At 39.3% G+C, this 42,963-nt stretch carries 38 protein-coding genes, 3 tRNA genes and 2 pseudogenes; 16 read left to right on the forward strand and 27 right to left on the reverse strand.

The genetic code is table 11. The features are described 5' to 3' along the window. Both EAL04_RS06455 and uvrB read left to right on the forward strand, forming a co-directional pair. A pseudogene (locus EAL04_RS06455) lies at positions 1-302 on the forward strand (hypothetical protein); the annotation flags it as partial. A 68-nt stretch (positions 303-370) separates the two neighbouring features. Beyond that, a complete protein-coding gene (gene uvrB / locus EAL04_RS06460; protein WP_120974169.1) occupies positions 371-2,347 on the forward strand; it encodes an excinuclease ABC subunit UvrB in 1,977 nt (658 codons plus the stop codon). Here uvrB and EAL04_RS06465 read toward each other — a convergent pair. The 6 genes from EAL04_RS06465 to EAL04_RS06490 form a co-directional block, all read right to left on the reverse strand. Further along, positions 2,344-3,177 (reverse strand): outer membrane protein, encoded by an 834-nt coding sequence (locus tag EAL04_RS06465; RefSeq protein ID WP_120974171.1) that lies wholly within the window; start codon positions 3,175-3,177, stop codon positions 2,344-2,346. The genes uvrB and EAL04_RS06465 overlap by 4 nt on opposite strands. A gap of 64 nt (positions 3,178-3,241) precedes the next feature. Next, a complete protein-coding gene (gene purB / locus EAL04_RS06470) occupies positions 3,242-4,564 on the reverse strand; it encodes an adenylosuccinate lyase (protein WP_120974114.1) in 1,323 nt (440 codons plus the stop codon). 105 nt (positions 4,565-4,669) lie between these two features. Next, positions 4,670-5,614 (reverse strand): thiamine pyrophosphate-dependent enzyme, encoded by a 945-nt coding sequence (locus EAL04_RS06475; RefSeq protein ID WP_000238158.1) that lies wholly within the window; start codon positions 5,612-5,614, stop codon positions 4,670-4,672. A 12-nt stretch (positions 5,615-5,626) separates the two neighbouring features. Then, entirely contained in the window at positions 5,627-6,850 is a 1,224-nt protein-coding gene (locus tag EAL04_RS06480) for a 2-oxoacid:ferredoxin oxidoreductase subunit alpha (RefSeq protein WP_000124342.1), read from the reverse strand. Between the two features lie 9 nt (positions 6,851-6,859). Next, a complete protein-coding gene (locus EAL04_RS06485) occupies positions 6,860-7,252 on the reverse strand; it encodes a 4Fe-4S dicluster-binding protein (RefSeq protein ID WP_000656174.1) in 393 nt (130 codons plus the stop codon). Positions 7,253-7,267: 15 nt separating this feature from the next. Beyond that, positions 7,268-7,828, reverse strand: a complete 561-nt coding sequence (locus EAL04_RS06490; RefSeq protein ID WP_000486466.1) for a pyruvate flavodoxin oxidoreductase subunit gamma — start codon at positions 7,826-7,828, stop codon at positions 7,268-7,270. Between the two features lie 281 nt (positions 7,829-8,109). On the opposite strand from EAL04_RS06490, the gene EAL04_RS06495 reads away from it, so the two are divergent. After that, on the forward strand, positions 8,110-8,772 hold the full coding sequence (locus tag EAL04_RS06495) for an outer membrane protein (protein WP_025449366.1): 663 nt from the start codon (positions 8,110-8,112) through the stop codon (positions 8,770-8,772). Positions 8,773-8,778: 6 nt separating this feature from the next. Here EAL04_RS06495 and EAL04_RS06500 read toward each other — a convergent pair whose 3' ends face one another. Beyond that, positions 8,779-10,086 (reverse strand): hypothetical protein, encoded by a 1,308-nt coding sequence (locus tag EAL04_RS06500; RefSeq protein WP_120974116.1) that lies wholly within the window; start codon positions 10,084-10,086, stop codon positions 8,779-8,781. A 190-nt stretch (positions 10,087-10,276) separates the two neighbouring features. Between EAL04_RS06500 and EAL04_RS06505 the strand changes: the two genes are divergently transcribed. Next, positions 10,277-11,473, forward strand: coding sequence for a glycosyltransferase family 8 protein (locus EAL04_RS06505; RefSeq protein ID WP_120974118.1), 1,197 nt, complete (start codon positions 10,277-10,279; stop codon positions 11,471-11,473). A 136-nt stretch (positions 11,474-11,609) separates the two neighbouring features. Continuing rightward, positions 11,610-12,776 carry a glycosyltransferase gene (locus EAL04_RS06510; RefSeq protein ID WP_120974120.1) on the forward strand — a complete coding sequence of 389 codons (1,167 nt, stop codon included), beginning with the start codon at positions 11,610-11,612 and terminating at the stop codon, positions 12,774-12,776. Between the two features lie 11 nt (positions 12,777-12,787). Here the strand turns inward: EAL04_RS06510 and EAL04_RS06515 are convergent, their stop codons facing one another. The 4 genes from EAL04_RS06515 to EAL04_RS06530 all read right to left on the reverse strand — a co-directional run bounded on the left by EAL04_RS06515 (position 12,788) and on the right by EAL04_RS06530 (position 16,973). Next, the gene (locus tag EAL04_RS06515; protein ID WP_120974122.1) at positions 12,788-13,834 is read right to left on the reverse strand and encodes an NAD(P)-dependent alcohol dehydrogenase; all 1,047 of its coding nucleotides are present in this window, start codon (positions 13,832-13,834) and stop codon (positions 12,788-12,790) included. Positions 13,835-14,004: 170 nt separating this feature from the next. Continuing rightward, a complete protein-coding gene (locus EAL04_RS06520) occupies positions 14,005-15,015 on the reverse strand; it encodes a glucokinase (protein WP_120974124.1) in 1,011 nt (336 codons plus the stop codon). Beyond that, complete coding sequence (gene pgl, locus EAL04_RS06525) at positions 15,002-15,685, reverse strand: 6-phosphogluconolactonase (RefSeq protein ID WP_120974126.1); 684 nt, start codon at positions 15,683-15,685, stop codon at positions 15,002-15,004. Before pgl ends, EAL04_RS06520 begins: the two co-directional genes overlap by 14 nt. A 10-nt stretch (positions 15,686-15,695) precedes the next feature. Next, positions 15,696-16,973 carry a glucose-6-phosphate dehydrogenase gene (locus EAL04_RS06530; RefSeq protein WP_120974128.1) on the reverse strand — a complete coding sequence of 426 codons (1,278 nt, stop codon included), beginning with the start codon at positions 16,971-16,973 and terminating at the stop codon, positions 15,696-15,698. Positions 16,974-17,038: 65 nt separating this feature from the next. On the opposite strand from EAL04_RS06530, the gene edd reads away from it, so the two are divergent. The 3 genes from edd (at position 17,039) to hcpC (ending at position 20,451) form a co-directional block, all read left to right on the forward strand. Next, complete coding sequence (gene edd / locus EAL04_RS06535) at positions 17,039-18,865, forward strand: phosphogluconate dehydratase (RefSeq protein ID WP_120974130.1); 1,827 nt, start codon at positions 17,039-17,041, stop codon at positions 18,863-18,865. A gap of 18 nt (positions 18,866-18,883) precedes the next feature. Then, a complete protein-coding gene (locus tag EAL04_RS06540) occupies positions 18,884-19,504 on the forward strand; it encodes a bifunctional 4-hydroxy-2-oxoglutarate aldolase/2-dehydro-3-deoxy-phosphogluconate aldolase (RefSeq protein ID WP_120974132.1) in 621 nt (206 codons plus the stop codon). Between the two features lie 74 nt (positions 19,505-19,578). Next, on the forward strand, positions 19,579-20,451 hold the full coding sequence (gene hcpC / locus EAL04_RS06545) for a Sel1-like repeat protein HcpC (protein ID WP_120974134.1): 873 nt from the start codon (positions 19,579-19,581) through the stop codon (positions 20,449-20,451). Positions 20,452-20,668: 217 nt separating this feature from the next. On the opposite strand, the gene EAL04_RS06550 is transcribed toward hcpC, so the two are convergent. The 4 genes from EAL04_RS06550 to EAL04_RS06565 form a co-directional block, all read right to left on the reverse strand. Further along, entirely contained in the window at positions 20,669-21,421 is a 753-nt protein-coding gene (locus tag EAL04_RS06550; protein ID WP_120974136.1) for an SDR family oxidoreductase, read from the reverse strand. 17 nt (positions 21,422-21,438) lie between these two features. Continuing rightward, positions 21,439-22,974 carry a hypothetical protein gene (locus EAL04_RS06555; protein WP_120974139.1) on the reverse strand — a complete coding sequence of 512 codons (1,536 nt, stop codon included), beginning with the start codon at positions 22,972-22,974 and terminating at the stop codon, positions 21,439-21,441. Between the two features lie 431 nt (positions 22,975-23,405). Beyond that, positions 23,406-23,481: transfer RNA gene (locus tag EAL04_RS06560), tRNA-Ala, on the reverse strand. A 15-nt stretch (positions 23,482-23,496) separates the two neighbouring features. Further along, positions 23,497-23,573, reverse strand: a tRNA-Ile gene (locus EAL04_RS06565). A gap of 114 nt (positions 23,574-23,687) precedes the next feature. Here EAL04_RS06565 and galE point away from each other — a divergent pair. After that, on the forward strand, positions 23,688-24,722 hold the full coding sequence (galE, locus tag EAL04_RS06570) for a UDP-glucose 4-epimerase GalE (protein ID WP_120974141.1): 1,035 nt from the start codon (positions 23,688-23,690) through the stop codon (positions 24,720-24,722). Here the strand turns inward: galE and truA are convergent. From truA to EAL04_RS06590, 4 genes are read right to left on the reverse strand one after another with little or no spacing between them, the layout of a single operon-like run. Beyond that, positions 24,716-25,444, reverse strand: coding sequence for a tRNA pseudouridine(38-40) synthase TruA (gene truA, locus EAL04_RS06575; RefSeq protein WP_120974143.1), 729 nt, complete (start codon positions 25,442-25,444; stop codon positions 24,716-24,718). The genes galE and truA overlap by 7 nt on opposite strands. Further along, positions 25,445-26,482, reverse strand: a complete 1,038-nt coding sequence (locus tag EAL04_RS06580) for an LptF/LptG family permease (protein ID WP_120974145.1) — start codon at positions 26,480-26,482, stop codon at positions 25,445-25,447. Between the two features lie 10 nt (positions 26,483-26,492). Next, complete coding sequence (pcm, locus tag EAL04_RS06585) at positions 26,493-27,122, reverse strand: protein-L-isoaspartate O-methyltransferase (RefSeq protein ID WP_120974147.1); 630 nt, start codon at positions 27,120-27,122, stop codon at positions 26,493-26,495. 9 nt (positions 27,123-27,131) lie between these two features. Continuing rightward, complete coding sequence (locus EAL04_RS06590; RefSeq protein ID WP_021173574.1) at positions 27,132-28,157, reverse strand: ribonucleotide-diphosphate reductase subunit beta; 1,026 nt, start codon at positions 28,155-28,157, stop codon at positions 27,132-27,134. 203 nt (positions 28,158-28,360) lie between these two features. On the opposite strand from EAL04_RS06590, the gene EAL04_RS06595 reads away from it, so the two are divergent. Then, positions 28,361-28,445 (forward strand) — tRNA-Leu (locus EAL04_RS06595). A 36-nt stretch (positions 28,446-28,481) separates the two neighbouring features. Here the strand turns inward: EAL04_RS06595 and pseC are convergent. The 6 genes from pseC to accB form a co-directional block, all read right to left on the reverse strand. Continuing rightward, positions 28,482-29,609 (reverse strand): UDP-4-amino-4,6-dideoxy-N-acetyl-beta-L-altrosamine transaminase, encoded by a 1,128-nt coding sequence (gene pseC / locus EAL04_RS06600; protein WP_120974149.1) that lies wholly within the window; start codon positions 29,607-29,609, stop codon positions 28,482-28,484. Further along, positions 29,606-30,205: a Laminin subunit alpha-2 precursor gene (locus EAL04_RS06605; protein ID WP_120909052.1), complete on the reverse strand. Its 600-nt coding sequence runs from the start codon at positions 30,203-30,205 to the stop codon at positions 29,606-29,608. The genes pseC and EAL04_RS06605 overlap by 4 nt, the downstream gene beginning before the upstream one ends. Positions 30,206-30,297: 92 nt before the next feature. Further along, positions 30,298-30,846: a restriction endonuclease gene (locus tag EAL04_RS06610; RefSeq protein ID WP_120974151.1), complete on the reverse strand. Its 549-nt coding sequence runs from the start codon at positions 30,844-30,846 to the stop codon at positions 30,298-30,300. After that, positions 30,846-31,808 carry an SAM-dependent methyltransferase gene (locus tag EAL04_RS06615; protein ID WP_120974153.1) on the reverse strand — a complete coding sequence of 321 codons (963 nt, stop codon included), beginning with the start codon at positions 31,806-31,808 and terminating at the stop codon, positions 30,846-30,848. Before EAL04_RS06615 ends, EAL04_RS06610 begins: the two co-directional genes overlap by 1 nt. A gap of 92 nt (positions 31,809-31,900) precedes the next feature. Next, positions 31,901-33,268 (reverse strand): acetyl-CoA carboxylase biotin carboxylase subunit, encoded by a 1,368-nt coding sequence (locus EAL04_RS06620; protein WP_120974155.1) that lies wholly within the window; start codon positions 33,266-33,268, stop codon positions 31,901-31,903. Positions 33,269-33,273: 5 nt separating this feature from the next. Continuing rightward, on the reverse strand, positions 33,274-33,756 hold the full coding sequence (gene accB / locus EAL04_RS06625; RefSeq protein WP_001053794.1) for an acetyl-CoA carboxylase biotin carboxyl carrier protein: 483 nt from the start codon (positions 33,754-33,756) through the stop codon (positions 33,274-33,276). Positions 33,757-33,886: 130 nt separating this feature from the next. Here accB and dcd point away from each other — a divergent pair, with 130 nt between their 5' ends. After that, the gene (gene dcd, locus EAL04_RS06630; RefSeq protein WP_000523106.1) at positions 33,887-34,453 is read left to right on the forward strand and encodes a dCTP deaminase; all 567 of its coding nucleotides are present in this window, start codon (positions 33,887-33,889) and stop codon (positions 34,451-34,453) included. A gap of 158 nt (positions 34,454-34,611) precedes the next feature. After that, positions 34,612-36,738, forward strand: a complete 2,127-nt coding sequence (locus EAL04_RS06635) for an outer membrane beta-barrel protein (protein ID WP_120974157.1) — start codon at positions 34,612-34,614, stop codon at positions 36,736-36,738. Positions 36,739-36,829: 91 nt separating this feature from the next. Here the strand turns inward: EAL04_RS06635 and EAL04_RS06640 are convergent, their stop codons facing one another. Both EAL04_RS06640 and EAL04_RS06645 read right to left on the reverse strand, forming a co-directional pair. Then, positions 36,830-37,510 (reverse strand): 16S rRNA (uracil(1498)-N(3))-methyltransferase, encoded by a 681-nt coding sequence (locus tag EAL04_RS06640; RefSeq protein WP_120974159.1) that lies wholly within the window; start codon positions 37,508-37,510, stop codon positions 36,830-36,832. Beyond that, positions 37,511-37,933 (reverse strand): hypothetical protein, encoded by a 423-nt coding sequence (locus EAL04_RS06645; RefSeq protein ID WP_120974161.1) that lies wholly within the window; start codon positions 37,931-37,933, stop codon positions 37,511-37,513. A 64-nt stretch (positions 37,934-37,997) separates the two neighbouring features. Between EAL04_RS06645 and hemH the strand changes: the two genes are divergently transcribed. The 4 genes and pseudogenes from hemH to EAL04_RS06665 all read left to right on the forward strand — a co-directional run. After that, complete coding sequence (gene hemH, locus EAL04_RS06650) at positions 37,998-39,005, forward strand: ferrochelatase (RefSeq protein WP_120974163.1); 1,008 nt, start codon at positions 37,998-38,000, stop codon at positions 39,003-39,005. A gap of 73 nt (positions 39,006-39,078) precedes the next feature. After that, a complete protein-coding gene (locus tag EAL04_RS06655) occupies positions 39,079-39,750 on the forward strand; it encodes a SoxW family protein (protein WP_120974165.1) in 672 nt (223 codons plus the stop codon). Between the two features lie 8 nt (positions 39,751-39,758). Then, positions 39,759-42,569: a cytochrome c biogenesis protein gene (locus EAL04_RS06660; RefSeq protein ID WP_120974167.1), complete on the forward strand. Its 2,811-nt coding sequence runs from the start codon at positions 39,759-39,761 to the stop codon at positions 42,567-42,569. 101 nt (positions 42,570-42,670) lie between these two features. After that, a pseudogene (locus EAL04_RS06665) lies at positions 42,671-42,963 on the forward strand (glycosyltransferase family 10 domain-containing protein); the annotation flags it as partial.

The following is a 42,963-nucleotide window of genomic DNA, read 5'->3' on the forward strand; positions in this document are numbered from 1 at the left end:
TAAGCGAAAAACAAACGCAAGCGATAACTAACATTAACGAAGCTAAAGAAAACGCTAACAATGAAATAAGCAACGAAAAAACGCAAGCGATAACTAACATTAACGAAGCGAAAACAACCGCTAACAACGAAATAAGCACCAACCAAACGCAAGCGATCACTAACATTAACCAAGCTAAAGAAAGCGCTACCACGCAAATAAACGCCAATAAACAAGAAGCAATAAATAACATCACGCAAGAAAAAACTACAGCCACAAGCGAGATAACCGAAGCGAAAAGACGATCATTATCAAAACATTGATTTTTTTGAGTTTGAATAAGGCGTGTTAAAAACCACTATAATACCCCTAAAAAATGCGAGTTTTAAAGATGCCTTTATTTGATTTAAAAAGCCCTTATCCACCAGCAGGCGATCAGCCCCAAGCCATAGAAGCTTTAACAAAAAGCTTGAAAAATAACAACCATTATCAAACTCTAGTGGGGGTTACAGGGAGCGGTAAGACTTACACGATGGCCAATATCATCGCTCAAACCAATAAACCCACTTTGATCATGAGCCATAATAAGACCTTATGCGCACAGCTTTATAGCGAGTTTAAGGCGTTTTTCCCACACAATAGGGTGGAGTATTTTATCTCCCACTTTGATTACTACCAGCCTGAAAGCTATATCCCTAGGAGGGATTTATTCATTGAAAAGGACAGCTCTATTAACGATGATTTGGAGCGTTTGAGATTGAGCGCGACCACTTCGCTTTTAGGTTATGATGATGTGATCGTGATAGCGAGCGTTTCGGCTAATTATGGTTTGGGTAACCCTGAAGAATATCTAAAAGTCATGGAAAAAATCAAAGTGGGCGAGAAGCGCGCTTACAAGAGCTTTTTATTAAAGCTAGTGGAAATGGGTTATAGCCGTAATGAAGTGGTGTTTGATAGGGGGAGCTTTAGAGCGACGGGGGAATGCGTGGATATTTTCCCCGCTTATAATGACGCTGAATTTATTAGGATTGAATTTTTTGGCGATGAGATAGAAAGGATTGCAGTCTTTGACGCTTTAGAAAGAAATGAAATCAAACGCTTGGATTCTGTTATGCTTTATGCAGCCAGTCAGTTTGCCGTAGGGAGCGAGAGATTGAATTTAGCCATTAAAAGCATTGAAGACGAACTCGCTTTAAGATTGAAATTTTTTAAAGAGCAGGATAAAATGCTTGAATACAACCGCCTCAAACAACGCACCGAGCATGATTTAGAAATGATTAGCACGACCGGTGTGTGTAAGGGCATTGAAAATTACGCGCGCCATTTCACCGGTAAAGCCCCTAACGAAACGCCTTTTTGCTTGTTTGATTATTTAGGGATTTTTGAGCGGGAGTTTTTAGTCATTGTAGATGAAAGCCATGTGAGTTTGCCGCAGTTTGGGGGGATGTATGCAGGGGATATGAGCAGGAAAAGCGTTTTAGTGGAATATGGTTTTAGATTGCCTAGCGCTTTAGACAACCGCCCTTTAAAATTTGATGAATTTATCCATAAAAATTGCCAGTTCCTTTTTGTGTCCGCTACGCCCAATAAGCTAGAATTAGAGCTTTCCAAAAAGAATGTCGCTGAGCAAATCATTCGCCCTACAGGGCTTTTAGACCCTAAATTTGAAGTGCGAGACAGCGATAAGCAAGTCCAGGATTTATTTGATGAAATCAAGTTAGTGGTGGCCAGAGGTGAAAGGGTGCTCATCACCACGCTCACTAAAAAAATGGCAGAAGAATTGTGCAAATATTATGCTGAATGGGGCTTGAAGGTGCGTTACATGCATAGTGAAATTGATGCGATTGAAAGAAATCACATCATCCGCTCTTTAAGGCTTAAAGAATTTGATGTTTTAATAGGGATCAATCTTTTAAGAGAGGGGCTAGATTTGCCTGAAGTCTCTTTAGTAGCGATCATGGATGCGGATAAAGAGGGGTTTTTAAGGAGCGAAACAAGTCTCATTCAAACCATGGGGAGAGCCGCTAGAAACGCTAATGGTAAGGTTTTACTATACGCTAAAAAGATCACTCAAAGCATGCAAAAAGCCTTTGAGATCACGAGTTACAGACGCGCCAAGCAAGAAGAGTTCAATAAAATCCATAACATCACCCCTAAAACCGTTACTCGTGCTTTAGAAGAGGAGTTGAAATTGAGAGACGATGAAATCAAAATCGCTAAAGCTTTAAAAAAGGACAAAATCCCTAAAAGTGAAAGGGAAAAAATCATTAAAGAATTGGATAAAAAAATGCGAGAATGCGCGAAAAATTTGGATTTTGAAGAAGCGATGCGTTTGAGAGACGAAATCGCTCAATTAAGAACGCTTTAAAAACTATAAGTGTAGTTGAAATAAACCGAGTAATTGCGCCTGAAATCAACTTGGTATAACAAGCTGTTGATCCCGTATTCTAAAAATCGTAAAACTTTGAGGATGTCTTCACTATTATTGCTAATGTTATTCATGGAATAATAATGGTTAAAATAATAAGTAGGGATTTTAATCCCAAAGCCAAATTGGTTGCGCTTATTCCCTAAACGAACCCCTAAATTTACCAAAAACTGGAAACCATTTGGATCCACTTTCCCGCCAAAAGTGTCTAAAAGAAGCGCTTGATACAATAACGCATCGCTCAATTTGTCATACACCCCGGCAAAAGCAATCCCCAGATTGAACCCGGCAAAAAACTTATCCCCATTATAAGCGTTCAATAATAAATCCATATAAGTGCCGTAAGTGGAAATGATGATAGACTGCGATTCTTGAGTGCCATAAAGAGAAGCGCTCAAATCATAAAACAACCCCCACCTGAAACCAAACCACTTCGTTTCTTCATGCTTACCCACCCATTTATAGCCTACTTGAACGCCAAGACCATTAGACACATACGAATTTTTAAAAACAGGGCTTAAGCCATCGCTAAAAATAATCTGGCTCTTATTGAATTGCTGGGATAGATTCAAGTTGCTGTAGTTGTGCTGAATGCTCCCTAACTGATACCCAAGCCCCAAATAAAACGCCGATCTATCCGCATAGCGTTTGATAGGCGAAACCACCTTTTTATTAAAAAAAGTGTAATCCCCTTTAGTCAAAACATCTTTAAAACCCTCTGCATTAAGCGCGTAAGAAAGCCCTAAAATTAAATATAACGCTCGTTTCAAAAAACCCCTTAAAAATTCAATTTTCACCGCTTATTTTATAGTTTTGTTTTTGTAAAAACGCGCCTTATCCAAACACCCTTTTAAAAATCGCCCCCACATTTTTAGTGTAATAGCTGTAATCAAAACATGCTCTGATTTCACTCTCATTCAAATATTTTTTCAAGCGTTCATCGTTGAGTAGGGCGTTTAAAAATAAATTTTCATCAGCGTTTTTAAAAGCGCCTTGTTGCAAAACCTCCCATATTTTCATCGCATTTTCTTGCACAATTTTATAGCTTTCTTCTCGGCTCAAACCTTTTTTGGGCAATTCCAATAACACCCGTTGCGAAAAGACTAGCCCCCCACTTAGAGCTAAATTTTTAAGCATGTTTTTAGGATAAACCACCAGATTTTCAATCACACTATTCAAGCGGCTGAGCATAAAATCGCTAGTGATAAACAGATCAGGCAAGGCAAAACGCTCCACGGAGCTATGGCTCATGTCCCTTTCATGCCATAAGGCGACATTTTCTAGCATGGGGGTAGTAAAAGAGCGAATCACCCTGCAAAGCCCGGTGATATTCTCGCTCAAGATGGGGTTTCTTTTGTGAGGCATCGCAGAGCTTCCTTTTTGCCCTGTTGAAAAAGCTTCTTCCACTTCATAGACTTCACTGCGTTGCAAATGGCGGATATTGACAGCGATCTTTTCACAACTGCTCGCTAAAAGAGCCAGATCGCATGCAAGCCTAGCGTAGCGGTCTCTTTGAATGACTTGATTGCTGATATTGGCGGTTTTTAAGCCTAAAAATTCGCATGCTAATTCTTCTAATTCTAAAGGGGCGTGTGCGAAATTCCCCATAGCCCCACTGATCGCTCCCACGCTGATAAATTCCATTGTTAAATCTAAAGCTTTTAAATGCCGTTTGATTTCATCAGCAAAAAGGGCTAACACCAAGCCAAAAGTAATGGGTTCGCCAAACACCCCATGGCTTCTGCCCACCATTAGCGTGTCTTTATGCTCTAAAGCTCTGTTTTTAAGGGTTTCATAGAGGTTTTTAACGCCTTTTTGAATGAGTCTTAAGCTTTTGGTCATCAATAACGCCATAGCCGTATCAATGCAATCGCTAGAAGTGATCCCATAATGAAAAAAGCGGGATTCTTCGCCCAAGCTTTCAGCCACGCAAGTAGTGAAAGCGATTAAATCATGCTTAGTGGTTTTTTCAATTTCTTTGATGCGTTCAAGATTGAATGCCGCTTTTAAGCAGATTTTTTCACAATCGCTATCTTGGATTTGCCCAAGTTTATTCCACGCCCTAACGACGGCTTTTTCCACTTCCAAATAAGTTTCAAACTTGGTTTGCTCATTCCATAGGGCTTTCATTTCTTCATTCGCATAGCGTTCTAACACCGACAATCCTTAAAATCAAAATGGGATTTATGTTACTTTAAAGGGGTAAGAATCAAGGGGGAAATCGCACAAGGTGCAAAAAAGCCCCTTGATTTAATGGAAGGGTTATACTTTAGCTTCTTCTCTGCGTTGCAAGTATTCCCAACGCTCGTTCACATCTTTTTGCAATTCTTCAATGATGTGTTCGTTTTCCTTTTTGAAAAGGTGTTTGAAACGCTTTTGAGCCGCTAAATAATCCCTTACAGGAATGATATTTCTTGGGCGGTAAGTGATTTTCAATTCCCTGCCATTAAAGATTTCAAACAAGGGGAACATCAAGCTATCCACAGCCATATCCGCTAATTCAATGGTTTTATTGGATTCAAATTTCCATTCAGTCGTGCATGGGCTAAGAGCGTTAATAAAGCAAGGCCCTTCAGTGTCTAGCGCGGTTTTAATCTTTTTATTCATGTCTTTCCATTTGTTAGGCGAGAGTTGCGCCACATAAGGAACCCCATGGCTTGCCATGATATTGACGATATCTTTTTTCTTTTCTTTTTTACCAAAGCTAACCGATCCCGCTGGCGTGGTAGAAGTGCTAGCCCCTAATGGCGTAGAGCCGCTTCTTTGACCGCCGGTATTGGCGTAGTTTTCATTATCTAGGCAAATGTAAGTCATGTCATGCCCTCTTTCCATGCAACCGCTGATGAATTGAAGACCAATATCATAACTGGCCCCATCGCCTCCAAACGCCACAAATTTTGGTTTTTGACCTTGATAGCGGCCCTTATTCACTAAAGCCTTATACATCGCCTCCACCCCTGAAATCGCCGTAGAGCCATTTTCAAAACCAATATGGATCCAAGGCACATCCCATGAAGTGTGCGGGTACACCGCCGAACATACCTCTAAACAACCGGTAGAATTGCCTAAAACAATAGGCCCATCTACAGCGTTTAAAACTTCGCGCACAATGATGCCATGCCCACAACCCGGACAAAGCAAGTGCGAGCCTTGAAATTTCTCAGCGCTTTGGCTAAAACCTTTGAGTGTTTTGACTTCTTTTACCATGATATTTCCTTTTTAAAAAAAGCTCATTTTAGGGCCGCGCAAGCCTACAAATTGTTGGGTAGGGTGCGTGAGCGTGCCTTTAAGAGCGTCTTCATTGATTTCTTCAAAAATCTCGCATAAATGCGCGATCGTCATATCCCTTTCGCCTAAACCATAAATGTAGTTAGACACCACGGGGTGTTTAGTCCCTTGCGTTTGATACACCGCGCTCGTTACTTCATTAAACATCGCCCCCATAGCGCCCGCTGGAGAGCTCTTGTCTAAAATCGCTAGAGCTTTAAGGTTTTTCAAATCTTGCCCCAATCTTTCATAAGGGAAGGGGCGCAAGGAATGGATAGTGGCCACGCCGGCCTTAATGCCTTTTTTACGCATTTCTTTAGCCGCTACGATCGCGGATTCATAAGTAGTGCCTAACGCAAAGATAGCGATTTCAGCGTCTTCTAGCTGGAAAGTTTTAGTCAAATGGTATTGTCTGCCTGTGAGTTTAGCGAAATCATTGAACACCTCTTCAATCACAGAAGACGCGCTCATGATGGCATGGTGGAGTTGGGCTTTATGCTCATAATGCCATTCTTCTTCAGCTTGTGCGCCATAGCTTACCGGTTTATCAAAATCCAAAAGGGAATGCTTGGTTTGGTATTCGCCTACGAATTGATAAGCCACTGCATCGCTCAAAGGGCGGACATTTTGCACGGTGTGTGAGCATAAAAAACCATCTTGATTGACGATAGTAGGCACGCGCACCTTTTGATGCTCTGCGATTTTAAACGCCATTAAAGTGAAATCGTAAGCTTCTTGAGGGTTGCATGTGCATAAACTGATCCAGCCAGAATCCCTGCTTAAATACATATCAGAATGATCGCCATGGATATTTAAAGGGGCTGCTAAAGCGCGATTGACTAAATTCAAAACGATAGGCAAACGCATGCCAGAAGCCTGGTATAAAACCTCTACCATCAACGCCAAACCTTGAGAGCTAGTCGCAGTGCTGACTCTCCCACCAGCAGCGGCCGCTCCCACGCATGCGCTCATGGCGGCATGCTCAGATTCCACTAAAACAAACTCGCCATCAACATAGCCGTTATCTTTAAATGAGCCATAATTTTGCACAATAGGCGTTGATGGGGTGATAGGATAGGCTGCGATGACATCAATTTGAGCCTGTCTTAAAGCGTTAGAACTAGCGGTATTGCCATCCCACACTTCTATCTCTTGCAATTCAATACTTCTTGCCATATTTTTTCCTTATGATTTTTTCTTTTCTTGTTTTTGCGGCCATTGAGTGAGAGCGGTAGCAGGCTCAATTTGTTCTTCAAACATCCATAGCGATTTAGGGTTGGTGGGGCAGACATCCACGCACACGCCACAGCCTTTACAATGAGAATAATCCACGCCCTTTAATTTGCCCTCTCTTGAAAGAATAGCGGCGTCTGGGCAATAAACCCAACAATTAAAGCAATTGATGCAAATATTATTGTTATGCACAGGCTTAGCCACGCGCCAATGAGCCACTGAAGTGGTGAAGTAGCTTTGCTCGGTGTAATGGCGCTCATCGTTGTGTTTTTCCATTTCGCTTTGCGCGTTTTTTTCAAAAGGGAAGAGCACCGCTCCCATTTCAAATTCATTCCAATCTTTCATCTTTAATCCTTAATGTTATTGAACTTCTTCATAAGCTCTTTGGATAGCGAGCATGTTAGCGTCAATGACTTCTTGCGTGAGCTTTTTGCCTAAAACTTTCTTAAAAGCTTCTTTAAAAGCCTCAATTTCAAGCATGCCAGACACTTTCATTAACGCTCCTAGCATGGGCGTGTTGGGGATAGGGCGTTTTAAGGTTTCCATAGAGATTTTTAAACAATCCACTAAAAACACCTTACGGGTTTTTAATTCAGGTTTTTTTTCAAACAATTCTTCTTTGTTAAGGTAGCTGGTGATGATATAGGTCGTGTCTTCTTTTTCATTAGCGAAGATGTTTTCAATGAAAACCAAACCAGGGTCAATCACCAGCACATAATCCGGTTGCATGAAGCGCTCATGGTTTAAAATAGGCTCATCATCAACGCGGTTATAAGCCATCATAGCAGCTCCCCTTTTAGCTGAACCATAAGAAGCGAACGCTTGCACTTCTTTGCCTGTCTTTGAAATCACATCAGCCAACCCTTTAGCACCGGTGATAGCGCCTTGGCCAGCTCGCGCATGCCATCTAATTTGAAACATGGTAATATGTCTCCTTAATATCGTATAAAATAAATTTAGCCTAAATTATACAAGAAAAACTATTAATGTGTCTTATAACAATATCTTTTTAGGAATTTTGATAGAAAAATGGGGGCATACTAGCAAGAATTATGGCTATTTTATAGCTATTTATTCTAAAAAGATAGGCGTTCTTAATAAAAACCACTAATATTTATTTTAAACTTTGTTATTATTAGGGCGTGGTTTGATCTTAGTCTATTAGGGCAAGTGTGGGGTAGGATAACAAAAGGAATTGGGTTATGAATAAAACAACAATTAAAATATTGATGGGCATGGCGTTATTATCATCGCTTCAAGCCGCAGAGGCAGAGCTTGATGAAAAATCAAAAAAACCTAAATTTGCGGATAGGAATACGTTTTATTTAGGGGTTGGGTATCAGCTTAGCGCGATCAACACGTCTTTTAGCACCAGCTCTATAGATAAATCGTATTTCATGACCGGTAATGGCTTTGGCGTGGTGTTAGGGGGGAAATTTGTGGCTAAAACGCAAGCTGTAGAGCATGTGGGTTTCCGTTATGGGTTGTTTTATGATCAAACTTTTTCTTCTCATAAATCCTATATTTCTACCTATGGTTTGGAATTTAGCGGTTTGTGGGACGCTTTCAATTCGCCAAAGATGTTTTTAGGGTTAGAGTTTGGCTTAGGCATCGCTGGGGCGACTTACATGCCAGGAGGGGCCATGCATGGGATTATCGCTCAAAATTTAGGCAAAGAAAACTCGCTTTTCCAATTGCTTGTGAAAGTAGGTTTTCGTTTTGGCTTTTTCCATAATGAAATCACTTTCGGGTTGAAATTCCCTGTCATTCCTAACAAAAAAACGGAAATCATTGATGGTTTGAGCGCGACCACTTTATGGCAACGCCTACCGGTAGCTTATTTCAATTATATCTATAATTTTTAGATATAGTTATTTAGAGGTTTTAGATTTGACAAAATCAATCAACTCTCTTGTGTCTATGGTTAGGGTTAAAAATTGCTGATACATCACAAACCACTTACCCCCCTTACCATACAAATGATACCCATCGCCTCCACCCACAAAGCTAAAAAACGCATCCGCTCGCACGCTTAACCATTTATTTTTATAAACATAATAAAGCCCTATCATGTCAAAATTAGGAGCTCTATACCATGGCAATCCGGTATAAAGGGATTGGCCATAAGTGGCGTAAAAATGCATTTGGGGTTTGTTGGAAAAATAGTATCTGTTAAAGATCCCAAAGCCTTTGTATTGCGCTTGGGCGTAAAATTCCCCCCCAAAGCTGTTATAAAATCGGGCGTTTTTGCACTCGCTAGCATAACGCACGCAATAATGGGTTTGAGACGACTGCGTGCCAAAAGTCATAAAAATATTATCCATATAAGGCATGAGATTTTTAAAATCCGCTTTTAAATAAGCATGGTAATAAACCCTGTCTAAAATGGTAGGGTTAGAGTATTTCCCTATTTCTCCGCCTTGCGGGTTATTTTTTTGACTGAAATAAGGGTAGCCATTAGGCCATTGTGGGGTTGTATCGCCTGGTTTTAAGTAGGAATTCCCGCCGTAAGGGTAGTTATCTCCCATGCTATGAGGGCTGGCGTTATGAAAAACGACAAGCTGCCCCCCCAAACCTAAATACCCTTTAAGAAACTGAAATTCTGAAGAAACAAAATACAAGAATTGATCAAAATCGTAATTTTTCTTTTTGGGCTGGTTGTTCCAATTACGCCCCCCATACCAATCCACAACGCCCTCAAACCACCCATTCCACCAGCGGTTAGGATCATAAGCCGGTTTGAATTGGAACGCTCCTCCCCTAAAAGTAGGGTCTATAAACCAAAAAAGTTTTTTAAAAGCGCTTAAAGGGTAATGCCCTATTTGATAGCTTCGTGGCACAATGCCTAAAAAAAATCTCAAATTTTTCCCTATGTATTGGTAATACATCGTAACCCCCCACGAATAAGGGAAATAGCTATAATGCGTGTGCAAATTTTGAATGAACCACGCTCCAAACATCAAGGCCTGTCTTTTGTCCAATTGGACGCCGATTTGAGGCATGAGACGACCTTGCATTTTGGTTAGGCTATTCCAATAGGGGTTGTTATTTGGGGCCACTAAATTGAAATTAAAGCTCATGAACTTCAAATCATAGACAAAACTAGCCGCTTTTATTAAGGGTGGTATTAAAAAACCTGAAAATAACAACGCATAAAGAGATTTTTTTAAGAAAATCAAATCAGAATTCAGCCCCTTTCATCATCTTTTAAAATTGTAGCATTTAAAATGGTGGCACTTAAAGACAAGACACGATTTTAAATTAATTTGCTTTAAAAACAGCATAAAAACCAAAAAACAGAACCCTTTCAAGTTCGGTTTTTTTTTTTTTTTGGATAAAATAGCTTTAAAAAGGGGTGTTTCATTTTTTATGACTTCGGTTTCAAATCATTCTTTTAAAGAACAAGATTTTCATATCCCTATCGCTTTCGCTTTTGATAAGAATTACCTCATTCCTGCGGGCGCATGTCTTTATTCCTTGCTAGAAAGCATCGCTAAAGCCAATAAAAAAATCCGTTACACCCTACACGCTCTAGTGGTGGGCTTGAATGAAGAAGATAAAGCAAAGCTTAACCAAATCACAGAGCCTTTTAAAGAATTTGCTGTTTTAGAAGTAAAAGATATTGAACCTTTTTTAGACACTATCCCTAACCCTTTTGATGAGGATTTCACCAAGCGTTTTTCTAAAATGGTGTTAGTGAAGTATTTTCTAGCGGATTTATTCCCCAAATATTCTAAAATGGTGTGGAGCGATGTGGATGTTATCTTTTGTAATGAATTTAGCGCTGATTTCTTAAACATTAAAGAAAATGATGAGAATTATTTTTATGGGGTTTTGGAAGTTGAAAAGCACCACATGATGGAAGGGTTTTTGTTTTGCAATTTAGATTACCAGCGCAAGAAAAATTTCACCTTAAGAATACATGATCTTTTAAAGGGGAATGAGGCTAAAGGGGAGTTGGATTTCACGAAATGGTGTTGGCCTAACATGAAAGCTTTAGGGATTGAATATTGCGTTTTCCCTTATTATTACACCATTAAAGATTTTTCTAACGCGTATTTAAACGAGAATTACAAGAAAACCATTTTAGAGGCGCGAGAAAACCCTATCATCATCCACTATGACGCTTGGTGGGGGGCGGTGAAGCCTTGGGATTACCCTTTTGGTTTGAAAGCGGATTTGTGGCTGAACGCTTTGGCTAAAACCCCATTTATGAGCGATTACACTAAGAAAATGCACACCAATGAGAGCTTTTACACCACAAAAATGGCTGAGCAGCATTATTTTTCTTCAGTAAAATCTTCAAAAGAAATTCTTTTCAAAACCCCGTATTTGTTTTTCAAATCGTATTTGTTTGTTGTGTTTAAAGAAAGGAAAATCCATTCAAGAGTTTTTGAATTAACTTGTAATTTAGTGAAAAAATTTTTCAATAAGCTTATTTATTTTGGGTTTTTGATGCCTAAAGCGTTAGCTAAAAGGGTGGTTAGTAAGATCCTTAGAGTTTTAGGGCTTCATGGGATTGTTAAAAAAATCTTAATCCAACTCAAGCTCTTGAAAAAGGGCTAGAGTAAAGGGGTTAAAACCTTTTTTTAAATTAATTTGCTTTAAAAACAGCATAAAAACCAAAAAACAGAACCCTTTCAAGTTCGGTTTTTTTTTTTTTTTGGATAAAATAGCTTTAAAAAGGGGTGTTTCATTTTTTATGACTTCGGTTTCAAATCATTCTTTTAAAGAACAAGATTTTCATATCCCTATCGCTTTCGCTTTTGATAAGAATTACCTCATTCCTGCGGGCGCATGTCTTTATTCCTTGCTAGAAAGCATCGCTAAAGCCAATAAAAAAATCCGTTACACCCTACACGCTCTAGTGGTGGGCTTGAATGAAGAAGATAAAGCAAAGCTTAACCAAATCACAGAGCCTTTTAAAGAATTTGCTGTTTTAGAAGTAAAAGATATTGAACCTTTTTTAGACACTATCCCTAACCCTTTTGATGAGGATTTCACCAAGCGTTTTTCTAAAATGGTGTTAGTGAAGTATTTTCTAGCGGATTTATTCCCCAAATATTCTAAAATGGTGTGGAGCGATGTGGATGTTATCTTTTGTAATGAATTTAGCGCTGATTTCTTAAACATTAAAGAAAATGATGAGAATTATTTTTATGGGGTTTATGACAAAATATACCCGTATGAAGGCTTTTTTTATTGCAACTTAACTTACCAGCGAAAAAATCAATTTTGTAAAAAAATATTAGAAATCATACGCGCGCAAAAAATAGATAAAGAACCGCAATTGACAGAATTTTGTCGTTCAAAGATTGCGCCATTAAAAATAGAGTATTGCATTTTCCCACACTATTATAGTCTTTCTGAAGAGCATTTAAAGGGCGTGGCCAATGCAATTTATCATAACACCATTAAACAAGCCCTAAGAGAACCTATCGTTATACAATACGACTCTCATCCTTATTTTCAAATCAAGCCTTGGGACTATCCTTTTGGTTTAAAAGCGGATTTATGGCTGAACGCTTTGGCTAAAACCCCCTTTATGAGCGATTGGTCTTATTTGATTACAGGGGGTGGGGAGATAGGTGGAGAAAAATGGCACCACTACCACAGCATTGCCGCTTATCATTACTACTTTCCTTTATGGAAAGCAGAAGAACAGATTGCCCATGACGCTTTTAAGACGTTTTTAAAACATTATTTTTTGCACATTCATGAGATTCCCCAAAACGCAAGGCGAAGACTATTCAAATACTGCATTTCAATACCGCTCAAGAGTTTTATTAGTAAAACCCTTAAAATCCTAGGGCTTCATGGGATTGTTAAAAAAACCCTAATCCAACTCAAGCTCTTAAAAAAGAGCTAGAGCCAAAGCTTTTAATCAAACGATTTTTTCATATCAATCACATAGCGGAATTTCGCTTTCCCATGGGTTAGGTTATGATAAGCGGTGTCAATATCCTTGCCTAAAATCAAATCTATTTCAGGGTAAATATTGTGTTTGATAGAAAAATCCATCATCTCTTGCGTTTCTTTAATGCCCCCAATCAATGAGCCATAAACCTTGCGATTGCTTAAATAGATAAAATCAAAAACGCTAAGTGCTGGAGCGACTTCTACAGGAGGGAGTCCCACAAGAGCTAATTCGCCGCTATAAGTTAAAAGCTTGAGGTAGTCTTTTAGATCATAATGGGTAGGAATGGTTGAAATGATAAAGTCCAATTCCTCTTTGCATTGTTTGGGGTCTGTGTAGAAATGTTTAACCCCCATATTTAAAGCGTCCTGCTTTTTGTGTTCGTTTCTTGCAAAAACGCTCACTTCAGCCCCCATAGCCACAGCGTATTTGACCGCCATGCTTCCTAGCCCGCCAAACCCAGCGACGCCCACTTTTGTACCTTTAGTAACCTTAGAAAATTTTAAGGGCGAATAAGTGGTGATGCCCGCGCAAAGCAAGGGGGCTACTTTTTCTAAAGGAGCGTTTTTATCCACGCTAATCACATAGTTTTCATCCACGACAATATTATTAGAGTATCCGCCCATGTGGGGTTCGTTGTCATGGAAAGAATCCAAACAATCATAAGTAAATACCACTTTGGCACAAAATTGCTCTTGGTGTTCTTTACAGGGCTTACATGTTTTGCATGAATTGACAAAACAGCCCACGCCCACCACATCGCCAACCTTAAATTTCTTAACTTCCTTACCCACTTCTTTGATGACCCCAGCAATTTCATGCCCAGGAACCATGGGATAAATGCCTTCTCTCCATTCGCTATAAGCGCTATGAACATCGCTATGGCAAATCCCTGCATAAAGAATGTCAATCAGCACGTCTTTAGGACCTACAGCATGGCGACTAAAATCATGGGGTTTGAAATGCCCGTCTTTAGAAAAAATAGCAAAACCTTTAGATGGAACTCTCATTAAAACTCCTTGTTTCATTAAAATACTGCTATTGTATCGTTTTTATGGTTTGCTTATGTTTCTATAGGTTTAACTAATTTGATAGCTGTTGGTTATATGGTAGCGTTGTTTGGCATGCTCTAAACGCACCCCTTACGCTAATCGCTTTTATCTTAAAGCACTACTATTTATTAAATTCTATCATGCAGTAAATAGTTCTCTAACGCAATGCCTGCCCCATCAAGTCCGGGAGTTTTTTTCATCACGACATGCACAGGGATAGAAGCGAGAAACGCCCCCATGCGCCCTTTCGTTTCAAAACGCGCTCTAAAGGGCGAAGTTTTAAAATAATCAATGAATCGTGGGATAATCCCCCCACACAAATACACGCCCCCTCTAGCCCCCAAAGTGAGAGCCACATCAGCAGCGAGCGTGCCAAGCATGGAGCAAAAAGTGTCCAAGGTCAATCGGCATATAGGGTAATCCCCATTCAAAGCGCGTTCGCTAATGATTTGTGGGGTTAATTCAGCCTTGCTTAACTTCGCCACTTTTTCTAAGCCTTTGCGTTTAGACAGGGCTTCATAAATCAACACCAAACCGCTACCGCTCAAAAACCTTTCCGCGCTCACATGGTTGAATTTAGAACGGGCGTATTGCCACACTAAAATTTCTAAATCATCAAAAGGGGCAAAGCTCACATGCCCCCCTTCACCGGGTAAGACTTTCAAAGAGCCATCGCTGTTTTGGATAAGAGTGCTTACCCCAAGCCCGGTTCCTGGCCCTAAAATCGCTTTAGGGGCGTTGATCTCGCACTTAATCCCGCCTATTTGAGCCAGATCGTTTTCTTGCATCGCGCTAATGGCATAGGCTTGCGCGACAAAATCATTGATGACAAGCAATTTTTTTAAAGTCAAACATTGCCGTGTCGTTTCAATAGAAAAAGTCCAATGGTTGTTCGTCATTTGGACAAAATCCCCCATAATGGGCGTAGCCACAGCAAAAGAGCCATAAATAGGGTGCAGTTTAAGGCTTTCTTTGCATTTAGAAAGGTAAAACCGCACCGCATCGCTCAGGCTCTCAAAATCTTCGCACCGCAAGACTTCAATGCATTCAATCTGTCGTGGGGCGGCTTCCAAACCAAAGCGCGCGTTCGTGCCACCAATATCGGCTAAGAGTCTTGGGTAAGTTTCAGTTTTTGGCATAAAACACCTCCGTGGTAACTTTTTTAGAATGTAAAATCCGAGCAATCGGCAGAGAATAAGGGGCGTTTTCTTTTAAAGCTTTTTCTAAAACTTCCCTTTTTTCTACTCCGCTAATGCTTAAGAAAAGTTTTTCGCAATTTTCTAAGGCGTTGATAGACATGCTCAAGCGCTCATAAGGAGCGTTAATGGGCTTAGTCAAAACGATATTTTCTTTTTCTTCGTTTAAAAAAGCGCTCGTTTCAGGAAAAAGGCTAGCCGTATGCCCGTCAGTCCCCATGCCCAAAATGGCTAAATGAGGCTGTTTGAAATGCTGGTTAGCAAAATGAAAAAGCGCGTTTGTATCGCTAGAAATCTTTTTGGGCAAAAGCGGGGTGAAAGAAGCTTTTAGGGCGTTATTTTGCAACAAGTAGTCGTGCAATAATTTGGTGTTACTATCATCATGGCTTGTGTCTATAATGCGTTCATCTACCAAACTGATTGAACACTCATGCCATTTGAGATCTAAAACGCTCAATTTTTGCAACAAGCTAATGGGCGAACGGCCCCCAGAAAAAGCGATAGAAACTTGATGATGCTTTTTTAAGGCGTTGTTAAAAAATTCTTTAAAACGCTCTATTAAAGCCTTGTGGCAATCTTCTAAACTTTCAAATTCAAACAATTGATAACCCATGAAAATCCCTTTATTGATAGAGTGGTTTTAAAAATTCTGATTCGTTGAGATTATGGCTTTCATAGGAATATAAGGGTGTGGCGTTATTGATAAAACCCTCTATGAGCGTGTCAATAAACACCCATGACGCTTCTAATTCCAACTGATGGGCGAAATTATTGTGGTTATTTTGTATCGCATCATAGAGCAATTTAGCGTAGGGCTGTAAAAATTCTTGTTGGTTATGGGTTTCTAAAATAAGGGGGTTTTGATTGTCTTTTAGGGTGAGAGTGATTTTATCTTGAGAGAGGAAAAATTCTAGCGTATTGACTGCGTTAAAATGGATTTTCACGCTCGCTTGGTTGCGGGGCATTTTTTTAGCATGCTTAAGATAGAAAGGCACTCCTTTAAATTTAGGCGTATCCAAAAAGGCTTTAATAGCGACAAAAGTTTCTGTCTGGCTCTCTTTATTAACCTTATTTTCATCTCTATAGCCTTGATATTGGGCCCGAATAACCTGTTTTTTAAAATCTTTAGGGGGTTGTAAGGTTTTTAAAACTTTGATTTTTTCTTTTCTTAAGTCTTTTAAATCGTTGGGTAAATCTGTAGCGATAAGGGATAAAACTTGCAAGAGATGGTTTTGAACCATATCCCTTAAAGCCCCGATTTTATCGTAAAATTCGCCCCTTTCTTCCACCCCCAAAGTCTCATACACGCAGATTTCAACCGCGCTGATTTGATCCCATAAAATGTTTAAGATAGGGTTATTTAAGCGCAATTCAAGGATATTTTGAACGCCCTTTTTCCCTAAATAATGATCGATTCTAAAAATTTGCTCTTCTTTAAAAAAAGCGCTAATGCTTTGGAAAATCTCTTTACAAGTCTTTAAATCATGCCCTAAAGGCTTTTCTAAAATCAAGCGAGTGTTGGCGTGATTGAGCGCGTTTTGGGCTAAATGTTGAGCGGTCGTTGCAAAAAAACTAGGGGAGATAGAAAAGTAGAAAATCAAGGGCTTATTGTTTGTAGCGATTTTACTCAATTCTCCAAAGTCTTTAGGGTTATCCAAGCGGACGCGCAAATAACTGATATGGGCTAAAAATTCCTCACCCTTTTCTCTTGAATGCAACTGCGTTTTCTCGCAAAGGAGCGCTAAAAACTCTTCATTGGATAGCTCTTTGCGCCCTGATGCGATAATTCTAGAATCGTTTTTAAAACCATAATGGGTATAAATTTCATAGAGCGAAATAAAGAGCTTTCGCATGGCTAAATCCCCAGTCGCACCAAAAAGAACCAAATCAAAATCTAACATCAATAACCCTTTTAGAGTGTTTTTAAGTTATTATTATATATTAAATCTTAATTGAAGGGGTGTTCATGCCTAAGCATTCTTTAGAACAAATCAAAGAAAAAATTACAGAGCGTAGCAAAAAAACCAGAGAGCTTTATTTAGAAAATATCTTTAACCCTAAAAACCAGCCCAAGATTGAGAGCTTGGGTTGCGCGAATATTGCGCATGTTACAGCGAGCATGCCAGAGCATTTAAAAATGCCTTTAGGTTCGCATAAAAGAAAGCATTTTGCGATTATCACCGCTTATAACGACATGCTTTCAGCCCACCAACCTTTTAAAAATTACCCTGACTGGATTAAAAAAGAGTTGCAAGAGCATAACGCCTATGCGAGTGTCGCTAGTGGCGTGCCAGCGATGTGTGATGGTATCACGCAGGGTTATGATGGCATGGAATTGAGCTTATTCAGTAGAGATGTGATCGCGCTAAGCACCGCCGTGGGGTTAAGCCATAATGTTTTTGACGGGGCGTTTTTTTTAGGCGTGTGCGATAAAATCGTGCCAGGCTTGCTTATAGGAGCGTTAAGCTTTGGGAATTTAGCGAGCGTGTTTGTGCCAAGTGGGCCTATGGTGAGCGGGATAGAAAATTATAAAAAAGCCAAAGCGCGCCAAGATTTTGCACTAGGAAAAATCAACAGAGAAGAGCTTTTAAAAGTGGAAATGCAAAGCTATCATGATGTGGGCACTTGCACTTTTTATGGCACGGCTAATTCTAATCAAATGATGATGGAGTTTATGGGGTTGCATGTGGCTAATTCTAGCTTTATCAACCCTAACAACCCCTTACGGAAGGTTTTAGTAGAAGAGAGCGCCAAAAGATTAGCGAGTGGGAAAGTCCTGCCTTTAGCCAAACTCATTGATGAAAAAAGCATTCTTAACGCTCTCATAGGTTTGATGGCAACAGGAGGTTCTACTAACCACACTTTGCATTTGATCGCTATCGCTAGATCGTGTGGGGTGATCCTCAATTGGGACGATTTTGACGCAGTCTCTAACCTCATACCCCTTTTAGCTAAAGTCTATCCTAACGGATCAGCGGATGTGAACGCTTTTGAAGCCTGTGGGGGCTTAGCGTTTGTGATCAAGGAATTGTTAAAAGAGGGGCTTTTATTTGAAGATGTGCATACGATTATGGATACAGAAACGCAAAAAGGCATGCAAAATTACACCAAAACCCCCTTTTTAGAAAACGGCCACTTGGTGTATAAAGACGCCATCAATCATAGCTTGAATACGGACATTTTACGCCCTATTAGTGAGCCTTTTGCCGCTAATGGAGGGCTTAAAATCTTAAAGGGTAATTTAGGGCGGGCCGTGATTAAAATCTCAGCCATTAAAGATGAGCATAGGAAAGTTAAGGCTAGAGCGATTGTTTTTAAAACCCAAAGCGAATTTTTAGAACGCTTTAAAAATAAAGAATTAGAAAGGGATTTTGTCGCTGTCTTGCCTTTCCAAGGGCCTAAATCTAACGGCATGCCAGAATTGCACAAACTCACCACGAATTTAGGGGCTTTGCAGGATATGGGCTATAAGGTCGCACTCGTTACGGATGGGCGCATGAGCGGGGCGAGCGGGAAAGTGCCTAGCGCGATCCATTTAAGCCCTGAGGGGGCGTTAAACGGGGCGATCATTAAGATTAAAGATGGCGATTTGATAGAATTAGACGCTCCTAATAACGCCTTGAATGTGCTTGAAAAGGATTTTGAAAAGAGAGGGATCAACCCCTTGTTTTTAGAAACCTTAGAAAATTTAGAAAAGCCTACTTTTGGGCTGGGTAGGGAATTGTTTACAAGTTTGAGATTGAATGCCAATACGGCTGAAGAGGGTGGCATGAGTTTTGGCATAAAGGTATAAAAATATAAAGGAGATAAAATGCAAGATAAAATAATAGAAATTTTACAAATCAGCCCCATTGTCCCTGTGGTGGTGATTGAGAATATAAAAGACGCTGTGCCTTTAGCGCAAAGCCTGATAGAGGGGGGTATTCCAATCATAGAAGTTACTTTGCGCTCCAGTTGCGCTTTAGAGGCCATAGAGCTTATCGCTAAGAATGTGCCAAAAATGCATGTGGGCGCTGGCACGATTTTAGATCTTACTCAATTAGAGCAAGCTCAAAATAGGGGGGCAGAGTTTTTGATTAGCCCGGGTTTTACGCCTAGCCTTTTAGAACACGCAAAGAAAAAAGGCATGCCTTTAATACCAGGGGTTTCTAGCAGTAGTGAAGTCATGCAGGCTTTAGAATGGGGCTATAACGCTTTGAAATTTTTCCCGGCAGAGTATTGCGGAGGCGTTAAGCTTTTAAACGCTTTTAACGGCCCTTTTAAAGGGGTGAAATTTTGCCCCACTGGGGGGATTAGCGCAGATAACATGCGTTCTTATTTGGATTTAGAAAATGTTTTGTGCGTGGGGGGGAGCTGGCTTACCCCTAAAGATTTAATTCAAAACAAAGAGTGGGATAAGATCACAGAAATTTGCAAGCGGGCGTTAGCTTAAGATAACAAAGAGATCATGGCGTTTTGTATTTGCTTAATAACACTATAATAAAACTTTTAATAAGGAGATACATCATGTTAGAAAATGTCAAAAAGTCCTTTTTTAGGGTTTTGTGTTTGGGTGCGTTGTGTTTAGGGGGGCTAATGGCAGAGCAAGACCCTAAAGAGCTTGTCGGTTTGGGGGCAAAGAGCTACAAAGAGCAGGATTTCACTCAAGCGAAGAAGTATTTTGAAAAAGCTTGCGATCTGAAAGAAAATAGCGGGTGTTTTAATTTAGGGGTGCTTTATTATCAAGGGCATGGGGTGGAAAAGAATTTGAAAAAAGCCGCCTCATTTTACGCTAAGGCTTGCGATTTAAATTACAGCAATGGGTGTCATTTGCTAGGGAATTTATATTACAGCGGGCAAGGCGTGTCCCAAAACACCAATAAAGCCTTACAATACTACTCTAAAGCGTGTGATTTGAAATACGCTGAAGGGTGCGCGAGCTTAGGGGGGATTTATCATGATGGTAAAGTGGTAACTAGGGATTTTAAAAAAGCGGTGGAATATTTCACTAAAGCGTGCGATTTAAACGATGGCGATGGTTGCACGATATTAGGGAGCTTGTATGATGCAGGCAGAGGCACGCCTAAAGATTTGAAAAAAGCGCTCGCTTCGTATGACAAGGCTTGCGACTTAAAAGACAGCCCGGGGTGCTTTAACGCAGGGAATATGTATCATCATGGCGATGGCGTGGTAAAGAATTTTAAAGAGGCTCTCGCTCGTTATTCTAAGGCATGCGAATTGGAAAATGGCGGAGGGTGTTTCAATTTAGGGGCTATGCAATACAATGGCGAAGGCGTAACAAGGAATGAAAAACAAGCCATAGAAAACTTTAAAAAAGGCTGTAAATTGGGTGCTAAAGGGGCATGCGATATTCTCAAGCAGCTCAAAATCAAAGTTTAGTTTGAATAAGGCTTGATCAAACGGCTTTAAAAAAGCGGTTTTTTGGAGGTTAGGGGGATTTAGGGGAGGATTGTTTCAAAATACTTCCTATCCCCTTAAGACAATGAGTTTAAAATAAAACAACTAAAATCCCCCTTTTTTTAAAACTTAAAGAGTTGTTAAAGTTTAAAAAAGCCTTAAGTATTTAACCAAAACAAAGCCTTTATTTTAAACCCCATTAAGGGTTTTTATGGGTGGGTAGGGGAGCGAAAGTTTGGCTTGTGGGCATGATTTCCATGCGGTTGATATTGACATGCGAGGGTTGTTCATAAATCCATAGCACAATGTTAGCAATATCTTGTGGTTTGAGGTAAAGGGTGTTTTCATAGACGGATTGGGCTTTGATTTTATCGCCTTTAAAACGCACCATGCTGAATTCGGTTTCGCCGCACAAACCAGGTTCAACATTACTCACTCTAATGTTAGTGCCAGCCAAATCCGCTCGCAAATTTAAAGAAAATTGTTTCACAAACGCCTTGCTCGCTCCATAGACATTCCCTCCAGGATAGGGGTAAGTGCCAGCGATAGAGCCAAGATTGATGATGGTCCCTTGGTCATGCTCTATCATAGAGGGCAAGATCAAACGAGTGAGATACAACAGCCCCTTGATGTTCGTGTCTATCATGATTTCCCAGTCGTCTAACTCGCATTCATAAGCCTTGTTCAAGCCTAGCGCTAAGCCGGCGTTATTGATTAAAGCGTCAATGCGATCCGTCATGGAAAAAATAGCCTCTAGTGCTCGCTTAGTTTCAAGCTTGTTTCTAAGATCAAAACACAAGGGAATGAAACGCTTGGGATAAGCGAGTTGCAATTTTTGTAAATTCTCTTTTCGCCTCCCTGTGCCAAAAACCACATGGTTTTTTTGTAAAAACGCTTTAGCGATTTCTAGCCCAAACCCTGAAGTCGCCCCGCTAACTAAAATGTGTGCCATTTCTGTCCTTTAAAATTTTAAAAAAGCCCCTTAAGCCCTTTTTCAAGCTTTTCTTTGAGCTTATCATCTTTAAGCAAATGGTCTAAACCTTTTTTAAGGGTGTCGTTTTTAAGGATTTCTTTCAAGCCTTGTTGCAAGTTTTGCTGAATGGCTTTCTCATTTAAAATGAGGGAAAATTTTGGTTGGTGCATGTTGCCTTGAAGTTTCATTTTAAAAATGAATTTTAAGATTTCCGCATCCATGAGCATGTCCATTTGCTTGGTGTTTAAATCCAACAAGCCGTTATGGATTTTCAATTGGGTTTTGGGGCTTTTTAAACTCAAATCAGAGAGCAGGCGTTGCTGGTTGATTTGGCTTACTAGATTGGCATCGTTATAGATTTCTTTAGTAATATCAAATTGAGAAATGGAGTAGAGGAAATCGCTGAATGCATTTTTGAGGAATCTTGCGTTTTTTAGGCGGGCTTTCAATACGCCTTGCTTAGAGATAAGGTCATAATCCAAGTTAGCGTCTGCAATGGATTGGAAAAATTTAGGGTAATGGAATAATTCTAAGGCTTTTAAAGTGGAAATATTGGAAAAACGGGCTTTCAAATCTTTATTTAAAAGCGTGAAGTCTAGCGCGCCGTCTAGTAAATTTGAATGGCCGCTGACTTTTAAGAGTTTGGGGCTTTGTTCTATATCGCCGTTTAAAGTCAAGCTCCCTTTTAAGGGGTGGTTGGTAATGTTTTGGAGTTTGGCTAGGTTGGGTATTTCTAAAGTGTAGGGGGCGTTGAGTTTTAAAACAGAGAAAAGATATTCGCTTTTTAGGGCTGTGAAATTAACTAAAGGGCTAGTTAGGGTGGTATCGCTGATGGCTTTGTTTTCTTTAAAATCGCTTGAATGCGAGAGGTTGAAAACGAGCGTGTCTTTAAGGTTTAAATGAAAAATTTGATTCATTAAAGCGTTATTGATTAAAGCGTTATTAGCTGTTAGGATCAAATGCCCTTCTAAGGGCTTTAGAGAGTTAAAATCCGCTTGTAAGGACACTTTTGCGTTCGCATAAGCGGGGCGGTTGATTAAATAAAGCAAATCTTCTAAATTGGCGTCTTGTGCGTTCAAGCTTAAATGAGAAAGCTTGAAATCATCTAAAAGGGCGTTGTAGGCAGTGTGGGATTGAGCCGCATTAGAGACGCCTTGAACTACAAGGGCTTTTCTATGCCCTTTAATGTTCCCAGAAGTCATAATAGCCCCCCTTAAAGGGTAGGGTATCAAATCCTTAAAAGAGTGTAAATTTTTAATATCTATATAGTAATTCAAATTTACGCTTTGCTTTAAAAGCGAGAAATCCCCCTTAAGAATGAGCGTGGAATCATCGTTAGCTTGAGCTTTGAAATCCAAAGAGTTGAATCTCAATTTAAAGGTTTTAACGCTCAAGTAGCGTTCGTTCGGGTTGATTTTTTTCTCTATATACGAAGCGATGATTTTATTCCCCCATTCTGTAAAAAGGATAAGATAGGTTGTTAAAAGGCCGATTAAAAGAAGCGCGAGTAGGGTATAAAGAAATTTTTTCATGTTTGTTTGTCCTTGAAATAAATTGAATAGAATATATTAGCTTGTTTTGTAAGGGTTTCTAACATTTTTTCCACGCTCTAACGAAAGGCTTGAATTGAGCTGATAAAGAAAGAATTAAGTGCTCAAAACCCACAATTTAGTAACAACACGCTTAAAATTATTGAAAAACCCAAAGCCCTAAAATTTTAAGCCCCTTAGAACAAATATAAGCCGATAAAGCCGCTAAAGATAGAAAGCGAAAGACTACAAAGCAAAAGAGATTTTGCGCCATTTAAAGAACAAAGCAAACAAAAAATCTCAATTTAATTTAATCTTTCATTAAGGAGCTTTGAGTTAAAAGATTTGCGGCGTTAAACAAAGACGATCCAATCGTTTAGGATTTCTCAACCAAAGACACGACTGATAAAAAGAAAAAATTTAAGGAGAAAACATGGTGGAGAATAGCGGGATCGAACCGCTGACCTCCTGCGTGCAAAGCAGGCACTCTCCCAGCTGAGCTAATTCCCCAAAGATTGTAAAAAATGGTGGGCTTAGGAGGAGTTGAACCTCCGACCTCACCCTTATCAGGGGTGCGCTCTAACCACCTGAGCTATAAGCCCTTAAAGTCAATAAAGATGAAATTATAGATTAAATTTTCTTAAGAAATCCTTAAATGATAAATGGGATTAAGATGTTATAATAGTTGTTATTTTTTCATTTCAAAAGGGGTTTTTATGGCATTATTATTCACAGGAGCGTGCGGGTATATAGGCTCGCATACCGCAAGGGCGTTTTTAGAAAAAACCAAAGAAAATATCATTATTGTAGATGACTTAAGCACCGGTTTTTTAGAGCACCTCAAAGCGTTAGAGCGTTACTACCCTAATAGGGTTGTGTTTATTCAAGCGAATTTGAATGAAACCCACAAATTAGACGCCTTTTTGAATAAGCAACAGCTAAAAGATCCCATTGAAGCTGTCTTGCACTTTGGGGCTAAAATCTCAGTAGAAGAATCCATGCGCTTGCCTTTAGAATACTACACCAACAACACGCTCAACACTTTAGAGCTTGTCAAACTTTGTTTAAAACATGCAATCAAGCGTTTTATTTTTTCTTCTACGGCCGTGGTTTATGGCGAGTCTGGTTCAAGCTTGAATGAAGAAAGCCCCTTAAACCCCATTAATCCTTATGGAGCGTCTAAAATGATGAGCGAAAGGATTTTGTTAGACGCTTCTAAAGTGGCGGATTTCAATTGCGTTATCTTGCGCTATTTCAATGTGGCTGGGGCATGCATGCACAATGATTATACCACGCCTTACACGCTAGGGCAACGCACGCTTAACGCCACGCATTTGATCAAAATCGCATGCGAATGCGCGGTGGGGAAAAGGAAGAAAATGGGGATTTTTGGCACTAACTACCCCACTAGAGATGGCACTTGCATTAGGGATTATATCCATGTAGATGATTTGGCTAACGCGCATTTAGCGAGCTATCACACTCTTTTAGAAAAAAATAAGAGCGAGATCTATAATGTCGGCTACAATCAAGGCCATAGCGTGAAAGAAGTGATAGAAAAGGTTAAAGAAATCTCAAACAACGATTTTTTAGTGGAAATTTTAGACAAACGACAGGGCGATCCAGCAAGCCTTATTGCCAATAACGCTAAAATCCTACAAAACACCCCTTTCAAACCCCTTTATAACAACCTAGACACCATTATCAAAAGCGCTCTAGATTGGGAAGAACACCTTTTGAAATTTCAATAATACACCCTGTGCAAATACAAGCCATTAGCCATTATGGGCGTTCTTATAGTGGCTTTGAGGTTATGGATTTGTGCTTGAATTTCAGCGAGCGTGATTTTTTCTAAGGAATATTGAACGCACGCTTGAATGATCAAACGCACACTAGAGCGTAAAAACGCATCGCCAATGATTTTAAACACCACGCACTCATGCCCCATGATAAAGGCTGTATAAGCAAAAGCGTTAAAAATGATGCGATTAGGATTGGTTGTAGCCCCGCCTTCTTTTTTAAACATGGAAAAATCATGCTTGCCTGTGAATTGCTTTAAAGCGGTATTTAACGCATCTAGTGAGCCATAATCCCCACAAGCGATATAGGGCGCTAAAAAAGGCGTTTTTAAATTCTTCGTCAAAAGGTAACGATACGCTCTTTTTTGAGCGTCAAAACGCGCATGGAAGTTTTTTTCTTCTAGTTTTTTTAAGACAATGTGCGGGGCGAGTTTGGGGGCTAGATAATAAAATAATTTAGCGGCATTCCAGTGTTTTGGAGCGTGAAAAGACAGCGCTTGGTTGTTCGCATGCACGCCTTTGTCCGTGCGCCCAGCCGCAATTACGCCGCTTTTAATCCCTAGCGCGTTTAAAGCGCTCTCTATTTTATCCTGAACGCCGAGTTTGTTAGGCTGTTTGGCATAGCCTAAAAAATACGCCCCATCATAAGCGATAGTAGCCTTAAAACAACGCATTTAATAACGCTTTAAAATGAATTTTCTAAACAACAAATAAGAGCCAAACGCCCAAATAAAGGGGAAGAAAAAGGTCATCAAAAACAAATCCGTAGAAATCACATGCACCATTAAAAAATAAACCCCAACCGCTCCAAGGACATAAAAATAACTCCAATTCGTTTTGAATCGTGGGTTGGCGATGCCAAATAAGGGGATTAAAAACACGCTCGCTAAAGGGAACAAGGAAACTAAAATCGCTTGAGAAAGACGGCGTTTTTGATTTTTATTAGCGTTTTTACCAAAGGCTTTTTTCCAATAACCTAAATAATCCGTGCCTTGCAAATAAGCCGCATCATTAGAATTGAAAGACTTGAGCTTGTTGCGCAAATGCAATTCTTCAAAATCAACTTTACGCATTTTATCGCCTTGAGTGAAATACGCATGCCCGTTATACAAATTCAATTCAAACACGCCGTTTTGATTGTTGATATTGCCTTTTTGGGCTAGAATGAAGCTTTCTTGAGAGAGGCTTTTATTAGAAAAAAGCACTAAATTATCATAGGAATTGTTCTCAGCCTTATCCACATACACGAGCCAATCGCCTAATTTTTGCCCGAATTCACCGGCTCTGATGTTAATATCAATCTTGTCTTTTTTTTGACGCAAAAACCCGTAATAAGCGCTCTTAGAAGTGGGGATTAAAATGAGCGAAAACACCAATAAAATCGCACTCACTAACAGACTTAAAGGCACAAACGCTTTAGTCATTGTTTTGGGCGAAACCCCTAAAGAGAAAAACACTAACAATTCATGGTCATAGCTAAGCCTTGAAAGCCCCAAAGCGCAAGCCGCAAAAAAAGTGATCGGCAAAATAAAAAAAATGGTTCCTGGTAAGGAATACAAAAAGAGTTGCACCAAATCTAAAAAGCTCACTTTAATCACGAGCGTTACGCTTGCGATACTGATTAATAGCACGATAGAAGAGATAAAAAACAGCACTAAAAAGAAAGAGAAAAAAACCTGCGAAACCGCCATGAAAAGATAGTGTTTAATCATGCCTTAATCTTTATTGCACCCCATCTATGACAGGCACAAACGAGCATTTTTCTAGCACTTTTTGGACGCGCAAGGCGTTATTTTGCTTCACAAAGCGTTTGATCACTTGCTCGTTGTTTTCTTGAATGGGCGCAACTAATATCCCGCCTTCTTCAAGCTGATCAATAAGCGCTTGCGGGATATTTTTAGCGCAAGCAGAGAACAAAATCCTATCGTAGGGGGCGTATTGATCCCAGCCCTTATTCCCATCAGCGAATTTGACATGAACGTTGTCTAAACCGAGAGTTTTAAGGCGCAAACGCGCTTCTATATACAGGCTTTCAATCCTTTCAATGCTGAAAACGCGCCTGAAAATTTGAGACAGCACTGCCGCTTGATAGCCGCTCCCGCAGCCAATTTCTAGCACGCTGTCCACATGATCGATTTCTAAATATTGCGTCATTTTGGCCACGGTTAGGGGCGAAGAAATGTATTGTTGCGCTTGCATAGAAAGCGCGTTTAAAGTGTAGGCAAAATGCTTGAAAGGGGCTGGCACAAAAACCTCCCTTTCAATGCTCTCCATAGCTTTCCTCACTTTGGGGTGTAAATTGAAACGCTTATGGATTTCTTCACACATCAAATGGTTTTTGATACTATTCAAACAAACCCCTTAAAAATCATCAAAACTCACGCTCCCTTTGGCGTAATTGCTCACCCTAGCTTCAAAGAAATTGGAGCGTTGCTCATTGAAGCTTGAAAAGCTCTCTACCCATTTAATAGGGTGTTGGACGCCATAAACTTTAGCGATACCCACCTTACTCAAACGGCTATCCGCTAAAAACTGGATGTATTGCTCAATCAAGCTTGAAGTTAGCCCTAAAATCTTGCCTTGCGTGATATAATCCCCCCATGAGGCTTCAATTTCTACCGCTTTTTTAAACATCTCTATGACCTCATTAATCAATTGTGGCGTGAATAGATCCGCTCTTTCATTCCTTAAAGCGTTGATCATGTTTTGGAATAAAATCAAATGCGTTACCTCATCTCTTTGGATAAAACGGATCATTTGCGCTGAGCCTAGCATTTTACCGCTCCTAGCCAGCGTGTAAAAATAGCTAAACCCGCTATAAAAATAAATCCCCTCTAAAATTTGGTTCGCAAAAAGCGCTTTGAGGATGTTTTCTTCTGTGGGGTTTTTGGCTAATTCCATATACACTTGCGCGATATAGTCGTTCTTGCTTTTTAATTGCATATCGTTACGCCACATGTCATAAATTTCTTCAGTATTCGCGCTTATGCTTTCTACCATCACCGCATACGCATGGCTGTGTAAGGCTTCTTCATAAGCTTGGCGCACCAAACACAAATTGATTTCAGGACTGGTAATAAAGGGATTGACATTGTCAATTAAATTATTGGTTTGCAAGCTATCCATAAAAATGAGTTGCGCTAAAGCTCTGTCATAGCCGATCTTTTCTTCTGCGCTTAATTTCAAATAATCTCTTTTGTCATCGTTCATGCTCACTTCTTCAGCAAACCAGGTGTTAGCGAGCATCGTTTTCCACAAATGATCCGCCCATTGATACTTGATTTTATTCAAATCAAACATGCTTGTAGGATTGCCCCCAAAAATCTTTCTTTCATTCACACTTTCTGTAGAATCGGGGTTGTAAATTTTCTTGCGTGAAACTTCCATTGTGTTCCTTAATTTCCTTAAAACTATCTAATGATATAGTCTCGTTAGAATACCTTAAAAGAATTTAAAACCCCCTAAAAGCCAAAAAAAACTCCAAATTTTAAAAAACTTCAATTTTTCAGTATTTTTAAAGGATTAAAAAGCTAGAATACTGCTTCTTTATTTTCTACTCTTATGTATGTGCATGCGATGGCGTGCGGTGTGCGGAAGTGGCGAAATTGGTAGACGCACTAGACTTAGGATCTAGCGCCGCAAGGCATGAAGGTTCGATTCCTTTCTTCCGCACCATTCTTAATGATTAAGATTTGAAGCCCTAAATGAAACTCATTCTATCTTAAGATCCTCAAAAGTTTTTAAAACGCTATGAGCGATATTTTGAACGCTCTCTAAATTCAAATTCGCATGACAAGGCAAGGAAATTTCAGCGTTATAAAAATCCTGCACGCTTTTTAATGGGGCTGTGTTGAAGAGTTGTTGATACAATTGGTACTGGTAAATGGGCTTGTAATGCACTTGGGCTAAAATGCCACGCTTGTGCAGATTTTCTAAAATGAGTTTTTTGCATGTAAAAAATTTTTGGTGCATTAAAATAGGATAAAGGTGGTTAGAGCTTTTGTGTTTTAACAAGGGGTGTAAAGGGGTGAAATAAGGGTTATCTTTAAAAATCCTATCATAGGTTAGAGCGACTTCTTCTCTTTTTTGCATTAAAAGGGGGGCTTTTTTAAGCTGGCTCAAACCCAAAGCGCTTTGGATTTCATTCAAGCGGAAATTATACCCTACGCTTTTGACTTCGCCTTCAAAAAAATCTTTTTTGAGCATGCCATGAGAGCGAAACAATTTCATTTTTTCATGCAATTCGCTATCGTTAGTAACGACCGCTCCCCCCTCAGCCGTAGTGATAGGCTTAATGGCATGGAAACTAAACACGCTTGCTAACGCAAAGCCTCCTACTTTTTTGTTGTGATACTCGCTCCCTAAAGCATGCGAGCTGTCAGAAAGAAAACTCAAAGAATGTTTTTTGCAAAGCTTTTGAATGCTTTCTATTTCTACGCTTTTACCGGCATAATCCACGCTCACTATGGCTTTGGTTTTTTTAGTAATGAGCTTTTCTAGGGCTAATTCATCTATGTTGCCATCGTTTTTGACTTCAGCAAATACGGGTGTATAGCCGCTTTCTAAGAGCATGTTAGCCGTCGCTACAAAGCTTATAGGGGTGGTGATTATTTCATTACAATGAGCGCTAAATCCGCTAAAATTCCTATAAAGCGTTAAAAGGGCTGAAGTCGCACTGTTAAACACCAACGCATGCTTAACGCCCAAAAACTCGCACAAAGCTTCTTCAAACAAAAGAGAGCGTTTGCCTTGCGTGAGCTGTTTAGAATTTAAAACCTCTAAAACAGCCTTTTTATCTTCTTCATCTAAACAAGGCTCGCTATAAGCAAACTCTTTCAAGCGAGCAAGTCTTGCAAGCGAGATGGGGTGATCTTGCTTGTGTCATGGACATCTTGGAATTTTTGAGCGTTCAGTCTTGTTTTATCTAAGGTGTTGTATTCCTTGTTCAAATGATTCGTTTCAGCGAGCTGTTTTTTCCACTGGTGCAAAGAGTTTTGAATGTTTTCTTTCTCACTTTCTAATGATTTTGAAAATTTCTCCAAAGCCTTCGTATCGTCAATATCAATATTGCTAGGGAGTTTCAAACTATCATTGCCTGATTTTTGGTTGAAAGAATCAATCGCTTTATCCAAACGGCTTTTAAAATGCTCAAAATCGCTTCGATCTTTTTCATTGTTATGAGCGTAAGATTTAGAAATCCCCACCAACTCTTTAGCGTCTTTATCCATGCCTTTTAAGCTTTTGAGACGGCTTTCTAAATCCCCTATGGCTAGGTTATCCTGCTTAGCTTGTTTGGCTAATTTGATTTTTTCATCATTCTCTGAAAGATTTTGAATTTCCTTATTTTCTTCTTTTCTTGCGTGCGGACTAACCCTTTGGGTGTGGTAATCCCTCATCATCAAAGACGGGTTATAATGATTTGAAATCTTAGACATCCTATCCTCCACTTCATTTTATTTCTTAAAGATAAGATAAGCAAACTTTATTCCTAAAAACATTTTGATCCACTTAATTCTATCTAAAAATATTAATCTAACTCTAAAATCCTCTCTAACTCTTTGATGAGGTTTGTAATTTCTTTCAGTTCTTTAAGATTGAGGGTGAGCTTATAATTGACTTGATTATCAGGATTCATTGGCACTAGTTGCTTTTTAAATTCATTTTGTTTCATAAAGTATTTTCTTTCTTTATGAATGTAGTTGATTTCATCTTTTTTAAAAATTCTATAAAGCAATTGGTCCTCGCACACTCCTAAGCAAATCAAAAAATCATAGTTGTATCGTGGGTTTATACCATTGAACTGAAAAGTGTTGTTAGTTCTGCCTTTTCGTGCTGTTTTAACTTCAAAGGACACACCGCTTTTTGTCATAATATCGTATTCATCATGAATAATGCCATCATTGATCACTTCATCTATAGCGTTAAGCACACTTTTTAAAAACTCTTCACCAATCTGCCCTATAGCGTTGGCTTCAAAATCTCTAATTTTTGAAAAAATAGCGTTGTAATCTTGCCCTAAATTCAATTCTTTATGTTTTTTTTCAATAATTTTTAAAAAAGTTTGTTCTAAGTCCATCAATTATCCCTTAAACTATCCAAATGATCATATAAGGCTTGAAAAATATGACTTTTGCCTAAATGATAGCAAGAATTAGTCGCTAAACTTGCGTATTTTGTCCAATCAATTTCTTTGAATAGTTTTTTTAATTTAGCGTTTAAAACCTTGTCAGCGCTGGTAAATACCACAGCAATACCAGATTGATACTTAACTTCCTCAAAATTCTCTACAATTTGTGTGCTTTTATAAAAAGTTGATGAAATGTAAAAAGACGCTTTTTGATTAAAAATCCACTCTTTACCGCATTCTCTGTTTTTAGCTAATGAAACCGTGAAAACCTTGATATACTCGCTAAAGGGTTCTTTATGGCGATTCTTATACCAAGAAAATTCACTTTTTTTATTTTGATACTTTTTGCTCCAAATTTGAAACACGCAATGCACATCCACTTCTTTATTTTTAAAATCTATAAACGCATTTTTTTCTAAGCGTTCGCTATAAAGCAGATTCAAACCTTTCACACGATATTTAATAGAACCTTTTCCTTGACTTTCAAAAAACATGGGCAAGATAAAACACACAAAATCACAATTTCTAGCATGGTTGATAAATTCTAACGCCATAACCCCACGATGCCCAAAAGGAGGGTTGCCCAAGCAAATCACTTTTTGATGTGTGGGCAATTGATAATTTAAAAAATCGCATTGAATAAATCCATCTCTTTTAGGTTCAATGTCTATACCAATGCGTCTATTTTTAGGGAATAAGTCATAAAACACCCCATCGCCTGCACTTGGCTCTAAAAAAATAAAGTCATCTAGATTTTCGTATTTTTTAATAACTTCACAAGCTTTTTGAAAGCATTTTAAAGCCACACTAGGCTTAGTGAAATACTGATCTAGAACATTGCTAGAATTTTCTTTCATCTCATTGCCATTGACATAGCGTTTAGGGGTAATTTCTTTAAACAAGGTTTGCATGAAAAAACTTTACTATAAAACCATAAAACTTAATGCTGACTTTTTCTGATCGCTTAAAACCCTTAAACTATGCTTAAAAAAACCCTTAAAACTTAAAAATTTTCTTCTAAATACTTCGTGTGGATTTTTGCTTGCCTGAAATCCGCATTTTCAAGCATTTCAAGGTGGAAAGGAATGGTCGTTTTAATGCCTTCTACTTTAAATTCCTTTAAAGCCCTTTTCATCTTAGCGATCGCTCTTTCTCTGTTTTCACCCCACACAATGAGTTTGCCAATCATAGAATCATAGTGCGTAGGCACGACATAATGAGCATGTGCATGCGAATCAAGGCGCACATTTACCCCACCAGGAGCGATCCATTCGGTGATTTTACCCGGGCTTGGGTAGAATTTTTTAGGATCTTCTGCAGTGATTCGGCATTCTATCGCATGCCCTTTGAGAGAAAAGCTTTCTTGCTTGGGCAATTTTTCGCCTTGAGCGATTTTAATCATCCACTCAATGAGGTTTAACCCGCTCACCATTTCGCTAATGGTGTGTTCCACTTGCAAACGAGTGTTCATCTCCATGAAATAAAAATCTTTCATGTTAGAATCGAGCAAAAATTCAAAAGTCCCCGCCCCCACATAGCCGATGTATTTAGCGGCCTTGATCGCTGTTTCTAGCAAACGCTCACGCACGCCTTCTTCTAAAACCACCGCTGGGGTTTCTTCAATGAGTTTTTGCTGGCGTCTTTGCACCGAGCAATCCCTTTCGCCCACATGAATGACATTGCCATGCTTATCGGCTAGAATTTGGACTTCAATGTGCTTGGGCTTGTTGATGAACTTTTCTAAATACACGCTCCCATCGCCAAACGCGCTCAAAGCTTCCGTTTCTGCGGCTAAATAAAGGTTTTTTAATTTGGATTTATCTCCTACGACACGCATCCCCCTCCCGCCCCCACCAGCAGCCGCTTTAATGATGATAGGGTAGCCGATTTTACCAGCGATTTCTTCAGCTTCTTGATAGCTTTTAAGCAATCCTTCACTACCCTCAATCACAGGCATGCCGGCTTCTTTCATCACGCTTTTGGCTTTGGATTTATCGCTCATTAAAGCCATGACCTTCGCGCTCGGGCCAATAAATTCCAAAGAATGGTGCGAGCAAATCTCTACAAAATTCTGATTTTCACTCAAAAACCCATACCCGGGGAAAATCGCATCCGCTTCAAACAATTCCGCCGCGCTAATAATGGCCGGGATATTCAAGTAACTCTCGCTGGATTTGGCCCCCCCTATACACACTTTTGCGCTAGCCGTATTGAGGTAGTGGGCGTCCTTGTCAGCGATAGAATAAATGGCTATGGATTCTTTACCCATTTCTTGAATGGTTTGGATCGCTCTTAAAGCGATCTCGCCTCTATTAGCGATCAAAATGCGCGAAAGCTCTTTCTTTTCTATCTTTTTATTTTCTTTATTCATGGATTTTAAAGCTTTTCAACTTTGATGAGTTTCGTGCCGTATTCTACCGGTTGAGCGTCTCCCACTTCAACAGAAACCACCTTGCAAGGGTATTCCACTTCAATTTCATTCATGATTTTCATCGCTTCTACAATGCCCACGATCTGCCCTTTTTTAAGCGTATCGCCCGCTTTGACATAAGGCTCAGCCCCAGGGGAGGGCGCATGATAAAAAGTGCCTACCATAGGCGAAAGCACGAAATCTTCTTTTTTATCCACAATAGGGGTGCATACCATAGGCACAGGGGTTTGAGCGCTTGGCATGCTCGCTTCTACCATAATGGGGGCTTGGATGGAAGCTTGAGAATGAGCGGGACTTAACGCATTTTTTTTCGCATAAGCGGATTCTTTATCCAAAACCAGTTCAAAATGCTCATGCTTTAATTTCAAATGCCCTAAATCAGAAGCTTTAAATTCTTTGATCAACTCTTCAATTTCAGAAAGGTTCATAACGATACTATTCCTTATATTATTTTAAAATATGCCACAAACACATAATCTTACTAACCATAAGCGTTTTTAGCAAAAAATTATTGTTATAATAACATAATTATTAACAAACTTTAAAGGCTTTGTGCGTATGGGATTGAAAGCGGATTCTTGGATTAAAAAAATGAGTTTAGAGCATGGCATGATTAGCCCTTTTTGCGAAAAGCAAGTCGGTAAGAATGTGATCAGCTATGGTTTGAGCAGTTACGGGTATGATATTAGAGTGGGGAGTGAGTTCATGCTTTTTGATAACAAAAACGCTTTAATTGACCCTAAAAACTTTGACCCTAACAACGCAACTAAAATTGATGCGAGTAAAGAAGGGTATTTTATCTTGCCCGCTAACGCGTTCGCCCTAGCCCATACGATAGAGTATTTTAAAATGCCTAAAGACACTTTAGCGATCTGTTTAGGCAAAAGCACTTACGCCAGGTGTGGGATCATTGTGAATGTTACGCCTTTTGAGCCGGAATTTGAAGGCTATATTACGATTGAAATTTCTAACACCACTAATTTACCGGCTAAAGTCTATGCCAATGAGGGGATCGCGCAAGTGGTGTTTTTACAAGGCGATGAAATGTGCGAGCAAAGCTATAAAGACAGAGGCGGTAAGTATCAAGGGCAAGTGGGCATCACTTTGCCTAAAATTTTAAAGTGATTTAAAGAAAGATAAAAGCGCTTATCCTTTGGGCGTTGTTTATTTTTAAATACAAATAATACCGCAATTTCTCAAAAATGTATTATAATACGAAAATTCAGTTTGATTGAGTTACAGACTCTTTGAGAACAAAACGCTAAACCATTTAGGAAATTACCATGCTAAGATTCGTTAGCAAAACGATTTGCTTGTCTTTAATCGCTTTCAACCCTTTAGAAGCCTTTCAAAAAAACCAAAAAGACGGCTTTTTTATAGAAGCCGGGTTTGAAACCGGGTTATTAGAAGGCACACAAACTAAAGAACAAACAACAACCCAAAACACCCAAAACACCCGCAACACTTATGAAAACCCCCTAACCCACCCCCAAACTAAAGAGCAACCCAAAGAACAAAACAAAAGCGATACAGCCACCCCACAAAGCGTCTATGGGAGATACTACATACCCCAAAGCACCATTTTAGAAAAAGCAACCGAACTATTCACTACGGACAATATAGAAAATGGCTTAACTTTTTATTCTCAAAGCCCTGTGTATGCGAATATGGTTAATGGGAGCGTAACCATACAAAACTTTCTGCCTTACAATTTAAACAATGTTGAACTTAGTTTTAAAGACGCTCAAGGCAAGGTAATCAATTTAGGCGTGATAGAGACTATCCCTAAAGATTCTCAAATCATTCTGCCTGCAAGCTTGTTTAATGATTCAGAATTTGAACAAGTTGATAGCTTTAATTACCAACAACTTCAAGCCACTGCCACACAATTTTCTGATGCTAACACGCAAAGTTTGTTTCAAAAGCTCAGCCAAATCACGACCAATGTAACGATGAGTTATGAAAACGCCGATACCAACAATTTTAAAGGTAATTGCAATGATTGTGTGTCAGATTTCACCCCACAAACCGCAGAAGAATTGACCAATTTAATGTTGGATATGATTGCGGTGTTTGACTCTAAATCGTGGGAAGAAGCCGTTTTAAACGCCCCTTTCCAATTTTCTAACAGCTCATCAGAGTGCGGCTCTGACTTTCCTAAGTGCGTGAATCCTTTCAATAACGGGCGTGTCGCTCCCATCTATGAAAAATATGTGCTAACCCCACAATCCGTTATAGATGCGTTTAGAAGAACGATCAATCTTGAAGTGAATATCCTAAAATCAGGGTTTGTAGGGCTAGGGTATGAACTTGATGATAATGATGGTAATCTGGGGATAGAAGCTTCTGCCTTAAATCCTGAAAAATTGTTTGGTAAAACTTTGAACAAAGTTGATATTGTGGAATTAAGAGACATTATTCATGAATTTAGCCACACTAAAGGCTATACGCATAATGGGAACATGACTTATCAAAGAGTGCGCTTGTGTCAAGAAAACGGCGGAGCTATACAAGAATGTGAGGGTGGGAAAGAAGAATTAGTCAATGGGAAAGAAGAACTAAAATTTACAAATGGGAAAGAAGTGAAAGATCAGGATGGTTACACCTATGATGTATGTTCTTTTTATAAGGACAACCACCAAGTCTATACAGCGGGCAGTTACCCCAATTCCATCTATACTGATTGCTCTCAAGTCCCCGCCGGGCTTATAGGCGTTACCAGTGCTGTTTGGCAGCAACTCATTGATCAAAACGCCCTACCGGTGGATTACACTAATTTGAGCAGCCAAACCAACTATTTAAACGCTAGTTTGAACACGCAAGATTTTGCGACCACTATGCTTAGCGCGATCAGTCAAAGCCTTTCATCTACTAAATCTAGCGCCACTACCTATCGCACTTCAAAAACCTCACGGCCCTTTGGAGCCCCCCTATTAGGCGTTAATCTTAAAATAGGCTACCAACATTATTTCAATGACTACATAGGGTTAGCCTATTACGGCATCATCAAATACAACTACGCCAAAGCTAACGATGAAAAAATCCAGCAATTAAGCTATGGTGGGGGAATGGATGTGTTGTTTGATTTCATCACCACTTATGCTAATAAAAAGCAAGGCAATCCAACTAAAAAAGTTTTTGCTTCCTCTTTTGGGGTGTTTGGGGGGTTAAGGGGCTTATACAATAGCTACTATGTTTTCAATCAAGTCAAAGGAAGCGGTAATTTAGATATAGTAATCGGGTTTAATTACCGCTACAAGCATTCTAAATATTCTATAGGCATTAGCGTTCCTTTAATCCAAAGCGGTATTAAAATCGCTTCTAATAATGGCATCTATGCGAACTCTGTTGTTTTGAATGAGGGGGGTAGCCATTTTAAAGTGTTTTTTAACTATGGGTGGGTGTTTTAGGGGTTAAAAATTGGCTTTAACTCAAGCTTTTTAGCAAAAAATTAAGATCTTAAGTTTTTAAAATTTGTTTTTAAAACTTTTGCGATACCCCCTAAACTTGCGCGATACTCGCCACAAACACGCATGCACTCTCAGATTTTAGCACCATATCTAACGGGATGCGATAAATTTCACGCTCTTTAAAATACCCTCTTTCTTGTTCGCTAAAGCCCCCTTCAGGCCCTATGATAACGCCCTTTTCAAAATCCGTGCTTGCGGGCAAGGTTTCGCCGTTAAAATCCAAAACGCTCGCTTTAGGGTAGGCTTTTAATACCTCTTTAGTGTTTGGAAACGCTTCCAATTCCATTAAAGCACTCCTACCACACTGCTCGCAAGAATGGATCAAAATCTTTTGAAAACGCTCTAATTTGGCGCTGTCTATTTTTTCATTACGCTGGCTAAAATCCGCATAGAATAAACTCAACTTGCTCACGCCTAACTGGTTTAAAAAGGGTAGGATTTTTTCAATGCTTTTGATTTCAATCACGCTTAAAATCAAATGTGTTTTTTTATTAGCCATAATTTTTAATGGTTGCGCGCCCACTAGCCTTAAAAGGGCGTGTTTTTTAGTGATTTCTGCATGCTCATAGGTGTATAAAAAGCCGTCTTTTAAATTCCTTAAATCCAAACGACTCGCGCTTTTGATACGCCTTGAGCGGTATAAATGGATATAACTCTCGCCTTCTATTTTTAAAACAGGCTCTTTGGCTAAAGGGTGGTAGACAAAACGCATTCAAAGGCCCATTAACACAACAATAAGGATCGTTTCTAAAAAATACAGGATTTTAGCCTTTTTGATATACGCTTCCATCCTTTCTTTTTTAGTGATAGCGAATTTCACGCTTTTATGGCGTTTGATTTCTGCTATAAGCATCAACAACAGCCCTAAAAGCATGGCAACAGCGCTAAAAGAAAATTCAAATTGCTGCATCGCCCAAATAAAAATCCCGCTCAAAAGAGCGATGCTTAAAAGAATGTAAATCGCTGGCATGACAAGATAGATTTTTTTGTTCAATTGGATAAAATTCTTTTCTTTAAAAAGGGTGTAAAGATTGATCATAAAGGCTAGGGCAAGCAAAGCAGCAAAAAAAGCATGGACAAGCAAGGATTGAGCCATCACAGAAGAATCTTGTGTATTTAATACTTGCAAACTCATCTCTAACGTTAACTTCTTTCTAACGATTTATTTTTTATTAATCGTTTTATTTTAGCATGCACTAATGAATTTGATCAATGAAAAGCTTAATAATTTAGAAAATAACGCCACAAAATCCCCCAAAGAAGCGGTTGTTCTTTTGAATATGGGAGGGCCTAACAGCCTTTATGAAGTGGGGGTGTTTTTAAAAAACATGTTTGATGACCCCTTTATCCTTACCATTAAAAATAATTTCATGCGTAAAATGGTGGGTAAAATGATCGTCAATAGCCGCATAGAAAAATCCAAAAAAATCTATGAAAAATTAGGAGGCAAATCCCCTTTAACGCCTATCACATTCGCCCTTACAGAGCGTTTGAACGAATTGGATCCTTCTCGTTTTTACACTTATGCGATGCGTTATACCCCCCCTTATGCGTCTATGGTTTTGCAAGATTTAGCCTTAAAAGAGGTAGAAAGCTTGGTGTTTTTTTCCATGTATCCGCAATATTCTAGCACCACCACCCTTTCTAGTTTCAATGACGCTTTTAACGCTCTCAAATCTTTAGAAACTTTCCGCCCCAAAGTGCGAGTGATAGAGCGCTTTTATGCTGACAAAAAGCTTAATGAAATCATTTTAAACACGATTTTAAGCACCCTAAACAACCACAAAAGCCAGGATTTTGTCTTAATCTTTTCCGTCCATGGCTTACCCAAAAGCATTGTTGATGCGGGCGATACTTACCAACAAGAATGCGAACACCATGTGAGTTTGCTAAAAGAATTGATACAGCAAAAAAATATCCCTTTTAAAGAAGTTTTGCTCTCTTACCAATCCAAGCTAGGGCCTATGAAATGGCTAGAGCCAAGCACTGAAGAATTGATAGAAAAGCACCGCAAATCTAATATTATTATCTATCCTTTGGCCTTTACGATTGACAATTCTGAAACGATCTATGAATTAGACATGCAATACCGCTTGATGGCAGAGCGCTTGGCAATTAAAGAATATTTGGTTTGCCCATGCTTAAACGATTCCATAGAGTTCGCAAAATTTATCATTGAATTAGTGAAAAACCTTAAAAGTGAGTGAAATTTGCATAAAAAGGCGATTATTATAGTAAAATACCGAGTTTTCAAATTTATTAAACAATAAAGGTTATTACATGTTTTCACTTTCTTATGTTTCCAAGAAATTTTTAAGCGTTTTGTTATTGATTTCGCTATTTTTAAGCGCTTGCAAATCCAACAATAAAGAAAAGTTAGATGAAAATCTTTTAAGCTCTGGCTCTCAAAGCTCCAAAGAATTAAACGATGAGCGAGACAACATAGACAAAAAGAGTTACGCCGGTTTAGAAGATGTTTTTTTAGACAATAAGTCTATTAGCCCCAACGATAAATACATGCTTTTAGTTTTTGGGCGTAATGGTTGCTCCTATTGCGAAAGGTTTAAAAAAGATCTCAAAAATGTCAAAGAATTGCGCAACTACATTAAAGAGCATTTTAGCGCTTACTATGTCAATATCAGCTACTCCAAAGAGCATAATTTTAAGGTTGGCGATAAGGATAAAAATGATGAAAAAGAAATCAAAATGTCCACAGAAGAATTAGCGCAAATTTATGCCGTCCAATCCACCCCTACGATTGTTTTATCCGATAAAACCGGTAAAACCATCTATGAATTGCCCGGCTATATGCCCTCCACACAATTTTTAGCCGTGTTAGAATTTATCGGCGATGGGAAGTATCAAGACACGAAAAACGATGAGGATCTCACTAAAAAATTAAAGGCTTACATCAAGTATAAAACCAATCTTTCTAAAAACAAATCCAGCTAGGAAAGTGAATGAAAAGCCTTAAGAGCTTGATTTATTTTTTATTCGCTTCTTTTTGGGTCGCTATCCCTTTAATCGCACTCTACGCTTGCGCGTGCGCGATAGCCACTTTTATAGAAAATGACTATGGCACGAGCGCGAGTAAGGCTATTGTGTATAACACCCCTTGGTTTAATTTCTTGCATGCGTATTTGTTGGTGGTTTTAATAGGCACATTCATTAAATCTAAAGCTTTGGAGCGCAAAAGGTATGCGAGCCTTTTTTTCCACAGCTCCTTGATTTTCATCATTTTAGGGGCAGCCATCACGCGCTTTTTTGGCGTGGAAGGGCTTATGCATGTGCGAGAAGATAGCGCGCAAAGCTCTTTTGAAAGCGCGGACACTTACCTTAATATCACCCTAAACGACGAAAAAAAACTTTCTTTAAAAACGCCTTTAACTTTTTATTATTCCAAACGATTAAAACCCATTCATGCCACTTTAGATCACAAGCCTTTGATTTTAGAACCTTTAGAGATTTACAAGCAAAACGCCATTAAAAAAGATGACGCCACCATTTTAGTGTTGAAAGCGACTTATAACGGCGTGAGCCGCAAATTCAACCTCATTAAAAACAACAGGAATGAAGGCATAGAAGAAAGCGAGATGTTTAAAGACGACAAGCTCTCTTTAAGTTTTGGATCCGCTTACATTGAATTACCCTTTCAAATCAAACTGAAGCGTTTTGAATTAGAGCGCTACGCTGGCTCTATGAGCCCTTCATCTTACGCTTCAGAAGTGGAAGTTTTGAAATTGGATAACACTTTAATCAAACCTTATAGGATTTTTATGAACCATGTTTTAGATTATGAAGGTTATCGCTTTTTCCAATCTTCTTATGACATGGATGAAAAAGGCACGATTCTTTCTGTCAATAAAGATCCGGGCAAAATCCCCACTTATTTAGGGTATGCGATGCTTATTTTGGGGGCTTTATGGTTGCTTTTGGATAAAAACGGGCGTTTTTTAAAGCTTTCACGCTTTTTAAAATCCCAACAAGCCGCTAGTTTCTTACTCGCTTTAATTCTAATCAGCCCTTTTACTTCTTCGTTCGCCAATGAAGGCCAAATTGACATGCATGGGGGCAAAAGCGCTAAAATTGAGCGACAAAAAATAGAAAATTCCGCTAATAAAGAAGATTCTAAAAGCGCGATTTTAGAGCGTTTGAAGCGTTTAAGAGAGTATTCCAAAGACCATTTAAAAGCCTTTCAAAGGCTTCAAGTCCAGGATTTTGACGGGCGTATCAAACCCCTTGATACTATTAGCATTGAATATATCCATAAGATTTTAAGAAAAGATGATTTTCAAGGGCTAAACGCCATGCAAGTGCTTTTAGGGATCATGTTTTTCCCCAATGATTGGCGTAGCGTTAAAATGATTTACACTTCTAATAAAGCCTTAAGGAAGCTTATTGGCACGCCTTTAGACGAAAGCCGTATCGCTTTTAGAGATGTGTTTGATAGCCGTGGGTATAAATTAAAAAATTTGGTTGAAGAAGTCAATCAAAAATCCCCTAATGCGCGCAACGAGTTGGATAAAGATGTCTTAAAAGTAGATGAACGAATCAACTTAGTCTATACGCTTTTTAGCGCTCAATTTTTACGCATTTTCCCTAGCGATAAAACCACCGCTTGGATCTCGCCCATTGAAGCGATCAACAGCCCCAATAAAGAAATTTCAAGCGTGGCAACGGAGTTTTTAAAAAATATTTTTAGCGGGTTTGATGACGCTTTAAAAACCAATCAATGGGATAAAGTAGAAAAAACCCTAAAAGATTTAAGCGTCTATCAGCAAGAGCATGCCAAAAACCTCTATTTATCCTCTTCAAAAGTGGATTCTGAAATTTTCTTAAACCACACCAATTTTTTTAACAGCTTGACCTTGCCTTATATCCTTTTAGGGTTGTTGCTTTTTATCGTTGTGATCAGCTCTCTGGTTAAAAACACGATTCCAAATGTTTGGCTCACTAAAACCCTTTATATGGCTATCTTGCTTTGCGCGATCGCTCATTCTATGGGGCTAATCTTGCGCTGGTATGTGAGCGGGCATTCGCCTTGGAGCAACGCTTATGAGTCCATGCTTTATATCGCATGGGCTTCTGTTGTCGCAGGGTTTATTTTACGCTCCAAACTCGCGCTATCGGCTTCTAGCTTTTTAGCCGGTACCGCGCTCTTTGTGGCTCATTTAGGCTTTATGGACCCTCAAATCGGCCCTTTAGTGCCGGTGTTAAAATCCTATTGGCTCAATATCCATGTCTCTATCATCACCGCCAGTTATGGCTTTTTGGGCTTGTGTTTTGTGCTAGGGATTTTAAGTTTGGTTTTGTTTATCTTGCGCAAACAAGGGCGTTTTAATTTAGACAAAACCATCCTCTCCATTAGCGCTATCAATGAAATGAGCATGATTTTAGGCCTGTTCATGCTCACAGCCGGGAATTTCTTAGGCGGGGTGTGGGCGAATGAATCTTGGGGGCGCTATTGGGGGTGGGACCCTAAAGAAACTTGGGCGTTGATTTCTATTTGCGTCTATGCTTTAATCTTGCATTTGCGTTTTTTAGGCTCTCAAAATTGGCCCTTTATTTTAGCGAGCAGTAGCGTGCTAGGGTTTTATTCGGTTTTAATGACTTATTTTGGCGTGAATTACTACCTTTCTGGCTTGCACAGCTATGCCGCAGGCGATCCCTTGCCGATCCCTACTTTTTTATACTTTTTGGTAGCGATACCTTTTGCTCTCGTGATCTTGGCGTATTTCAAACGCCATTTGAGTTTGCCTAAATTGGTTTAAAGGGTAAAAATGTTCCAACCCTTACTAGACGCCTTTATAGAAAGCGCTCCAATTAAAAAAAAATTACCTCTAAATCTCCCCCCCCCCCCCTAAAAATCGCTGTGGCGAATTGGTGGGGAGGCGCTGAAGAATTTAAAAAGAGCGCTCTGTATTTCATCTTAAGCCAACGCTATAAAATCACCCTCCACCAAAACCCTAACAAACCCTCCGATCTCGTCTTTGGCAGTCCTATTGGATCAGCCAGAAAAATCCTATCCTATCAAAACACTAAAAGAGTGTTTTACACCGGTGAAAACGAAGTCCCTAATTTCAACCTCTTTGATTACGCCATAGGCTTTGATGAATTGGACTTTAGAGATCGTTATTTGAGAATGCCTTTGTATTATGATAGGCT

Origin of the sequence: Helicobacter pylori (genome assembly GCF_003638305.1) — a bacterium.
In the GTDB taxonomy this organism is placed as follows: Bacteria; Campylobacterota; Campylobacteria; order Campylobacterales; family Helicobacteraceae; genus Helicobacter; species Helicobacter pylori_DJ.

Excerpts from the sequence above, each read along its gene's own strand:
- EAL04_RS06555 (WP_120974139.1), bottom strand. The coding sequence starts at position 22,974 with ATGAAAAAATTTCTTTATACCCTACTCGCGCTTCTTTTAATCGGCCTT.
- EAL04_RS06615 (WP_120974153.1), bottom strand. The coding sequence starts at position 31,808 with ATGCAAACCTTGTTTAAAGAAATTACCCCTAAACGCTATGTCAATGGC.
- EAL04_RS06520 (WP_120974124.1), bottom strand. The coding sequence starts at position 15,015 with ATGCCAAAAACTGAAACTTACCCAAGACTCTTAGCCGATATTGGTGGC.
- EAL04_RS06490 (WP_000486466.1), bottom strand. The coding sequence starts at position 7,828 with ATGTTTCAAATTAGATGGCATGCGCGAGCTGGCCAAGGCGCTATCACC.
- EAL04_RS06530 (WP_120974128.1), bottom strand. The coding sequence starts at position 16,973 with ATGTTAGATTTTGATTTGGTTCTTTTTGGTGCGACTGGGGATTTAGCC.
- EAL04_RS06550 (WP_120974136.1), bottom strand. The coding sequence starts at position 21,421 with ATGGCACACATTTTAGTTAGCGGGGCGACTTCAGGGTTTGGGCTAGAA.
- EAL04_RS06635 (WP_120974157.1), top strand. The coding sequence starts at position 34,612 with ATGCTAAGATTCGTTAGCAAAACGATTTGCTTGTCTTTAATCGCTTTC.
- uvrB (WP_120974169.1), top strand. The coding sequence starts at position 371 with ATGCCTTTATTTGATTTAAAAAGCCCTTATCCACCAGCAGGCGATCAG.
- EAL04_RS06610 (WP_120974151.1), bottom strand. The coding sequence starts at position 30,846 with ATGGACTTAGAACAAACTTTTTTAAAAATTATTGAAAAAAAACATAAA.
- EAL04_RS06605 (WP_120909052.1), bottom strand. The coding sequence starts at position 30,205 with ATGTCTAAGATTTCAAATCATTATAACCCGTCTTTGATGATGAGGGAT.
- hcpC (WP_120974134.1), top strand. The coding sequence starts at position 19,579 with ATGTTAGAAAATGTCAAAAAGTCCTTTTTTAGGGTTTTGTGTTTGGGT.
- EAL04_RS06620 (WP_120974155.1), bottom strand. The coding sequence starts at position 33,268 with ATGAATAAAGAAAATAAAAAGATAGAAAAGAAAGAGCTTTCGCGCATT.
- EAL04_RS06645 (WP_120974161.1), bottom strand. The coding sequence starts at position 37,933 with ATGAGTTTGCAAGTATTAAATACACAAGATTCTTCTGTGATGGCTCAA.
- EAL04_RS06655 (WP_120974165.1), top strand. The coding sequence starts at position 39,079 with ATGTTTTCACTTTCTTATGTTTCCAAGAAATTTTTAAGCGTTTTGTTA.
- EAL04_RS06660 (WP_120974167.1), top strand. The coding sequence starts at position 39,759 with ATGAAAAGCCTTAAGAGCTTGATTTATTTTTTATTCGCTTCTTTTTGG.
- pgl (WP_120974126.1), bottom strand. The coding sequence starts at position 15,685 with ATGGGTTATCAATTGTTTGAATTTGAAAGTTTAGAAGATTGCCACAAG.
- EAL04_RS06640 (WP_120974159.1), bottom strand. The coding sequence starts at position 37,510 with ATGCGTTTTGTCTACCACCCTTTAGCCAAAGAGCCTGTTTTAAAAATA.
- truA (WP_120974143.1), bottom strand. The coding sequence starts at position 25,444 with ATGCGTTGTTTTAAGGCTACTATCGCTTATGATGGGGCGTATTTTTTA.
- EAL04_RS06540 (WP_120974132.1), top strand. The coding sequence starts at position 18,884 with ATGCAAGATAAAATAATAGAAATTTTACAAATCAGCCCCATTGTCCCT.
- EAL04_RS06485 (WP_000656174.1), bottom strand. The coding sequence starts at position 7,252 with ATGAAAGATTGGAATGAATTTGAAATGGGAGCGGTGCTCTTCCCTTTT.
- EAL04_RS06515 (WP_120974122.1), bottom strand. The coding sequence starts at position 13,834 with ATGAGAGTTCCATCTAAAGGTTTTGCTATTTTTTCTAAAGACGGGCAT.
- galE (WP_120974141.1), top strand. The coding sequence starts at position 23,688 with ATGGCATTATTATTCACAGGAGCGTGCGGGTATATAGGCTCGCATACC.
- EAL04_RS06495 (WP_025449366.1), top strand. The coding sequence starts at position 8,110 with ATGAATAAAACAACAATTAAAATATTGATGGGCATGGCGTTATTATCA.
- EAL04_RS06480 (WP_000124342.1), bottom strand. The coding sequence starts at position 6,850 with ATGGCAAGAAGTATTGAATTGCAAGAGATAGAAGTGTGGGATGGCAAT.
- accB (WP_001053794.1), bottom strand. The coding sequence starts at position 33,756 with ATGAACCTTTCTGAAATTGAAGAGTTGATCAAAGAATTTAAAGCTTCT.
- EAL04_RS06510 (WP_120974120.1), top strand. The coding sequence starts at position 11,610 with ATGACTTCGGTTTCAAATCATTCTTTTAAAGAACAAGATTTTCATATC.
- hemH (WP_120974163.1), top strand. The coding sequence starts at position 37,998 with ATGAATTTGATCAATGAAAAGCTTAATAATTTAGAAAATAACGCCACA.
- EAL04_RS06475 (WP_000238158.1), bottom strand. The coding sequence starts at position 5,614 with ATGGTAAAAGAAGTCAAAACACTCAAAGGTTTTAGCCAAAGCGCTGAG.
- edd (WP_120974130.1), top strand. The coding sequence starts at position 17,039 with ATGCCTAAGCATTCTTTAGAACAAATCAAAGAAAAAATTACAGAGCGT.
- EAL04_RS06505 (WP_120974118.1), top strand. The coding sequence starts at position 10,277 with ATGACTTCGGTTTCAAATCATTCTTTTAAAGAACAAGATTTTCATATC.
- EAL04_RS06580 (WP_120974145.1), bottom strand. The coding sequence starts at position 26,482 with ATGATTAAACACTATCTTTTCATGGCGGTTTCGCAGGTTTTTTTCTCT.
- dcd (WP_000523106.1), top strand. The coding sequence starts at position 33,887 with ATGGGATTGAAAGCGGATTCTTGGATTAAAAAAATGAGTTTAGAGCAT.
- EAL04_RS06590 (WP_021173574.1), bottom strand. The coding sequence starts at position 28,157 with ATGGAAGTTTCACGCAAGAAAATTTACAACCCCGATTCTACAGAAAGT.